This window comes from Paenibacillus sp. JJ1722 (assembly GCF_048282685.1).
Classification (GTDB): domain Bacteria; phylum Bacillota; class Bacilli; order Paenibacillales; family Paenibacillaceae; genus Paenibacillus; species Paenibacillus polymyxa_B.
The window spans coordinates 2,300,656-2,358,326 of sequence record NZ_CP182500.1 but is presented as its reverse complement, the minus strand read 5'-3'; the positions used below and the strand labels follow the sequence as shown (position 1 = coordinate 2,358,326).

The following is a 57,671-nucleotide window of genomic DNA, read 5'->3' as shown; positions in this document are numbered from 1 at the left end:
CGTTCGATCCCTGCCTTAGCAGCCTCATTCGCAATATAATCAATAAATACTTGAAGCTGTTTAGGGGCTTCTTCTCCTTTTAAGCCTGAGCTTGCCCGTTCGCCGCCCGTCAGTAGCGCTTCACGTTTCCCGTTCAGTCTCACTTCATGTACAGGTAGTGCAGAAGAAATATCGCTGTTGCCTATATACGGCGCACCGCTCCAAGCAAACTGCATCTCTTCAAACACCTCGTCGCTACCGACCTGGAAATATCCTCGTCCCGGCTTCGTAATCCACGCGGCATTCGGTATTTTCAACATGTCACGGCTATCACCTTCGCTTTGCACCCGTAAGCAGATGCGGAACCTGGAGTTACTCCAGATCTTATCATCTACGACACCTGCGGGCTTTTGCGTCGCCAAAATCAAATGGACACCTAGTGTCCGCCCAATCGCGGCAATACTGATTAGCTCGTCCATAAACTCTGGCTGATCCCGCTTTAATTGTGCAAATTCATCAATAATAATAACCAGATGAGGCAGCGGTTGTTCCTGCCGCTGCCGGAGTAGTCTGTAATATTCATCAATATGCTGTAAATTGCCTGCATCGTTCAATATCTTCTGTCGACGAACCAGTTCTGCTTTAAGAGATATTTTGGCGCGTTCAATCAAATTATTGTCCAAGTTCGTAATCGTACCCACAACATGCGGCAAGTTAACGAACGTGTTGGACATGCCTCCACCCTTGTAATCGATCAGCATAAAAGCAAGATCATGCGGATGAAACTCGGCAGCAAGCGAGGCCACGATGGACTGGATAACCTCACTCTTCCCTGAACCCGTTGTACCGGCGATCAAGCCATGGGGACCATGTCCTTGACGCTCTATCTTATCATGCAGGTTAATCATAATCCTCTTACCGCCTGCTCGCACGCCCATCGGCACAGGTAAGGTATCGGGATGGCGGTTACGTCGCCACCGATCTGCCACGTCCAGTTCTTCCACACTCGCTACGCTCATCATATCAAACAGAGGTAGCACAGCGGGAATGTCAGAAGCAGAGGAACGCTTCAAGCGAATAGGAGCCATGTACCTCGCCAATGCATCGGCTTCCTCTTTTGACAAACGATCCGGTTTAAAACTTTGCTGTTCAACCTCCGCCGATTCTGATTTGCGGGCATATACGCCCTGCTCTTTGGAAGCCTCCACAATCAGCTGACACTGCATCGGCAAAGCCTCTTTACGAGAAGCCAGCACAATCGTACACGCATCAATGGCTCGACCGTCCTCCAGTAACAACGGCAGCAACGGTTCTTCCTCAATCAGCTGGGTGTCAGATAAAACAACGATATAACACGGGACTTCCATTCCTTTGCCCTGGCGATCATTGCGATTATTTTTACGACGGTTCAGTCTGGCAAACAGAAAATCAGCTAATTGATGTGCACTGCTACTGCGGTCTGACATCATTCTCTGGATGCGGTCATCATCCCACACATGTGGGAGCCAGCGCATCCAAGTCCATTCACTTTCCTCTCGCTCGTCATAGAAGGAAGCAATTTTCACTTCATCTGGCGAGTGACGAACCGTCACCTGTGCCAAAATGACTCTTAACGCAGCAAGGGTATGCTCCCGGTCGCCAACCAATCCAACCACTTTGGATTGAAACAGCGGTAATGCAATGGAAGCAGCGTCTACCAGACGAAATTCCTCTTCCAGTTCATCCGCAGCTCCCAACAAAGGATCTCGGTCATAACCATCTGGACGTGGGATTTGCAATTTAATATGAAAGGGAACTTGCCCAGTCCCAATACGCACCTGCAAAAAGTCCTCATCCTCCGGTGATCGTTCCCAAAGTGAACTGTTGCGGTTTTTGACGATTTGAGTGCATATTTGCGGGTCACCATGAATTTCATATAGTGTGCGAATTTGCTCCTCGCGTTTCATTTCAAGTTCTTCACGATGCTTTTGAAGCTGTTCCCGGTACATCCGGTCCCGTTCCTCCAGATTGCGCTTGTATTCCTTCTTATTATTTAAATAGACGAAAAAAGGAATCGTATAAGATGTAAGCATCATGACCACGGTGACCATCTGGAACATCAAATAGTTACTGTTACCCATCTTGCCTGTTTTGCTCATATATACGTAAAAGCCTATAGTCACCAACGTCATCATTAACGGAATAAGTATAGATATAATAGAAAAAGACGGCTTGCTCGGCTCAGCCGGAGGCCGTAAAATCTCCAGCTTCTCCTCTCGGAGCGCCGGCCTTAATCTCGGGGATCGCTGGTATAATGCATTCAAGACAAAAGTCCCCCTTTTCGCTTACTATTTCATTTTACCAAGGTTTCATATAATTTCATGTGTGTATTTACCCATTTTTTTCACTTTGAAACAGAGAACGCCTTCCATACACAGGCGCTTCGTCCTGAGTTGTCGAAAAAGCGCGCTGAATACGCACAGTACAGCCTTCACGCAAGCCTGATCCTGTGAGTAGCTGGTTATCCCCCACCCTGAACCAAAGCCCTTCCGGGAACTTTGCTTCCATAATATATTGCATGCCTTCCGCCGGAGGCTCGCCGAAAATGCGCACACCCAGCATCAGCTTTAAATGTTCCACCGAGTATTCATCAGCTACCTCGATGTCAAACCACTCTGTTTCCTGTCGTCCTGAAAGCACGGTCAGGATCATCTGTCATCCCTCCCGATCCTTAATATATGGCAAAGTTCACGCAAAAAGCCTATTTCAACGGAAATATGGCTATCGTAACTGTAGCATCCGACTATTAGACTGTCAATTTGTTACAAAATACCCACTCTAAAAATAAAAAAGCGACTTTAGTCATATTCTCTCACATTAGTAGAGTCATTGGTATCAATAATATGTATTTAATCGTTTGTTAATACGGCTATATACGTCATTTTGTCGATTAGTTAGAACTAAATTCGATTGTTCCCTAGATTGTTGTGAACACTTTGTAAATTTTTCAGACCTTTATGTTTTTATAAGGTGTTTTTAAGGTAATTTTAAGAAACGGGCACTACAATAAAGCCATGAAATAACTCAGGCGAGGTGATTTTTGTGAGAACATTAATTACATTTCAAAACAAACGTATTCCCGTATACTTCAATCAAGAAAATAAGCAACCGGTACAAAAAACTTTAAAACTTCTAAGTAACACTTTGGAGAATAAAATCTCCAGCGGCAAGCGTGCCCTTCAAAAATGTCTTAACTCTTTGATCAGTATAGAGATTGTCGGTTGTGAAGCCATCCTGCATAGCGTTAGTGAAAATGATTCATTGGCATTGTCCCTCTATTAAGAGGGACTTTTTTTTGTCCACATTAAACACAAAAAAGAGAGGGGCATTTCAGCACCCTCTCCATATCAGCAGCTTTGAAACATGATACATGTGACTTACCGCAGCTTATGCATTTGATCAGACTCTATTTAAAGTATTCTGCGATAACCTTTTTTACCGCCTCGTTCCTTATTCTGCGCCTTCTCAATCCGTATTCTAAACAGTTCTAGTAAATTAGCGCGTGTATGCTCTTCCCGGCAGTTGTCCAGCTTTTTTAAGATAAAACGGTCAATGGACATATGACTCAGGCTCCTTTACAGCAAGCTGCCCCTGCTTTTCAAGGGGATGATCAGGCTATCCATTTTTAACCATTCTGTACGTTGTTTAAACAGGTACGTTCCTTATAGGATAAAGCAGGCTGGATTACATACCCTTTAATTAGGGTAAATACATAAAGTTTCGAAAATTTTATCACGTTAAGCCTGGAAGCTATGGACAAGGAGCGAGCAGAAACCATGAGTAAACACATGATTACTAAAATAGGCTGGAACCTTTTATGTGCATTCTTAATCCTAACGATGCTGGCTGCATGCAGCAGGGAAAAAGCTTCAACCCGGAGTATGGCCCAACATGAAGCTGAAGCACGTGCCTACACCGTAACGGGTAATCCCAACCAAGGCGCATCATCCCTTGATGAACGAGCTGCCAATCATACACCTGTTCATCAGCAAGGCAGCAGCTATGTCGAAATATCAGGTGGCGTTAGCATTGATAAAAATACCGTGAAAGTTACAGGACATTCCAACCTCCCAGCCGGAGCACGGATCAAAGGGAATCTTGCGGTCAAAAACTCCCTGTTAACTGGGTACACGGATGAGACCACTATTCAAAAGGACGGAAGTTTTGTACTCCGAGTGCAACGCCCTGGAATACAGGGCAGTATGGATCTGACTGTTCTGTTCCGTCCGGATGACCAAGACAATGAAATACGAAAGCTGTATGGCAGCGGTGGCAACAAGTTGGAAGGTCCTTATGTATATCAATACGAAGAAAACAAACAGCTTCTGCATGAAGTTCGGATTGGGGCTGAATTTGATCCTGAACAAGAACGCAATACCCCTTTAGTTAAGCCCGTCTGGAACAAACCTAAGGACTACGGTAGTCCTCAAGTGTGGATTAAGCCTGATGTGAAGCAAGAAGGTAACTATTATCATGTATATGCGCGCAGCAATTTGCTGGAAGGGTCGGACGTCAAACTCACGATTGATTTTCCGGGACGATGGCAGTTTGGCTACGATGATCAAACCAAAGTTATGCCTGACGGCTCCTTCAGCATGAGGGTCAAAAAGCCGAGCCTTGCCAACCGTTACACCATAGTCATAAGTTTCGAACCAAACGAAGATATGTGGACCAACGCCAAACAGGCGTATGGTACACAAGGAGAACGTCTTTCGGGACCGTTAGTCAAATCCGCAGACGACAAAGAGGGCTCCAAACAAATTGAAGCCCGTATCCCTATCCAACCCAAATCGTAACTAAACACAGCATCTAACTTAAAGTTACGGCCGTTCGCCATGAAATACGCTTCACAGATACAGCCTATGACGCGGTATCCACGTCTGAGTAGATACAGAATCTAGTGTCGTCTAGCCGCTACGGCTGTATCGTGACTGGCGTGCCTATACTTACCTTTTCCTGAAGCTCAAGCACATCCTTATTCTGCATTCGAATGCAGCCATGTGACACCATCTTGCCAATGGACCATGGCTCATTGGTGCCGTGAATGCCATAATGCGGCTTGGACAGCCCCATCCAGAACGCTCCGAAAGGGCCGCCGGGATTGGGCTGTTTGTTAATAATCGTAAATTGCCCATGCGGTGTCTGTGTAGCCAGCTTGCCAATACCGACTGGATAACTAAGAACAATCTGATCTCCATCTTTCAAATATAAACGACGATCCGATAAATCCACCACAATGCTGTAGTTCGGCATATATTCACCCCTTTATACCATATGCCGACTACAACATAGATTTTCTTATATTTTTACATTTGATGCTTCACTGCAGTTCGGCTTACCACTCCACATCACGTCGCCAGCCGCTTCGCTGATCCCTACGACCCGGGGTTGTGCTTGAACGGCTATCTTTCCTGCGCCGGTCTGCCTCCTTACGCGCCTGATATTCCAGTTCCCGCTGCATTTTGCGATAATTGTTCACTCTGGATTCCGACAATTTCCCTCTCTCTATAGCTTCCTCCACTGCACATCCAGCTTCGCCCTTATGCTTGCAATCTGCAAAACGGCACTGCTGCGCCGTTTCCATAATATCCGTAAAGGTATGAGCGACACCCATGGAATCATCCCACAGATTTAATTCGCGCATACCAGGTGTATCCAGCAAAACGGCTTGCTTTGCGATGGGAAAAAGCTGTCGGTGAGTGGTGGTGTGCCTGCCTCGACTGTCTTCCTCCCTCACATCCTGTGTCAGTTGAACTTCAGATCCGGAGAGCCAGTTTACTATCGTGGATTTTCCACTACCGGAAGAGCCTGTCAAAGCAACTGTACAGCCAGGTTGAAGAAACGCCTCCAGTTGCTCTCTGCCTTCGTTCTGCAAAGCAGAAATAACGATAACAGGTACACCAGGGGCAACTCCCTCCGCTTCAGCAACCCGTTGTTCGACATCTTCACAAAGATCACTCTTACTCAAAACGACAACTGGGTTTACCCCGCTGTTCCAAGCCATAATTAAATACCGTTCCAGTCTGCGCATATTAAAATCATGATTCAACGCATTAACAAGGAACAACGTATCCACATTGGTAGCGATCAGCTGTTCCTTCGTCTCAAAGCCCGCGGCCTGTCTAGATATTCGACTTTTCCGTGGCAAGACGGCATGGATGACTGCATCCGACACTTCATCTGGCGTAGTGATTGCTAGCCAGTCCCCTACGGCAGGCATTTCCGCCGGATCGACAATAGCATGTCGTAGCTTACCTGAAGCCGCTCCCCAGCGTTCTCCATCCATTGTGATAAGCTTCACCTTTTGTCCATAATCGGCAATCAAGCGGGCAGGACGTACCTGTGTATTTCCTACGCGTTCCTCAAAACTTTGCTTCCATTGGTCCCAAAAACCGTTCCAGTAATCAGACCAACCGTATTCATGTATACTCATTGTTTTCCTCCTGAAATCATTATTATTTTTTTGATCGTAGTGTTATTCGATCGATAGGTATACATTTTTCTCCCCGCATGCAAACAACGCAAAAAATCCGCAGGGGTTTCCCTGCGGAGGGTATACGATTCAGGCCGATGTGATCCGTTCGTTCACTTAAGCAAGCAGTCTTCACAGACCACTCCCCAGAACCAGCAACTGGATAACAAGATGCCTAACCATAAAAAATCCGCAGGGAATCACTCCCTGCGGATTTCGTTGGTTCTACTGCCAACCAACTGCTAAGCCAAGACTATAGATCTATACAGTCTTTAACCGTGCATCGTCCGTGCGGGAGACAAGTCATTCTGCTGCTGAACCCATCCATTCATGTTCGTACGCATATAACATCGCCTCCTCCTAAAATTTCCTTTATCATACAAGTCCATCAATTGTCTGTCAAGGCTGCCCACGAAACTTTTTTGAAATCTTTGTCAAGTTTCGTTTAGTGTACTTGATCCCAGCGCGTCCACATCTCACGCGGGTTCAATTCGTACATTTCCCGTTCCCTGTACATAAACTGATGCATAATCAGCTCACGCCGAATCGTTGCAAAATCCTCATGGTATTGCTTGATCCACTCGTTTAATTCACGTTCAGGATACATGCGGCCTGGCTCCAGCTTTTCTGCCAGCATCTGAAGGACGATTAATTTTTTCTTATACTGCGCAGGGATTTGGCGCAACTTGCCGTCCTTGGAAAAAAAATTGCGTAAGACCGACGCCTCCAGCGTTTCATTCAACTCTGACATCTCTTCCTCCCCCTCTCCTTTTTCGAAAATAAATCGCACCGTCGCCTCGGCATGCTGCCGGATCAGCTCTGGATTCAGTGTAAAATACACCATGTTTTTATCACGTCGTTCCTTAATCAGCCCAGCCTCACGGAGTTTGGAAGCATGATGTGTAACAGTCGGCTGGGACAAATTCAGCTTTTTCGCCAAAGCTTGACCATGCATCTCCCCACGGGACAAAAGAAGTAATATTCGCATACGCGTTGGATCAGCGAGTGCTTTATGATAATTGACCATTTTATCCAGTTGCATCGTTATTGCACCTCTTTTCACTAGTACATACTTGCTATGCAAGCGAATTCAATCACATAAAATAGATATATATCTAATTATATGTTTACTAAAAGTAGCTGTCAATCTTCACCTTCCATCATCACTTTCTGAAAACGGCTGGATATTGTGTTCGCATTGCGGTAGGATTATTATTTGAAAACTTCTCACATACTGAGCTATTTGCTTCAATCCTGAGATCCGTTTTTAATCGTCAAAATAATGTTAACCCTACAAAACAGGCGTAATAAACCAATACAACTGGAGGTTCATCCAAATGTACGACGTAATCATTATCGGTGGCGGACCCTGCGGACTATCCGCTGCAATCGAATGCAGCCGCAGAGGTTTGCAAACTGTCATTATTGAAAAAAGCAACATCGTTCACTCCATTTTTCTGTATCCGACCAACATGCAGTTTTTTAGCACCGCCGAACTACTGGAAATCGGTGATGTTCCATTCAGCACCCCTAATGATAAACCTTTTCGTCATGAAGCACTGGCGTACTATCGTAAGGTAGCCACTCATTATAACTTGAACATTCAGCATTATGAGGAGGCCCAGTCCATTCATCGCCAGGATGACGGTACATTTACCGTACATACCCTGAGCAAAGGGGAAATAACCAAAGCGTATTCGTCACGCTATGTCGTTGTGGCTACAGGATATTTTGATCATCCGAACTATTTGGGCATTCCCGGGGAACAATTGGATAAAGTCACGCACTATTTCAGCGAAGCCCATCCCTATACAGGAACCCGGGTCGCAGTCATCGGTGGCAGTAACTCTGCGGTAGATGCTGCAATGGAATTGGTGCGGGTCGGAGCTACGATTGATATGGTATATCGTCGAAGCGAGTTGTCCCAATACATCAAGCCGTGGGTTCGTCCACTGTTTGACAGTATGGTACAAAAAGGGAAGATCACGCTGCACTTAGGCGCACGTATTACCGAAATTCATCCAGACCATGTCGTAGTCACTCCGCTGGACACTGAAGCATTCCGGCTCGAAAATGATTTTGTACTGGCACTGACTGGATTTCACCCGGAGCGAAAACTGCTGGAGTCTGTTGGCGTCCACATGGCTGAGGATCTGGACAAACCAGAATTTAATCCTGCCACGATGGAAACGAACATCCCAGGTATATATGTCGCCGGGGTCATCGCTTCAGGCAGCAATGCCAATGAGGTGTTTATTGAAACAGGCCGCTGGCACGGGCGACAAATCGCCGAACATATCCAAAGCTAAATAAACGAAGGAGAACATCTGTATGGATTACAGCTCACTTATCTTACTGGTATTGGCTGGTCTTGGGATTGTTAGTGGCAACTCTACCGTGACTATTGCCATGGTTGTATTACTGCTGCTGCGGGTAACCAGCTTTCATTCTGCTTTCCCCTGGCTTGAAAGGTATGGCCTTACGATCGGAATTATTATTTTGACGATTGGGGTCATGACCCCGCTAGCCAGCGGTAAAATCAGTATCAATCAGGTGATGGAGTCTTTCCTGCACTGGAAATCACTGCTCGCGATTGGTATCGGAATTCTGGTAGCCTATCTTGGCGGCCGCGGAGTAACTTTGATGTCTGGACAGCCCATTATTGTGACAGGTTTACTGATCGGGACCGTCATTGGCGTTGCCTTCTTTAAAGGAGTTCCTGTTGGACCTCTGATTGCTGCCGGATTGCTTTCCTTGTTAATCGGCCGCAGCTAAATTCGTACAACAAATATAGGAATAAATGATAGCAATCTGCATGTCGGGCTGAATTCAGTCCCGCTTTGTGGTATACTCATATCGCATAATTTGGTAAATGCAGGAGGCTTGACCGATGTCTCGACAATTTGTAACGGAAGCTGTAATGGTGGCTATATACGGCCAACTACTTACATCTCCCGCCCCTGTGGAATATATAGTGCCTTACACATCACTGCTAGAGCTATACGAATTCCAGGATAGCACAGAGCCGCTCATGGATAATCCTATGGACGATCAACATGTGAAGCGGAAGGTAAGCGAGTTGATCAGTTATTTTGAGGAACCGTTGAATCAGAAAAAAATTCGGCGTGCCCTTCAGATGCCTTGGGCCAAGAGCTTGCCTATTCTATTCGATGCCAATACATCACTCATTATCATTAATGCTGTTGATACTGCGCATTACGGAGAATATTTTGATCCAATTGAGACTGAACTAGTGTTGACAGCTCAACGTGAATCATTACCTATTCTGACGGATCAATTGGACTGGATCCACCGCATTATCGAAGCTTCCGTACCTGTACATGTGTACGACATTGATGATTTTGATTTTGCACTCGATGGCCCGATACTTAACAACCCTTAACATACGACATACCCGCCTTAACCACAAAAAAGCGGCGGAGCATCATGTACAGGTTCATCTCCTGTAACACGATACTCCACCGCTTTTCTTGTCCAAGAACAACTATTTGCACGCTATGATTGACAGTAGAGCGCTAAGCTTGTCCATCCTCAACATAGGTGTAAATAATGTCATCATGTTCCTCCAAATACTTAACTTCCAGATGATGGCCCTTCAGATACCAGTAATCCTGGTCCTCCATATAAAACGTAATGCCAGCCGCTTCATGCTGTAATACGGGGTGCTGCGGAGGCTCTACGGCAATTCCCAGAGAAAAGCCTGGATGCAACCCGCCGCCAGAGCTATAGCGAACAAAAAAACGGATCGAATCTCCACGATTCAAACTAAGCTCCTTAATGTACCACTGTGCCGCAGGTTCAGTTACCTGTATGCTCATACGTTATGCTCATCTCCTTGTACAATGACGTCTGCCAACTATATCATAGCATCTTTTAGAATGACCACCAACCGTCCCAACCTAGCGAGATTCTTGGACAAGTCATATACATTTTTTTGAAAAAGGTTTGACAATTCGCAAAAAAGGGTGTTAAGATTCAACCATACGAGATCCATTTTGAAATTTATTACCAATTTGAACGATTACTCATGTTAGAATGAACCCATTTTGAGGAAGAAAGGAGTGTTACCGGTGCTAAAATTTCCTATTGCATTTTACCCACATCTACAAACACAACAACTTCATACCGGAGCATCTCCCCTGTCGCATCCTTCAGAATTGGGCCATTCACGTTGTATGGTTTAATACGAGTGGCTGCCTGCGTTTGAGCAGTTTTTCAGTGGTGAGTGTGCTGAAAATACCTGCGCGCCATATGATATTGAGATTTAGGGCATATCGTCTGCGGACGGTATGCCTTTTTTGCGCCTGTTGCCGGATCATATTTGTGGTAGCAAGTCGCTGTTGTTTCTTCAAAATGGTACACAACTCTCGAAAGAACTTGTCATGAAAGGATGGGATTCCTCTTGTTTTCGGTACTTAAAAATTTAAGCTGGTTTTTTAAAAGAGAACGAAGCCGATACTCCATTGGATTGTTTTTGCTGATAGCCGTTGGTGTGCTGGAGCTTGCTCCACCTCGGCTACTAGGTAGTGCCATTGATGAGATTGTGCGCGGTTCGATTTCCTGGTCCTCACTTTGGCGTTATATTTTGTACATCATAGGCATTCTAGCCGTCATCTACTACATTACGTACATATGGATGCACAAGCTGTTTGGTGGTGCCAATCTGGTGGAGCGCTTACTGCGCACACGCTTTATGAATCATCTACTGCGGATGACCCCTCCATTTTTTGAACGTAATCGTACTGGTGATCTGATGGCTCGTGCTACGAACGACCTTCGCTCCGTAGCAAGTACAGCGGGCTTCGGCATGCTGACACTGACAGACTCTACGGTCTATCTGAGCGTTGTATTAGTTGCCATGGGTACCCTAATCAGTTGGAAGTTGACACTGGCAGCTATCCTGCCCCTACCTTTTATTGCACTGGCTATGAGCATTTACGGTAAAGCCGTTCACGAGCGTTACACACTGGCACAAGATGCATTTGGTGATATGAACGATCAGGTGTTGGAATCCGTAGCAGGCATCCGAGTCATTCGCGCCTATGTGCAAGAGCGAATGGACGAAAAACGTTTTGCTGATATTACCGACGATGTATTTCGTAAAAATCTGGCTGTCGCTCGGATGGATGCTCTCTTTGAACCAACGATTCGTTTATGTGTAGGACTTAGCTATGTCATTGGACTCGGTTATGGTATTTATCTGGTATTTCATAACGATATCACGCTAGGCGAATTGGTCTCCTTTAATATGTATCTAGGAATGATGATTTGGCCGATGTTTGCCATTGGAGAGCTGATTAACATTATGCAGCGCGGTAGCGCTTCCCTGGACCGGGTCAATGAAACTCTCGATGTCCAGCCAGACGTTCAGGATGCAGCTCAACCTGTTCCAGTGGACCGCCTCGAATCCATCAGGATGAAAGACGTTACCTTCCGTTACCCTACTTCTACTATTGACAATCTGTCACATGTGAGTCTGGAGCTCAAACGCGGAGAAACGCTAGGCGTCGTTGGTAGAACCGGCAGCGGGAAATCCACTCTGCTCAAACAGCTACTGCATGAATATCCGACGGGTAGCGGTGATATTTTAATCTCCGGCATACGTTTGGAGGACATTGCAGTAGAACAACTACACAGCTGGATCGGCTACGTGCCGCAAGAGCAAATTTTGTTTTCTAAATCGGTGCGCGAGAACATTCAGTTCGGGAAACCTCGTGCAGATGATGACGACATTATGGAAGCTATCCGTACAGCTGCCTTCGACCAGGATTTAGGTACCTTGTCTGATGGGCTGGATACACTGGTCGGAGAAAAAGGTATCGCCCTGTCCGGCGGCCAGAAGCAGCGTGTTTCGCTGGCACGCGCCTTTATCGGTGATCCGGATATTCTATTGCTCGACGATGCACTATCTGCAGTAGATGCCCGGACGGAAGCAAGGATTATTGACAATATCCGACGTAAGCGCTCGGGTAAAACAACCTTGATCTCCACCCACCGCCTCTCTGCTGTAGAACATGCAGACCGGATCGTCGTGCTGGAGCAAGGACGCATTATTGAGGAAGGGACCCACAGCGAGCTGCTTCAGGCTGACGGATGGTACCGACAACAGTATGAACGGCAACAAGTGGAATCTGATCTGACCTCAGGGGAGGTATCCTAATGAAACCTAATATCGGCAAAAGGCTATTCCAGTACGCGCTGACGAGCAAAGCAGGCTTTATTGCCGCTCTCATCGCTTTGGCTATCGGAGTAGCCGCCGAGCTCGCTGGTCCCTTCATCGCCAAAACGATGATTGACGACCATATGCTCGCTATTGAAAAACCATTTTATGAAACAACTAGTGTGGACGGAACTGTAAGCTATGCTGGAACCCACTTTAAGCGTGAAGATCGCTTTGAGTCCGGGGAGACCAAAGGTCGCGAAGCGAGGATTTTACAAGTTGGGAAATCTTTCGTATTTATCGATGGCTCGGTTAAAGTGGCTGACGGTAACCGCTCCTTTACGAACGGAACGCTGACTGTGACACGCGGCTCCGACACCTTTCGCTATGAAGCTAAGGCTCTGACAGCTGATGAACTGTATAGCTTTTACAAACCGGAAATGCCCGGTATCTTTCAGCTGATTGGCTGGTATTGCTTCTTCCTGGTTATTTCCATTTTTGCTGAATTCGGCAAAACATACTGGCTGCAATCCTCGGCGAACAAGGTCATTCAAAAGCTTCGGCTTGATCTCTACGCGCACATCCAGCGGTTGCCAGTTTACTTTTTTGATAACTTGCCCGCAGGCAAAGTCGTATCCCGTGTTACGAATGACACTGAGGCAGTCAAAGATTTGTTTGTGGCTGTGCTCTCAAATTTCACTTCAGGGATTGTGACGATGGCAGGAGTATATGTTGCACTCTTTTTGCTGGACTTCAGACTGGGTCTTATCTCTCTGTTTATAGTACCGTTACTGATCTTGTGGATTGTATTGTATCGCAAGGTCGCCACCCGCTATAATACGATCATTCGGTCCAGACTCAGTGAAATTAATGCGATTATCAATGAATCGATTCAAGGGATGTCCATCATTCGCGTATTCCGCCACCAGAAACAAACGCAGCAAGAGTTTGAAGAACTGAATGATGATTATATGAAGCATCAGAATAAAATGCTGAATTTGAACGCCTTCACTTCGCACAATTTAGTCAACGTGTTGAGAAATCTCGCCTTTGCCGTCGTGTTGTGGTATTTCGGATCTGAGGCGCTCGGAACTACAGGTAGTGCTGTTTCACTAGGCGTATTGTATGCCTTCGTCGATGTGCTGGGTCGACTGTTCCAACCTATGACGGGTATGGTCAACCAACTCGCCGTACTGGATACTTCCATCGTATCCTCAGGACGCGTATTTGAGTTGATGGACGAAACTGGAGAGCCGGTGACGGACGGCACGATGCCGCGCTACAAAGGCCAGGTAGAGTTTAACGACGTTTCCTTTGCCTACAAAAAGGATGATGTACTTAAACATATTTCCTTTACTGCACAGCCCGGGCAAACAGTTGCCCTTGTCGGACATACCGGATCAGGCAAAAGTTCGATTATTAACCTGCTATTCCGGTTCTATGATCCGCAAAAAGGAACGATCACCATTGACGGAACATCTGTCAAAGACATCCCTAAGCAATGGCTTCGCCATCATATGGGTATTGTTCTTCAAGATCCATATTTGTTTACAGGTACGGTAGCCTCTAATGTCAGTCTCGAAGACAGCCGAATCACGAGAGAACAGGTGAATAAAGCGCTGCATGACGTTGGAGCCGACAAATTGCTGGCCCATTTGCCGCAAGGATTCGATGAGCCTGTTATTGAAAAAGGTAGCACTTTATCAGCCGGGCAACGCCAGCTAATTTCCTTCGCTCGTGCACTAGCCTTTGATCCCGCAATTTTAATTCTGGATGAAGCTACTGCCAATATTGACACCGAAACGGAAGCGCTCATCCAATCCGCTCTTGAGGTACTCAAGAAGGGACGTACGACCTTTATCATTGCTCACCGTTTGTCCACCATTCGCAGTGCGGACCAAATTTTGGTACTTCATCGGGGTGAAATTGTTGAACGGGGTAGCCATGACGAACTTATGACTCAAGGCGGTCGTTACTTCCAAATGTATCAGCTCCAGTCGGGAACAGTTGCAACAGATTCGGCTTCATCCTCTGCTACGCCTTCTGCGCAAGATGACCTGCTTGCAGGCAAAGTCAGCATTTAAAGCTTGAATAGCCCTATTGCTTAGGGCTAACGATTAACATTTGGTATGAAAAAAACCAGCAAGTCTCCCCTACAAATTGGAGGCTCGCTGGTTTTATTTATATCTATAACATAGGGCTCGTAATTTTATTTAGCTACAGACGTGCCTGTTCCTGTGGGCGGAAGCACTGTTCCATCTACTGCTTTAAGCGTAACCTTATACTTGCTGTCTACCAATGTGCTTGTGTGGGTATCCGTAATGACCTGAATATTCATTTCCCCTGGCTTTGGACTAGTCAGCTTGTAGTAAATTACTGCATTCGTATCATCTACGTAGTCGATGTGATCCACTTCAATGCCGTAACCTGGATTAGGTGCCTGCAGACGGGTGATTGTCACTTTGTTCTGCTCGTCATTTGCCTTCTCTATACTCATACTAATGTTATTTTGTTGAACCGGATCTACAGGCTCAGCCGGATTTTCAGGAGTAGCTTCAACCGTTTTATGACTTTGTACAAATTCGGATGCGTTATAGACCATTTCTGCTGCCTCCATCCGCGTTACTTTACGATCCGGGTTAAAGTTGCTCTGTTCGTCCAATTTTGCAATTTTGGTCAATAGCAGGAATTGAACGGCTGCATTTGATTCCTGGTCTAGTTTTTTGCCATCCGCTACATTAATTAACATACGGACAGTTGGATATTCACCCGTTGCACTCACTGCTTTATACAGAATATTCGCAAATTGTTCTCTTGTCATACGGGTGCTTGGATCAATATCTGGTGACAAAGGGATTTGGTGTTGGGCTGCAATCCGATAGGACTGGGCATACCATGCAGAAGCCGGAATGTTTGCAAAGGAACCCGTTGTGAAATCAGGCATTACCTGAAGATCCATTGCACGAACAACCAAGTGTACTCCTTGTGCATACGTGAGCGTTTGATCCGGTGCAAATTTATCCTTGGTTATTCCTTGAATAATTCCTTTGTCCTGAAGTGAGTTTACGATCTTCTCCTGTTCAGTTCCCTTTATATCACGAAAAGCAGAGGCCGACGTAGCTACTGCCAATGAGCAGATGACAAGCAGGGCAGCTGTCACGCTTTTGTTCTTTTTCATGAGATACACCTCCATGTTTACTTTGCTTCTACACTTACCGACGCAATAAAAGCATCAAATGTTTCAAATATGCACAAATTGGTTGCAAAACAGTGGAATACCTGCGTTTAGTGTACCCGTCTAACTCTTTTCTGCTCACAATCTTTATACATACCCAAAAGTGCCTGTAACCGATTTATTTTTTTACAGTATTCCTTTGGAATATCCAGGTCTGGGTAGCAGTCATCCCGCCAGCAAAAACTCGCTCCCCTTTGTTCGCTTTGCTTACATCCGATTCGGTGCTTTCAGACCAAGAAGTTGCAGCGCGCATGCCAGAATATCGGCAGTTTGTTCCGCCAACTGAATACGCCACTGTCCACCATCGACAATCCTTTCCTTGGCGTAAAAACGGTTAAACGCCTGGGCCGTATCCAATGCAAATCTCGCAATTACCGAAGGCTCCAGTTGGCGAACCGCACGTATCAGTTGTCCGTGATAGCGATCCAACTGCTTAAGCAGCGCCCAACCTGTGTCACCCAACATTCCATCCGATACGTCATTCAAATCACGAGAATGGCTATCTTGGACAAGGGCGTTGTCGCTAGAATTGGTATTATCAACATCGACGCGAGCGTGAGCTTTCTCCAGAAGGCTGCGAATGCGCGCATGAGTATACTGCACATAAGGCCCGGTCTCGCCTTCAAAGGTCAGCGCCTCCTCCAACGAAAAATCCACTTCATTCAGCCGGTTGTTTTTTAAATCACCAAAAATAATCGCCCCGATACCAACGTCCTCAGCTACTGCCTGTTGTTCCTGCAAATCGGGGTTCTTCTGAGTAATGATGGCTTGAGCACGCGCTATAGCTTCATCCAGCACCTCCTCCAGTTTGACAACTTTTCCGCGTCTTGTGGACATTTTCTTACCCGCAAACCGCATTAATCCAAACGGCACATGCTCACATTGCTCCGCCCAAGCCTCCCCTGCATGCTTCAGCACCGCAAACACCTGCTGAAAATGCAACTTCTGTTCTCCACCAACGACGTACAGCAACCGATCAGCCTTCATCACTTCATGACGATAAATCGCTGTTGCCAGATCACGTGTCGGATAAATGGTGGTCCCATCCTTTTTTAGAATAAGACACGGAGGCAGTTCCTCGTCTTCCAGACGAACCACGAGCGCACCATCACTTTCCTCCAGCAATCCTTTTGCTCTTAATTGAGCAACAACTGCCTGCATCTTATCATTGTAAAAACTTTCTCCCAGCACATGGTCAAATGTAATGTTCAGACGCTGGTACATACGATCAAATTCACCCAGACTAACTTCAACAAAAAACTCCCATAGTTGTTGAGCCTCAGCATCCCCATGCTCCAAACGTCGGAACCACTCGCGGCCTTCATCCTCCAAAGTCGGATTATGCTCGGCCTCCTGATGAAAACGAACATATAGCTTCAGCGATTCACCAATCGGATCATGTTGTAGCTGCTCCTCATTTCCCCATCTTTTATAGGCCGCAATTTGCTTGCCAAACTGTGTTCCCCAATCCCCAAGATGATTCACACTAATTGGAACATATCCGGTTTCACCAAGAATACGATACAAGGCAGCACCGATAACAGTAGAGCGAAGATGACCGATACCAAACGGTTTGGCAATATTGGGCGAGGACATATCAATAACTACCCGCTGTCCGTGCCCGATATTGGGCCTGAGGAAATCGGCCTTGCTCAATTCAGCAAGCATAAGTGGAATATGAACAGATCGATCCAATGTTATATTTACATAGGCACCCGATGCTGAAGCAGTTAAACCTTCTTCATGATTCACTAGCTCCGCCAATTCCAGTGCAATGTGCTGTGGAGACTTTCGAAACTTTTTGGCCAGCACAAAACAGGGAAACGCCACATCTCCCCATTCAGGCTGCGGAGGCACCTCAAATAAAGATAAAATTTCTTTCTCCTCCAAGCCCGTATGGGCCAATATCGCTTGAGCAGCAATCCTCATCAACATGATCTCTCTCCTTCTTTTTATAGAATCTAACAAAAAAAGCCCCCGCCTCTTGAAATAATTCAAGAGACGAGAACTTCAATATCCCCGCGGTACCACTCTTCGTAAATCGGTTGTGCAGCTAAAGCTAACTTACACAAATCGCGATTTCACTCCAATGACTAATAACGGTGTCTGCCGGGCTGATCTACTAGAAATTCTGCTCGTTGGATCAACCGTCTCCCGGGTGCGCTTCACATCGGACCTCATACCGGCTTACACCTCTTCCGGCTCGCTGTAATGATACGGCTCCGCTGCTACTCTCCCGTTCCATGACGTTAATTCCAATCATTATACAAACCTATTCAGTAGAAAGCAACCTATTATTTCCTCTTCAGGCACTAGTTCCATATATGTAATTACACTGCCACCAACTGGCGGCACGCCTGAACGCAACGACGGCAGGCTTCTGCACAATGCTTGCAGTGATCATGGGAATGCTTGCTGCATTCAGCAGCACATACCTCACAGGCCTTGGCGCACAGCTCACAGATTTGCTCGGCAAAATCCGTTCCACGCTGCAGCATTTGAGCAGCAAATCCGCATATTTCTGCACATTCCCTACTCACTCGAATACATTCACGCAGCATAGCTAAATCATATTCCTTCAAACTCGCTACGTAACATACATTGCAAGCGTTCATACATTCCAGGCAAGCATCCACGCATTGTTGGTATGAATGATTCATATTACATTACCTCCCAGTTGTTGACCCTGCTGTACTATTACCCGCTGACCCTTGAGATTAATCATTTGATGTGCGCGCTTTCAATAAAATAAAAACAAAGTAATCCCGACTTATGTAAGGAAGTGTACTATATTCCAGTGTGCAAGTGCAAGGATATTAATCACATGGATTTTTAGCCCCTGTTTCTGACTTGCATACACTCAGTCATTGCTCTATTGTAAAAAGTGTATGTCTAACCACCGATCAAGGAGTGAGCATTTCAATGAATATGTCTTCTGTAGAGGAGCATCGACAGGAATCCCCGCAACAGGTTAATTGCATGGTCGTGACTGTCTCGGACACCCGCACCGTGGAAACAGATACTGGGGGACGACTGCTCATGGATCTACTAGAAACCAATGGATATAAGGTTGTTCGATATGTCATTGTCAAGGACGACTACGAAGGTATTCAGCAGTTAGTATCCGAAGCAGCGGCACAGAATGAAATCGAGGCTGTACTTTTGACAGGCGGCACTGGTATTTCTCCACGTGATACTACATATGAAGCCGTCTCCTCTCTACTGGATAAGGAACTACCTGGCTTTGGAGAAATCTTCCGTTATTTAAGCTTTGCTGAGGACATTGGTTCAGCAGCTATATTAAGCCGGGCTGTAGCTGGCACTGTGGGCCAGACAGCTGTATTTTCTATGCCTGGCTCACGCGGAGCCGTTCGTTTGGCAATGGAACGCATTATTGTCCCTGAGCTACGACATGTGATGAGAGAAATTTATAAATAAGCTCCTATTTCCTACATGCCGCGACACAAAAAGGCACCCCATACATTCATGAGGTGCCTCTTCCAACTATTCTTTTTCTTCAACTTCGGGCTGCATATAGCTATCGATCAGCTTTTGCTTCAGCTCCCATACCTTCTCGCTCAGATTTACACGATAAATTTCAGGGTTCAGCTTCCGCAAATATTCTGGCCAAAACAGTTTCAACTGTGAAGTATGGTAGGCACGAATTTCATCCAGCTCAGGAAGCTCATATACCTTCTGTCCATTTATAAAAATAGGCTCAAGCATTGGTACGGCTTCATAATTTTCTACATACTTCTTCATATACGGATGCAAAGGGTTAAACAGCTTCAGGCGCTTACCATTACGCGGACGCTCTTCATCCGGGAAAGAAATATAATCGGCCACAGCTCTCCCTTTTTTCTTATCCACAATGCGATATACATCCTTCTTGCCTGGTGTGGATACTTTTTCTGGGTTACCCGAGATCTTAATCGTCGGCAACATTTCGCCATCCACTTCACGCTCAACCAGCTTGTACACCCCGCCAAGCGAAGGTTGATCTGAAGCCGTAATAAGCTGTGTTCCTACACCCCATACATCAATACGTGCCCCTTGGGCTTTCAGGTTAAAAATCGTATTTTCGTCCAAATCATTGGAAGCTACGATTTGTACGTAATCTAAGCCTTCAGCATCGAGCATTTCCCGCGCCTGAATGGATAGATAAGCCAAGTCACCGCTATCCAGACGGATTGCATTCATACGCTTGCCCTGACTCTCCAGCATTTTTGCTGTCCGAATCGCATGAGGAACACCACTTTCCAGCGTGTCAAAGGTGTCTACCAACAGTGTAACCTGGTCTGGTAAAACCTTCGCATACACGTCAAACGCCTCCTGCTCCGTCATAAAGGTCTGCACCCATGAATGGGCATGTGTTCCCTTCGTCGGGATTCCAAAGTGCTCGCCTGCCAGCATATTAGAAGTCGCGTCAAAACCTGCCACATAAGCTGCTCGTGCTCCCCAAATCGCCGCATCTGCTTCCTGCGCACGCCGTGTTCCAAATTCGAGCAGTGTATCGTCACTTGCCACCTGCTTGATGCGCGATGCCTTTGTCGCAATGAGTGTCTGATAGTTCATAAAATTCAGTAATGCCGTCTCGACAAGCTGCGTTTCCATAATCGTTCCTTCGACACGTACCAGAGGCTCGTTTGGAAAAACAAGTGCCCCTTCTTTCATCGAATGGACTGTTCCACCAAACTTAAACTGGCGCAGCGCCTCCATGAACATGGGATCGTAATTCTCCTCCTGTTCAGACAGATAGCGAATGTCCTCTTCTGTAAACCGCAAATTTGCAATATAATTCACAATGCGTTCCAGACCAGCGAACACGGCGTATCCATTACCAAAAGGGAGTTTACGGAAATACGCCTCGAACACAGCTTTACGCTGATGACTTCCGTTCACCCAATGGGCGTACATCATATTAATCTGATATTTATCTGTATGTAATGCGAGGCTCGTTGACTGCATCGTAATCATCCTCTCTGACTGTCCCCAGGTTTGTGGCAGCGTACCGCCTCATCTGCCCAGATTCAGCAATATCCGGCTCCATTTTGTTATCGGACATTGGTGCACAATCGTTAAGTTATTTTACTTCTTCTGACGTAAAACCGTATCCTCAGCCGACCGTACCGCAGCTCCAAGACTTCCCTCAAAATGACCCAAAGCCCAATCATGTCCAGCTTGATTAAAGCTCGCCACAGCGTCCTTGTATACAGTAATAGCAAAACCTTTGTTATAAGCATCTACAGCCGTATGCAGCACACATATATCTGTACACACACCAATTAGATGAACTTCCAGAACACCACGTTCACGCAGCCTGAGCTCCAGATCTGTGCCCGCAAAAGCACTGTACCGTGTTTTATCCAACCAGTAGATAAGATCACTTTGTTGCTCATAAAGGCTACGAAGCTTGCCATACAAATGTCGTCCGTTGGTTCCACGTATATTATGTGGAGGAAACAGCTTGCTCTCCGGATGATAAAGGTCGTTCTCCTCATGCAAATCCACAGCCATGACAACAAAGTCCCCTTGATCCACATATGCCTGCGTAATTGCTGCGATCCGTTCATCCAACTCAATCGCAGGTTGTCCTACAGGCAAACTACCGTCCACAAAATCTTTCGTGTAATCAATAACAATTAGTGCCTGCATCGTACGGTCAGCTCCTTATCCTCAAAGTGATATTGTACGTTCTATGCGTAACCTATTACATTAGGCGTTACGTGTAGATAGATAAACGCGGTACTCTGTCACTAAAACGGTACAACTGTGCCGGTCTTTGTGAATACTGGTTGGAACTGAGCGGTTTGCCATTCTCATCACGCACCTCTTCCAGTATTCCCTGCCTGCTACGAGTCGATGTTATTTTGCGAATAAAGTTTGGCTCTTCGAAATCCGGTACGACACTCTGAATCACCTGATATAATTCACCCAGTGTAAAATGTAGCGGTAAAAACTGCTTGGCTATCGTCGTCTGAAGCATCTGCAACTGAATTTTGCGATAAGCATCTACAATGATATCCCGGTGATCGAATGCAAGCTCCAATTCCTCCAACGCTTCGCGGATCGTGAATAGCCCAACCTCGGAAGCATCATCGGCCGCCTGACGCTGTTCCAACATCCATTCTTCTACTAGCGCAAAAAACGCATGCGATATGATCCACCCGCGCGGATCACGTCCCGGTCCACTATATACACCCAAATACTCCAGATGCCCGCCGTCCACACCCGTTTCCTCTAACAGCTCCCGCTTGGCAGCTCCATACATGGATTCATCTTCCTGACAAAACCCTCCAGGCAACGCCCAGCGTCCTGCAAAAGGCCAACTGCGGCGCTTGATGAGCATCACTTTCAGCTCACGAATCGGCAATGTCTTTGTTACCGTCTTGCGCTCCCGCTTCGTTAAGGTAAACATAACGATATCCGCCGGAGCTCCATCCGGGGTACGGTATTTCTTAATGTTGTACGACGCCTTTTGCGCCTCTTCGTTTATACGATTGCTATCCATTGGCATCACCATATTATATCGTTTTGATAAATTCATTATGACATACTAATTTTTTTTGTCAAGTGTCAGGCCTTGCCTGAATCACTTGCTTGTGTACGTAATACTCGGAAGGTTGCTGTAGATGTAGAACCGAGTGTGCCTTCACTATCTCTTACTTCCGCCTCAGTGGTTATCGTGCGACCTCCTTGATGAAGAATTCGCGCCCTAACCTCCAGTCGTCCTTGCCTCATGGGTGACAAGAAATGAACATTCAGGTTCGTCGTTACACATGGATCCATATTTCGTGAAGCCATACTGACCATCCCCATCGCCTGATCCATCAATGAAGTAAGTACACCCCCATGGACAATACCCATCACATTGGTATGCTCTTGTTTGGCCTCCAAAGCGATCTGTACCTCGTTTGCATCAGCTGCAATCAGTTCACACCCTAAATACTCCCAAAAAGTATTATTCTCTCCCTCTAGCATCTTACCCAACTTATCCATTCCCTTGCTTCCATCCCTTCTATGTTGTCCCATTTCTCTTGAAGTCCTATAACCATATACGTTGGCAAAATGCTTTCGAAAAAAAGGCGTGGAAGCTACGCCTCCACACCATAGATTTCATTCTAATCACTGCAATTCGACGAGGAAGTGCTTTTTCCCTCTTCTACGTTTACCTTCTCAGCAACGGTATCACGGATCGCCATAATCACCATTTGCAGTAGCTCATTAATTTCCACCTGACTCTGCTGAAACTCCGTTACAATTGGAATACCGTCAAGCTCTTCCTGTAGCTCCTGAAGTTCGGCCTCTATTTTGGCAATCATTTTTTGATTCTTCAAGGATTCAAATGCTACAATTTCCTTTTGCTTCTTTTTCATCGTTGCAATCAGTTGCTGGATGCGCCCATGATCCTGAATCTTTTCTTCTGCTTTTCGGAATACCTGTACTTCCTCACTGCTACCCAAAATACCTGCCAATTCTTTGGCTTTTGCCAATATCATTTCGCGATTGACCAAATGATCATGCTGGCGCGCCGCCGATTGAAGTTCTGTTTGTTGCAACCGCTCCTCTGTCATTGTCCATCGCTCCTTTTCTCACTTAGACGGCTTGCACACAGCCCTTTACTCAGACCGCATGCAACCCGCTAGAATATTCTTTTATCCGTTAACTGCTACAGCCGTTTCAACCAGATCACCTTTGATGTAAAAGGTCATAGGTTCCGTAATTTTCACTTGAACAAAGGAACCAATCAGGTCCTTAGAACCCTCAAAATGTACAAGCTTATTGGAACGGGTCCGACCGGCAAGCACTTTGCTGTCATTTTTGCTCTCGCCTTCCACCAGCACTTCAACCACTTCGCCACGCAATCGACTATTAAAGCGAAGGCTGTTTTGGTTCACAGCAATGTTCAGACGCCGGAGACGCTCTTTTTTAACCGACATAGGCACATTATCTTCCATCGAAGCAGCTGGCGTACCTTCACGTGGTGAATAAATAAATGTGTAGGCAAAGTCATAGCCGACCTCGCGCACCAAAGATAGAGTATCTTCAAACTGCTCGTCTGTTTCGCCCGGGAAACCTACGATGATATCTGTTGTCAGAGAAACATGCGGAACAGCTGTTTTAATCTTCGCAGCCAGTTCCAGAACACGCTCACGGGTATATTTTCGGTTCATTTTCTTCAATATATCCGTATTACCGGATTGAACAGGCAGATGGATATGCTCCACCAAATTGCCACCCTTACCAAGCACTTCAACCAAATGGTCATCAAAATCACGTGGATGTGATGTCGTAAAACGTACACGCGGGATATTAATTTTGCGCATATCATCCATCAGATCCCCGAATCTGTAATTCAAATCTTTCAAATCCTTGCCATAAGCGTTAACATTTTGCCCCAGTAAGGTGATTTCTTTAAAGCCTTGACGTGCCAAATCCCGTACTTCAGCGATAACATCCTCTGGACGGCGGCTTCTTTCCTTACCACGTGTAAAGGGAACAATGCAATAGGTGCAAAATTTATCACAACCGTACATAATGTTCACCCAAGCCCGCATACCCTCGCGCTTCTTCGGCAGGTTTTCGATAATGTCGCCTTCCTTAGACCACACTTCGACCACCATTTCTTTGCTAAAGAGTGCTTCCTTGACGAGCTGAGGCAGACGATGAATATTGTGGGTACCAAAAATCATATCGACAAAACCGTGTTTTTGCATAATCCGGTTAACGACATTCTCTTCTTGTGACATGCAGCCACACACGCCGAGCAGCAGTCCTGGCTTTTCTGTTTTGAGATGCTTGAGGTGACCCAGCTCGCCAAACACTTTATCCTCCGCATTTTCACGGATAGCACAAGTGTTCAGTAAAATGATGTCTGCTTCCTTCCGATCCTCGGTTGCCTGGTAGCCCATTTGCTCCAGCAAGCCTTTTATGGTTTCGGAATCATGCTCGTTCATTTGGCAACCGAATGTGTATACGATATAATGCTTTCCCTCACCGATATGCTTTAGCTCATCCGGGACTGCGTTATCATATAATACCTGTACATCCTCTTTACCGCGTTGCTTTTCTTTTCTATGGTTCGGCTCCGCCATAATGTTGATTTCACGTCCGCGAATACGGATCTTTTTGCTATGCTCATCTTCAGAAATAATCTTCGCATCCGAGAAATCAAAATATTTGGAGTAATCTTTTGTTTTCTTTTCCATTCCTTAGTCACTCCTTACACCATCTATTTCACGAGCTAATTTGTGATTTTACTGTATCTTTAGGCTTGGTAAATTTATTTTAGTTCTAAAAAACCTTTAAAAAAGGCATTACACTAAATTATAGCATGATTTATAGGCCATCGCCATAGATCAGCCGCAGATACCATTGAGTGCAATGTGAACTCATGTTCTTTTTGTACATTAGTGAAGTATTTGTGAATTATATAGTATGTAAAAAGCCCGATTCTTTTGCAAGAATCGGACTCTTTAAGCCTTCCGGCATTTAAATACGTGTATATTAGTCTACGATTTCAGCGTTGTCACCGTTTTTCACACCGGCTCCGTTCGCTTCATCTGTATCAATGTGCATATCCAAAGCAAAAGAATCGGACACACGTGCAAGAACATTTTCAAATACAAGGCCACGTTCGCCGCCGACACGTACTTTCAGCAACTGCTTGTCCTTAATGTCCCATTTAGCTGCATCAGATGTATGGAAATGAATATGGCGGGCTGCTACAATCACGCCTTCTTGCAGTTCCACTTCACCAGCGGGTCCTTTTACCGTGATTCCTGGTGTACCATCAATGCTACCAGATTCGCGTACAGGTGCTTTTACACCAATAGCAAAGGAATCAGTGCGAGAGATTTCCAATTGGGATGCGGGACGAGCAGGTCCCAAAATGCGAACCTTATCAAATTGACCCTTAGAACCAATTACAGCTACCGTTTCATTTGCGGCAAATTGTCCTGTTTGGGACAAAGGTTTAAATTCAGTTAATTGATAGCCTGCTCCGAACAAAATTTCAATATGCTCTTGAGTCAGGTGAATATGACGGGCTGAAACGCCGACAGGTACGATTTTACTCATCGTGTGGTCACTCCTTTTTCTCTATACAATACTTTACACATCCATGCTATTATACTCCTATTTTGCCAAGAAAGAAAAGGAGAGCGTATAAAGTTCCCTTTTTCGCCCTAATCAGCGTTAAATATCGTCCATAGAAATCGGATCAAACCGTCGTTTTAGCGAACAAGAGAAAGAAAAGCATGATTTCAGCTACGATGAGATGAGGGGGAACGACAACAAATATATTAAGAATAAACAGGACACAGAGTATTCCAGTTAAGAAAAAAATGACTCTGAGACGAGGTTTCAGATGACTTAATCTGTACTGATGAAATACCAGCAAAACCGACAAAAAGTAAATAAAAACAGAAGCAAAGGTAAAGCAAAGCACAAAGATATAGTCTACTTGTCCCAAAAACAAGAGCTGAATCGAAGCAGCTAGCATGCTAAGGGAAAGATAAATAAACAAATGACCATAAATAATAGTCTGTCCTGCTGATTGTTTTGATTTATCTACGCGCTTCTCCATATTCTCAAAATATTGCCACCAGATTGCGATGACTAATACAAAAGCCAAAGCAGCAAATACAATAGAAGAAACCGTAAAATGATCGGATTGTAAAACAGAAAGCATACTTATCACAGATTCGCCAAGCAAAATTAAGGTGAACTGTGCAAAGCGTTCTAAAAGATGCTCCGTATGGATAGGTGTGATCACCAACTTTTTACGGCCAATCAAAGGAACGAGGATATCAATAGCTATACCTGTATATAAAATCAAATATCGAACCCAAGAATCAAAGAAGAGGGAGAAACTAGAAATGACTATTCCAATCCAAAAATAAATTCCGAAAAAACGAGCTGTTTCCTGTTTATGAGCCGTTTCTTTGGGTGCCGAAAGTAAATATTGAACGACAGTCAAACCTCTTAACCCAATATAGCCAACAAAAAAAGATACATAATACGCATCAAAATCTATATTCAGGCTGGCGGTCATGATCAACACGAAAAACAATTGCAGGATCATAAAAATTCGATGTGTTATACTGTCTTGCCCAAAACGATTGTTGTAGACCGTTTGCCCCACCCAAGCCCACCATATTGGGATAAAAATCATAATAAACTTTTCCATATGTTCCCATGAGATACTACCATGCTCAACATGTAGCAAAACATGAGTGGCCTTGGAGACAGCAGCTACGAACAACAAGTCATAAAAGAGCTCAAGCCAGGTAACCTTTTTTATCAACATTATGTAATGGAGCCCCCTCTGATATGGCGGTGCAGCATGGTGACCCGTCAGTCTCGCTCCAACGTCTGCCGTATTTCTGCAAATGTTATTTTAGCACCATGCAATTCTAAGATGCTCCAATTATTTCGTAATCCTTCTCGCTTTGTCAAGAGTGTTCGCAGCTAAAAATTCCCTCTATAAATAGCTATTTAAGAAGAAATTTTGGAAGGCAGATTCGTTTGCAAGTATTCCAGCGCATGTCCTCCCAGCCATCCCTTGACCAGCTCCTCAGGGTAATGCTTCAGCAGCAGTTCTGCAAAAATCGGATATTTCCCCGAATGCTCCAGCCCTTGCACATGGTGCTCGATACCGTCAAAATCAGAGCCAAACATCAAATGCCTTTCGCCGCCTAATGAACAAATATGCTCAATGTGTGGTAGCAGATCCTCAGCAGTTACCATGCCCTGCTCTTTGAGAAACATTGTGACGAAGGTCAAACCAATCCGTCCGTTACGAGCGATCAGTGCACAAATCTGTTCATCCCGTAGATTTCGAGGATGAGCACACTTCGCAAAGGCATTCGAATGCGAAGCAATGGGCGGTAGAGTGGCCTCCTCTAGCACCTCCCAGAAGCCCTGTACCGACAAATGCGATACATCTAGCAGCAGTCCCAGGTCATTACAGCGATTGACCAAATCGCGCCCCTTGCTACTCAGCCCGCCACCTCTATGTTCCATAATGCCGTCAGCTGCCCAGTTCGCATAATTCCATGTCAGTCCAATCAATCGTATTCCCATGGCATAGCACAATTCTGCATAAAACGGGTTCCCTTCCAGCGCATCTACCCCCTCCAGTGAGAGCAAAGCCCAAGGTGCCCATGTATGATCCGTCCCATTACCATCCACATACGTTATCTTTTCCATGCGCTTCTCTTTTCCTGCCTGCTTTACTTGCTCCTCCTGATGCACTGCGGACGTATTTTTACACATTACCAAGTCTTCCTTCCACAGCAATGGTCTCAACCCACCTGAGATAGAGGTAACATGCTGCCTGAACAGCTCAATTTGACGAATCACATGCTCAAATCTTGGCGTGCCCAATACCTGAGAAATATATATAGCAAATGTTTGCAACCGCACGTTACCTTCTAGCAAACGTTCTTTTGTGACATCAAGCGATGGATGACTGAAATCGATCTGCGCATCGAGCTGCATTTTACATAACACATCACAATGAAAGTCAACAACTGGCCAATTCACTTTTAGCTTATCATTCATGCATCTTACCTCCATTTAGAGATTGAAGCATCACAAATTTATTTTAAAAATCATAGTAACAGACTCACAAAGCAAAAAAGCCCGTTTACAAATCGTAAACAGGCTCAGGCAACTTACATTTATTATCTTGGCTCTACAATCAATTTGATCGCAGTCCGATCTTCTCCATCAATAACAATGTCTGTAAAAGCAGGAATACAAATCAAATCCACTCCGCTTGGTGCGACAAATCCCCGGGCAATGGCTACCGCTTTAATGGCTTGGTTTAGTGCACCCGCTCCAATCGCCTGTAATTCTGCATTTCCGCGTTCACGCAGTACTCCTGCGAGTGCGCCTGCAACTGAATTGGGATTGGATTTTGCTGATACTTTTAATACATCCATAGTAAGTACCTCCCCTGGGAATGATGATGGTTTGATTCCACTATTAGATGTTATTCGAGGGTCAGCAAAAAATTCCTGCTTTTTGGTGACAGTTTTCCTTATTCTTTCCTTAAGTAGCTCACAAAAAGGTTAATCCATCCGCCATTCATCTTCTTTGAGTCTGATTTTCTGAATTTTGCGGGCTTTTCCATCGTTATCATTCAGCTCTACGCTGATGGCATGAAAATGCCATTTGCCCATGTCCACTTGAAAACGTACTGGAAGCTGGGTCTGGAATTTCTGTAACACAGCCTCTTTCTGCATCCCAAGCACTCCCTCATAAGGACCTACCATTCCCGCATCTGTCTGATACGCAGTTCCTTGTGGCAAAATCGTATCGTCATTGCTCTGTACATGTGTGTGCGTACCTACCACGATTGAAGCACGTCCATCCAAATGCCAACCCATAGCGATTTTTTCCGAGGTTGCTTCGGCGTGGAAATCAACTAGGATATGTTTATGTTTTTTGCGCAGCTCATCGACAATTTCATCTGCTGCACGGAATGGATCGTCAATAGCTGGCAAAAAAGTTCTACCTTGCAGATTAACAATAGCCAGCTCCTTACCTCCACCTTTTACAACGGTATGACCCCGGCCTGGTGTTCCTGGTGGAAAGTTAGCCGGGCGGATGATCCGCGGCTCATCATCTATAAAATCAAATATTTCCTTATTATCCCAAGTATGATTTCCCATCGTAATCCCATGAACGCCCCAATCAAAAAACTCTCTGGCGATGGCTGGGGTAATTCCTCTTCCCGAAGCCGCATTTTCTCCGTTCACAATAATAACATGCGGGTTGTATTTTGATTTTAGCGAAGGGAGATTCTCCCTCAGTGCCTTTCTGCCTACACTGCCGACGATGTCTCCAATAAATAATACGTTGATAGAAAGCCCTCCCTAGTCTGCCTTACATAATGAAAAGTGGCCCTACAAGCAGCGGCCACTTTTCATTGAAATGCTTTTATTTTGCGTATTCTACCGCACGGGTCTCGCGTATGACGGTGACCTTGATATGTCCCGGATAGTCCAGTTCATTCTCAATCGTTTTCGTAATATCGCGGGCCAGTCGGAATGCTTCCGCATCATCAATTTTCTCTGGCTGTACCATGACACGAACTTCGCGTCCGGCTTGAATCGCGTATGATTTTTCAACGCCTTCAAAAGATTCGGAGATGCGTTCCAGCTTCTCAAGACGACGGATGTACGTCTCTAGCGTTTCACGCCGCGCTCCCGGTCTTGCTGCTGACAGGGCATCTGCCGCCCCAACCAGCATGGCGATCACTGAAGTCGCTTCGCAGTCGCCGTGATGTGAGGCAATGCTGTTGATGACGACCGGGTGTTCCTTGTACTTCTTCGCCAGCTCCACGCCAATTTCAACGTGCGAACCTTCCACTTCATGATCCAGCGCCTTCCCGATGTCATGCAGCAATCCTGCCCGTCTTGCCAGTACAACGTCTTCGCCCAGTTCCCCGGCCATCAGACCTGTCAAGTATGCAACTTCCATCGAGTGCTTCAATACGTTCTGTCCGTAACTTGTACGGAACTTGAGACGTCCCAAGATCTTGATCAAATCTGGATGCAAGCTATGCACGCCCACCTCAAAGGTGGCCTGTTCACCATACTCACGGATTCGTTCGTCCACCTCTTTACGGGATTTTTCCACCATCTCTTCAATACGAGCCGGATGTATCCGTCCGTCCGCTACGAGCTTTTCAAGCGCAGTACGCGCAATCTCTCTACGAATCGGATCAAATCCAGACAAAATAACAGCTTCCGGCGTATCATCAATAATGAGGTCAATTCCTGTAAGGGTTTCAAGTGCACGGATATTACGGCCTTCGCGCCCGATGATCCGGCCTTTCATTTCTTCGTTCGGCAATGTGACAACAGAAACCGTCGTTTCTGCTACATGATCTGCCGCACAGCGTTGGATGGCCAGTGTGATGATTTCACGAGACTTTTTGTCCGCTTCTTCTTTGGCCTGCTGTTCAATTTCTTTAATCATCTGAGCTGTTTCATGACGAACTTCCTGCTCTACGTTGGTCAGAATAATACTTCTTGCATCCTCCATCGTCAGATTGGAAATACGTTCCAACTCAGTTACCTGACTCTTGTAAATCAAATCAATTTGCTGCTGGGTTTCATCGATTCGTTTCTCTTTGTTGGCCACTTGTTCTTCTTTGCGTTCCAGCGATTCCAATTTTTTATCCAGCGATTCTTCTTTTTGCAGCAATCTTCGTTCCTGTCGTTGAATTTCATTGCGACGTTCACGAGTTTCTTTTTCAGCTTCGGCACGGATGCGGTGGATTTCATCTTTCGCTTCCAATACCGTTTCCTTCTTCAGCGCTTCTGCCTCTTTTTTCGCGTTCTCCACGATTTGCGCGGCAGCTTCTTCCGCACTGGAGATCTTAGCTTCTGCAATAGATTTGCGAATAAAATAACCAATCCCGAACCCAAAGAATAACGCGGCTACAGCAACGAGAACGAACCAGATCGCAGTCATCATACTGTTCACCTCCCCGTTGGTTCCTCCAAGGCATTCCTTGGGACTTTTTGCAATTGTCACATTTACTTTGATCGTCAAACTAAGACAACGACACAAGGTCGTTTCATTTCATATGCACATGCTTTCACATGTACAATTCCGCCTGGCATAGCGGCATCACTTGTTATTTGGCGATGAGAACTCACCGTGGATTCCGCTTTTTTGGAAGGAAAAAGGGCGTTCCACAAGTATCGTTTCATATATATTTTATTATTTGACAAATGGCATTGTCAAGGGAATGCAAACATTAGTAGACTACCATGCAGCTTTCCATGTAATAACTAGCTCATCCTATCCGTTCATACTAGCCAAAGGTTCAGCAGCCGTTTGGCAACTATTCCTCCCACTGCAACAATTCCTCGTCATCTGAAGCAGCGTCATGCTCGGTCGCAGTGAGATGATTGACTACCCGGCGTGTCATATCCCCCGAATATCCGCGTCTCATGAGAAAAGGGTATGTTTTCCTTTTTTTCTCCATTATATCACCACGTACCTGATTCCATTTCTTACGTCCGACCGTCAAAGCGCTCTCCCACTCCTCATTATCGGTGATCTCACCTAACGCTTCGCCAATAGAGGCTTTAGAGATGCCCTTCTGACGAAGTTCTTGCCTAACCCACATCTTCCCCTTACGTTGGCTTGTTATGCGCTGCCTTGCCCATTGACGGGCGTATAAATCATCATCTACGAGTTGTTCCCTATGGAGTCGGACCATTACTTCGTCAATAACAGACTGATCCAGTTCTTTTTGCGCTAAACGCTGGGCAATTTCCTGACGTGTGCGAGGCTTTCGCCCCAAATAGCGAAGCGCAAGTACATAAGCCTGTTGCTTTTCATCTGCCAGAACGATATCTTCCAGTTCTTTTTTATCAAATGACGTTCCTTTGAACATATTGTACTTGATCATTACATCTTCTAATACAGACAGTGAATAAGGACCAAAATGTATGATATACCTTCCATGTTTGCGTCCCTGTCCCTGCTCTACCCTAGTAATCATCAATTCCTCATGATCCGGAAAAAGAGAAATCCCTTGTTGCTTATTTGCTTCCGAAGTGTATTCATCTTCATCGTCCAACTGCAATATATTTCCCTCACTTTGAAATTCACGAAAGCAGCCTTTGAACACCTGCTACGCAAAAGTTAGATTCCACTGACAAAGCAGACTCTAGTTGATGCAAAAATGCCCTGCACAACTGTGCAGGGCATCAGAATCATGCTATTCAAACGGACGGTGCCATAACCCTGGCCCCAGTTCACAAACCAGGATTCACCGAGCTTTATTCAAGCTCCAACAATTCCTGTTCTTCCTTCGCTTGCTGTGCCAACTCTTCTTCTGTAGGCGGAGCAACCGTCGTAATCAGATTGCTGGCCACCCGAATTTTTTGTTCGATCGTACTAGCAATATTCGGATTTTCCTTCAAAAATTGCTTAGCATTCTCACGTCCCTGACCAAGGCGCTCACCTTCGTAGGAATACCAGGCTCCGCTCTTGTCGACAATGTCATGCTCCGTACCGATATCGATCAGGCTACCTTCTTTGGAAATGCCCTCACCGTACATAATATCTACCTCAGCCTGACGGAAAGGAGGGGCAACTTTGTTCTTCACGACTTTAATACGTGTGCGGTTACCCACAATGTCGTTACCCATTTTCAAACTTTCAATACGACGAACATCCAAACGTACCGTAGAGTAAAACTTCAAGGCACGTCCACCTGGTGTTGTTTCAGGGTTACCGAACATAACACCTACTTTTTCACGTAGCTGGTTAATAAAAATAGCAATGGTTTTCGACTTATTAATGGCTCCAGAAAGCTTACGCAATGCCTGAGACATCAAACGTGCTTGAAGACCAACGTGGGAATCTCCCATTTCGCCTTCAATCTCTGCCTTGGGCACAAGTGCCGCTACGGAGTCAACAACTACAATGTCTACTGCTCCACTACGTACAAGAGCTTCGGCAATCTCAAGCGCCTGCTCTCCTGTATCTGGTTGCGATAGTAACAACTCATCAATATTGACACCCAGCTTGCTTGCATACGACGGATCAAGCGCATGCTCGGCGTCGATAAAGGCGGCTTGTCCGCCTGTTTTTTGCACCTCTGCGATAGCGTGAAGAGCTACTGTCGTTTTACCGGATGATTCCGGTCCGTATATTTCAATAACCCGGCCTCTTGGAAAGCCGCCCGTTCCTAACGCAATATCCAAAGCAATCGAACCACTGGGGATCGTTTCCACTTGCATGTGGGTAGACTCACCCAACTTCATAATGGAACCTTTACCAAATTGCTTTTCTATTTGACGGAGCGCCATATCCAGCGCAGCACGACGATCTGACAATAAACTCACATCCTTCATTGTTTGTACTTTAATAATACCTTGTTTTGACACGCTTGCCAAGCATTTTTTCGAACATACATTCGTTTTTTTTGTTCACACAGCTCTCTTCTACAATTACACCTGTCTCTTAAAACAAAAAAAGAACCGCTGGCAAAAGGCTTTGCAACGGTTCTTCCGATAAGAAGATTATATCATGAATATCTATCTAAAACAACTCTACGACCCACACTGTACATAGATGTTTAAAAGAGTTTCTCGTTCTCTACCAGTCTGCGCCACAATCTGTACAGGATTGCTTTGACTGATCGCAGTCGGATTGTTTCACGGTTACCACTCAGTCTCAGTTCATGTACTTCCGTTTCCTTGTCGCGTTCAGCAATGCCAATATACACCAGACCGACTGGCTTCCGTTCGGAATACCCAGGCCCGGCAACACCAGTAACTGAAAGTCCAAAATCGCTGTCCATGATCATTCTTGCCTGCTCTGCAAGCACAAGGGCTACTTCCTTACTCACTGCACCTGGCGCTTGATCCCCTTCCAAATAATCATAAGGCACGTTGAGTAATTTCATCTTCATTTCATTGGAATAGCACACGATGCCACCTTGAAACATAACAGCACTGCCAGGTATAGAAGTGATGTGTTCCATCAGCATTCCACCTGTACAGCTTTCTGCCGCACTCACAGTGAGCCCGCGTTTGGCCATTAGATCTACGATAACCTTCTCCAGCGTAACATCTTCACTTGCATACATATATTCCGAAAGACGCTGCTGAATTTCTACTTCCGTAGCCGTCAGCTTAATTAGTGCTTCACTTTCGCTGGCCGCCTTGGTGGATATACGGATCGTGACTTCCCCTTCCTTGGCATAAGGAGCAATCGTGGGGTCTGTCTGGGATTGGATCAGATCTAACAAATGGGTTTCAAGAGCTGACTCACCGATCCCTGCAAATTTTAGCATTTTTGAATAAATTGGCATTTCCTCACCGCTCAATGCCTGCTGAAGCAACCAAGGTTTCGCTTGGTTTGCAAACATGGGTTTGAGTTCCTTAGGCGGTCCAGGCAAAACTACATAAAATTTACCGTCCTGTGCAATTGCGTCGCCCACAGCTAGCCCTGTCTCATTTTCAAGGGGAGTAGCGCCTTCAATAGAAAGCGCCTGCCGGCGGTTATTCTCGGTCATTTCTACCCCACGGTTACGGAAAAACTGATCTAGCTTGTCCATTGCAAGACGATCTATGTGCAATTTTCGCCCCAATACAGACGCTATCGCATCTTTCGTCAAATCATCCTGAGTCGGTCCCAGACCACCGGAAAACAAAATAATATCCGCACGCTTCTGAGCAATTCTTATCGCTTCCTGAAGCCGATCTATGTTATCGCCAACTACAGTCTGAAAATATACATCGATTCCGATTGTAGCCAACTCTTGTGACAAATATTGAGCATTTGTATTCACTATTTGTCCGAGCAATAACTCTGTACCTACTGCAATTATTTCAGCTTTCATCAATTCTTCCTCCTGTACTGCGAATATTATGGGAATTATGTAAAGAAACAGCAATAAGTTTAGTCCCTATTGCTGTTTCCATAAAATTTATCCTGTTAAACTTTGGAGGAGCTCAGCAAGTGGATATTTTTCACAAAATAATCAATACCCGAATAAATGGTGATCAACACCGCTGCCCATATCGCTATTAAATCAAACGGGATACCAAGAAAAACAAACGGGAAATTATTAATGAGCAACGCTACAATAGCAACGATCTGGATGATCGTCTTCAATTTGCCCCAATTGCTTGCAGCAACCACAGAACCATCCAGTAAGGCAATCTGACGCAGACCCGTAACCGCAAACTCACGGCTAACAATCACAACGACAATCCACGAATCGATTTTTCCCATTTCTACCAAGGAAACCAAAATGGCGGTTACCAAAAGCTTATCAGCAAGGGGGTCCAACAGCTTGCCCAAATTGGTGACCATATTATTTTTACGTGCCAAATATCCGTCAAGACCATCCGTGCTGGCTGCTACAAGGAAAATGATAGCCGCAATCAGCTGATTATACGGCAGCTTGAAAGCTCCGATCTCAATCGGCGGCGGATAAAAATCAAAGTCCACCAGCAAAGCCAGCATCATCACCGGAATAAGGCAAATCCGCGTTATTGTAATTCTGTTGGGTAAATTCACAACACACTCTCCCCTGATTATCGTACTTGATTACAAATGGCAGTTTTCGGATTAAATTCAATCCTATGTAAATCGCTATCGACGAGCGCTATACACCTGAATTGTCTGCATTTTCGTTACAAGTATAATATGGCACAAAACGCATGTCAAAATAACCTGCCGCACATCAAGCAACGTTTTTTCCTACAAAATGTATGAGGGAAAACGGCTTTATTTCATGTTTGTAAATTGAAGCTCCAATGGCAAATCAGCTTTACGCAGCAATTGAATGATCGCCTGTAAATCATCCCTGTTTTTTCCGGTCACTCGGATTTGATCACCTTGAATCTGACTTTTAACTTTTAGCTTGGAGTCCCGAATAAGAATGTTAATTTTCTTGGCATTATCCTGATCAATTCCCTGCTTAAGCGAAAGACGCTGACGCACTGAACCTAAAGAGGCGGGTTCCAATTTGCCATACTCCACATTTTTAAGGGACAGACCTCGTTTGGCCATTTTAGATTGCAAAATATCAATCACCGCATTCAGCTTGTATTCGTCTTCCGATGCAATCGTAAGAGCTTCTTTCTCAAGCTTAAGGCTACTTTTGCTATCCTTGAAATCAAATCGAGTTTCAATTTCACGCTCCGTCTGATGAACCGCATTTGTTAACTCCTGCATATCCATTTTGGAGACGATATCAAATGAATTTTCTGAAGCCATCGTTTCACTTTCCTTTCCACAACAAAGTTCAATATCTAATTATAGGCTAGTCATTTACAAAAATCCAATAATCCGTTGACTAAAAAGGCGTTCTTGCCAGTTTTCCTGACAAAAACGCCTTTATTTCAATTACGGTCAAAATATCTAATTATGGCTTCGTGTTGGGGTTCGGAACATATCCAAAAGTCCAAGCACAATGTGAGCAAGACCAAAGCCCAGTATGCCATAGCCCCATGCATTCGGTGTCAGATAATAGCCCAGTAAACTGACAATTATACCGAGCCCAGTCACAATCCAGCTGACGGTCATAACGTATACACCTCACTTTGCGGAAAATGAAATGACTGCCTTTCCAGGAATTACAGTCATTAGTATTTCCTCGCACCAAGGCGTTTATTCACCATCAGTAGTTGTAGAATCTGTACTACTTTGTGCTGAATCCGTACTGCTACCTGTCGTAGAATCTGCAGGTGAACCCGTTACCCCTGCACTCGTTCCGGTCGAAGAAGCTTCTCCTTGCTGGATCAGTACACGAGTAGTCGATTTATTATCTGTTATCGGTTGACCTGCTACGGAAATATCTGTGGCAGAAGACCGTCCTGATTTGATATATAAACCTTCTGGACCAATATCGAAAGACATGGCATCTCCACTTTTAGTCATACCATAACTCAGCTTTTCTCCACGGGAATTTTCTCCCTTGTACACTTCAAGCCAGCTTTCGCCCGTCGCTTTAATATCAACCTTGACCGCGGCTCCCGTTGAACTGGAAACTTTAAAAATCGTCGTCTTGCCTTGCTTGCCGTCCTGTGCCACAGTTACACCTTGTTGTGGCGTAGTCGTATCCGGCTGCTGTCCAGTATCTGGAGTAGTAGCACCCGTACTCCCCGTACCACCTGGCTGAGTTTGGCCGGTTTGCCCCGCATCAGGAGTCTGCCCACCAGCACCATTTGGAGCCGTCGTTTGACCATTGTTCGGCTGTGTCGTAGTGGTATCAGGAGTAGACGTGCTTGGTGTTGTACTTGGTGTTGTACTTGGTGTTGTAATCGGCGTTGTGTTTTCTGCTGTTTTTGGAGTTGAATGGTTGTTGCTCACCCAATAAGCATAAATAACCCCAACAATGAGAACTAGAAAAAGCCACATTAACGCTGTAGGCAACCATTTAAGATTACCAATCGTGGCGGGACGGCTGGAGCGTTTCTGTGTAACAGGCTCCATGACTGCTTCCGGCTCAGGTTCAGGCACATTGCTTTGATGCCCTTCCAGAATCTCATCGGGGTTCAACCCGACCGTTTCAGCGTATGTTTTAATAAAAGCTCTGACATAAAAGCTTCCCGGCAGCACTTTGTAATCGCCCGTCTCAATGGCTTCCAGATAACGTTTGCGTATCTTCGTCATTTCCTGAACATCGTCAAGGCTCAATCCTTTTTGCAGCCGGGCCTCCTTTAATTGCTGACCCAGTTCTGACATGTCATCATCTCCTTGTGTAATTACGCTTATTTAAAGATCTTCTGTATAACTGGCTGTAAAGGTATCATAAATAATTTCCTCAGCCGGATTATTGCGAAGCTCAATAATGATATTGAAATCGTCAAAGCTGTATCCTGATTCACGTACAAATACATCAGGATGCTCAATCACTTTAGTACTTGGCATACTCATGATTTCCTGAAGCAGATGATAATGTCTTTCATTTGACCGAATTGTACTCACAATACCATCAATAATAAACACATTGTTTGGGTTCATTTCTTCTTCAGAGAGCTGACTGCGTACCGTCTGTCGTAGTAACGTTGAAGACACAAAAGTCCAACGCTTCATTGCGCATACGCTACTGGCAATAATGGATTCCGTTTTGCCCACACGCGGCATCCCGCGAAGACCGATCACCTGATTGCCGTCCCTCTTTAATACTTCACCCAAAAAATCGACCAGCAACCCAAGCTCATCGCGTGTAAAGCGAAATGTTTTACGATCATCCGAATCCCGATCGATGTAACGGCCGTGTCTTACTGCCAATATATCAACCAGTCTCGGAGCACGTAAGGCCGTGACTGTAATGTTGCTCGCTTTTTTTAACGTGTCTCCGAGAATGCGTATCTTCTCGTCATCGTCCGTTTCAAGCAACATCCCCCGTCTTTCGCCTTCAACACCGTTGATCGTCAGTATATTAACCCCCAGAATACCAAGCATGGAAGCAATGTCTCCCAGCAGTCCGGGTCGATTTTTATGTATCTTGTACTCCATGTACCACTGTTTCGTTTCTTCCGTCACGTTAGCACCTCATTCACATTCAAACCGTCAACAACTCCAAATCAAAGCATTATTGTATCATAAAATAACATCTTTCGACAAAACCAATTATTGAAATTTGATAGGCTGCATTGTGTTGTAAGCCTCAATCACGTTTATGATATATAAATTACAATGGAATTACAAGAACAGCTCTGTAACCATTACAGAAAAGCCCCCAAAAGGGAGCTTTTCATGTTGGTTCCTACTTATGCGTTGCTCTTGGCCAATTTAACCATTAGCCGGGCGATGGTGTGACGCTCGTCCTCATCGGCAACTCCCCACAGTTCTTTCAGTGCGCGGTTGGAATGGTTGGCTGGATCGACCTTCTCATCCAGAAAATCACCAATTTCATAAGCAAGCTCAGAAATGGTATCTTGGCTGATTCCCAGCTTCTCCGCTTGCTCTACACGCTGACCGAGGAACTTTTTCCAAACATCAAAATTCTGAACAACTGTTGACATACTTAAATCCTCCTTAGATGATTCAGATTTAAAATCAACAGTTGTAATATGCTCTTCTCAGACGCTTACTATACTGGTGGATTCCTCCAAGCGCTATTTCCCTTAAGTCACCCATCCTCCGTTAGGACTTATGACCTGGCCATTAATATAACCTGACTCAGGAAGCGCAAGAAAATAAACTAGGGACGATATTTCATCAGGTCGAGCCAATCGTCCAGCAGGAATTTCTTCTTCCAAACTGGTAATTTCGCCTTCATCCAAATGATCCAGCATCGACGTATCCACTGCACCTGGAGCTACAGCATTCACTGTCACCCCGGAAGGTGCTACCTCTTGAGCCAGCGCTTTAGTGAAAGCGTTAATGCCTCCCTTGGTGGTGGAATACAACACCTCGCACGAAGCACCACATATCCCCCACACGGATGAAACATTCACAATGCGGCCATAGCGTTGGGAAATCATATGTGGCATAAAAACCTGCGTGCACAAAAAGGTTCCCTTAACATTGACAGCCATCACTTCGTCCCATTCCTCTTCCGAAACATCTGTTAACAGCCCATAATGAGATAGTCCGGCATTGTTCACAAGAATATCCGGCTTCATCCCGTGATTATCCAGCTTTTCACGCATGCGTTCGATCTGCTCCTTGCTCCGCAGATCCGCTGACGCGGTCATTACCTTGCCTGAATAAGCCATGCAACGACGGGCAACTTCATTTGCTTTTTCATGGGACTTCATGTAGTGAATGACCACATTCATCCCTACAGCTGCAAAACGCTCAGCAATAGCCGCACCAATTCCGCCACTTGCTCCTGTAATCAGCACGGTTGTATCGCCAATCGCTTTTAGTTCTCCGCCCTCGGTGGTCATCGTTTCCCTCTCCCTGGACATTACGGACTCACCACTAGTGATATTGCGAGTTGATCCCACTGGATATGGTCTTTCAGACGGCGATTTACATCCTCAAGCGTGATACTTTCATAAATCGGAAGCAGTTGGAAAAAATCGCTGCCCCGGAAGCGATGTCTTGTAAATTCATGCGCAATATTTTCTGGTGAATTGAGTGTACGCAGATAACCACCGATTTTCTTTTTGCGTGCCCGTTCAAAATGTTCTGCTGCAAAGCCCTGCTTCTGGATGAACTCCACCTCTTCACGTATTCTCGCCAACAGCCGATCCGGGTCTTTGGTATCCCCACCGATTGCAGAGAATGCATATTGCTGCGTGCTATTGTACTCATGACCAAAACTGTCCGAAATCAGATCCTCATCGTAGAGCTTTTGATACAGTTGTGTACTGGAGCCAAACAGGAGATCTAGCATCAGCTTGGTTTCCAGATCATGACGGAGCAATTCTTCACCCGTTAGGCCTACTTCAGCCTCCTTAAATCCAAACAGTAGCTTTGGCAGAGAAACGGCCAGCTTTACCTCATGACGTGGTTCTGCAACTGTAGTGGGTTCATCGTCGAAAATCCGCTCGATCTCTCCCTGCGGCTTATAGTCCTTTTTAGCCTGATTGTTACGTACCAGTTCTATTACTTCAGCTGGATCCACTCCGCCCACTACAAAAAGAATCATATTGCTTGGATGGTAGAAAGCTTCATAGCAACTGTACAGCGTTTCCTTTGTAATCGTACTGATGGATTGAACAGTACCTGCGATATCAATATGCACCGGATGGACCTTGTACAACGCCTCGATCAGACCAAAGTAACTCCGCCAATCGGGATTATCTTCATACATATTGATTTCCTGGCCGATAATGCCTTTTTCCTTCTCTACATTTTCATCTGTAAAGTAAGGATGCTGCACAAAATTGACCAGGGTGGTCAAATTTTCTTGAATACGCTCGGTTGCCGAAAACAGATATACTGTTTGATCAAAGCTCGTAAATGCGTTCGCCGATGCCCCATTAGAAGAAAAGGTAGCAAAAATATCGCCTTCAGGCTCTTCAAACATTTTATGCTCCAAAAAATGGGCTATGCCATCCGGCACCTTTACGGGCTGTTGACCTTCTACGCGGAAATGATTATCAACCGAGCCGTATTTAGTCGCAAATGTGGCGTACGTCTTCTGAAAACCCGGTTTGGGCAACACATAAACGTGTAAACCGTTATCCATTACTTCATAGTACAGCGTTTCCTGCAAATGCTCATAAGGTATATGCTCCACCGCTATTCCCCCTTCTGGTCTCTCAAGAAATAAATAGTGTCCAGTCGGAACGTCCGGGCGGCATCCTGAACATCCTGCACCTTGACTGCCTCCACCTGACTCAGCAGCTCATCTACCGTCCGCTCTTTACCGGAAAGCTGTCTGTTAAAATCATAGGCGATCATTTCAAAAGCGGAATCCTGCATCTCCTTTAGCAAGTTGCGAATCATCGCCTGCGTTTGGGTCATTTCCAGCTCGGTAATCGCTCCATTTTGCGTATCTTCCAGTTGCTTGCGGATAATAGTAACCGCTTTTTCATAATTAGGAATTTCGATACCAGATTGAATCGTACCAATCCCTTTATGCCCGTCATACCGCGATGAAGCGTAATACGCCAAACTTTCCTTTTCCCTTACATTAACGAACAGCTTTGAATGCGGATACCCGCCCAAAATGCCATTATACATCAGAGCGGAAGCATAGCGATCGTCTCCATACGTAATAGGGGTGCGCAACCCCATGTTGAGCTTGCCCTGGTTCACATCAAGACGCTCTACAACGGTTTGAACCTCACGCTCTACTGACTTGGGCTGTTCTGGAACATACCCTGCTTCCGCTGAACGATTCAATTGAAAATAGCGATCAACAAACTTCTCAACTTCTTCCAGCGTCGTATCTCCCACAACGTATAAATCCATGCTGGCATGATTCAGCCATTCTCCATAAGCCTGATACAAGCTCTGTGCATCTATGCTGTCCAGATCGGATCGTTGACCAAGAGGGTGCAGACGATAAGGCTCATCTTTGCACATTTCCTCCATACAGCGCTCACCAGCATAACGTATTTTATCGTTAACTATAGATTCCAGCTTTTTACGCACATTTTCTCGTTCCTGCTGGACGTATCCCGTTTGAAATGCACCATTTTCCAATGCAGGCTTCGTCAGCACTTCTCCGAGAAAAGCAAACGAACGATCCAGCAAACTATCCGGACTGTTTACAAAGCTGTCATTAATCGTATCCATGCGAAATTGCACGATCTGATAATCTCCACGTTTGTATACATCGAATCCGAAACCCGCGCCATACAATTGTTCTAACTGTTCTCTGAATTGTGTAGTCTGCGGATACGATTCTGTACCCCGTCGCAGAACGAAAGGTACCAGCCCCACTCGGGTAACGGTTTCCTCACGTAGCGGAGTACCTACATACAACGATATGGCAAACGTCTTAAAGCGCTTGGTCGGCAGTACATGAATCCTCAGTTGTCTGCGTGTGCCACGCTCGAAACCTGTTTTGTTCAAGTCCAAAACTCCTTTGTGACGTCAATTTGCGTCTAGCCTTTGATTAGCATTAGCTGCTGTAAATCATCCTCCTGTAAAGAGGTAAAGTGTACCAATCTTTATTCTAACCATGCAAAAGCCAAGAAGCAACCGGAGACAAGCTCCCGGCTGCTTCGGCGTTTTACATGCAGAAAATATGCTCCCCAATGGTTTTCACCTGCGGACGGGACCAAATCCATTTGGAGGTGGCTGTTTTTGGGTTAAAATAATAAAGACATCCTCCACTTGGGTCCCAGCCGTTCAGTGCTTGGCGTACCGCCTTTTGTGCAGTCTCATTCGGTGTGAGCCAGATTTGGCCGTCTGCTACAGCTGTGAAAGCTCCTGGCTGAAAGATCACTCCAGATGGTGAGTTGGGAAAGCTCGGTGACTTAACCCTGTTCAAAATAACAGCCGCGACGGCAACTTGTCCTTCAAATGGCTCGCCGCGGGATTCACCGTAGACCGCGTTGGCCATAATTTTGAGATCATTTTCAGATAGTCCCATGGTGTTGGCCGATCCCATCGTTTCATCATTTTGATCCGCTTTATCGTTATTGTCCGCTGTCTGTCCCTGAGCGGAACCTTGATTGTTACGATGCATAGGAGTTTCCGTTGGCTTCCAGTTAGGAGTAGCATTCACCAGCTTTAATTTCGTCTTTGCTCCGACCACTCCATCGGGACGGATGCCAAATTCCTTTTGAAAACCCTTGACAGCTTTTAGTGTACTGCTGCCAAAATGGCTGTCCACTTTCCCGCCAAAAAAGCCCAGCAACTTCAAACGTGATTGCAACTCATATACATCCTGACCGTAAGATCCAAAATCAACCGCTCCCGAGCTGAATGTCGGCTGGGAAGGTTGCGCTGCTTGTACTTTCTGCTGTGTGCTCAGCGGCTCTGCTTGCTGCTGTGCAGAGTCATTTTTAAAAAGTCCTGTGTACGTAATAGCCGAGGCTGCGAGGATACCCGTGCAAATCCAGACCATTGTCTTTTTCATATGCTGCGCTCTACCTTTCTTTTGTGGGATTAACAGGATGGCTACGTTTATTATGACAAGCTCCGCTTAAAGCTATTCACCCTTTTAATCTTCTTTCAGCAGGTAGTCGCCACACCTCAAAAAAACATCACAAAAAACGCTGTTTGTTCACTTGGAGTTGTCATATTAGAACAACCACCATGCGAACAAACAGCGTTTTAATGTAGTGCTGGATAGAGATAATGCTTAGGAACTAACTTTATTTTGCTGATATTGCTCCATTGAGATAAGGACCTCACGGGGCTTGCTGCCCTCGTAAGGGCCGATGACTCCGCGAGCTTCCATGGAGTCAATCAATCGAGCAGCACGTGTATAACCGATCCGCATACGGCGCTGAAGAAGCGAAACGGAAGCTTGTTTAGCCTCTAAAATGATGTTGACAGCCTGATCGTACAGCTCATCCAGCATTTCATCTGCATCAGCCGATACCTCTTCCACCTCCGGCACAAGCGTTTCATCATACTGCGCTTCACCCTGTTCACGTACATAGTTAACAATATTTTCGACTTCTTGATCGCTCATGAACGCTCCCTGAACGCGGACAGGTTTAGAAGCCCCCATTGGCATGAACAGCATATCACCACGTCCGAGTAGCTTCTCGGCTCCGCCCATGTCCAATATGGTACGGGAGTCTACCTGCGAGGAAACGCCGAAGGCAATACGTGAAGGAATATTGGCTTTAATCACCCCGGTAATTACGTCAACCGAAGGTCTCTGGGTTGCAATGATAAGGTGGATGCCTGCTGCACGTGCCATTTGGGCAAGTCGTGCAATCGCATCCTCCACATCTCCCGCAGCTACCATCATTAAATCTGCCAACTCGTCCACAATAACGACGATGTAAGGCAGAAATGCATCCGGGTTATCTTTCATCAGATTATTATAGCCCTCAATATTACGGGTTCCTGATTTGGAAAATAACTCATATCTTTTTTCCATTTCAACTACAATTTTCTTCAATGCAAGTGAGGCACGCTTTGGATCAGTCACGACCGGAGCCAACAAATGCGGGATTCCGTTGTACACGTTCAACTCCACCATTTTAGGATCGACCATCAAAAATTTGACCTCATCCGGCTTTGCTTTGTACAAAATACTCGTGATGATCCCATTGATACACACTGATTTACCCGAACCTGTTGCCCCAGCTACAAGCAGATGGGGCATCTTGGCCAAATTACCAACAATCGTCTGTCCTGCAATATCACGTCCGAATGCAATGGATAAATTGGAAGTTGACTCCTGGAAAACGGTTGTCTCCATTACCTCACGCATCGTGACAATGGAAACTTCATTATTCGGAACCTCAATTCCGATAGCAGATTTGCCAGGAATCGGAGCCTCCATACGGATATCTTTGGCAGCAAGCGCAAGCGCAATATCATCCGTCAGACTCACAATGCGGCTGACCTTTACTCCAATGTCCGGCTGAATTTCATAACGCGTTACGGCAGGGCCACGGACAACCTCCAGCACCTTCGCCCGCACACCAAAGCTTTCCAGCGTTGCTTCCAGCTTGCGTGCCGTTTGCATGTAATCCTTTTGTCCCATACCTTTGCCTACGTTTTGTGGTTTAGCAAGCAAACGAAACGATGGGAGCTTGTAAGGTTTAGGCGGCGGCGGAGCCGGAATAGCTGTATGGGTACCTTCAGCCTCTTCGCCTGCAACCCCAGTTGCAATCGTCTGAGCTTGTCCCTGAGCACCTTCTAATGTCCCCTGGATCGTTGTCGAATCATCCATATCCGTATTCGCATGGGCATCCACAAAGTCATCATCCAGGGATTCATCAATAATGGAAGTTGTCTGCTCTGCCCCTGTCAGGGACTCTCCAAATTCAGCTTCCGGTCTTCTTTCCTCATGCTTTACTTGTTCGAAGAAATCCCTAATAATCGGCGACCTTTTTACCGGAGTTGCAGCTTCCTCCTCAGCGTGTTCGACTACGTCAGACAGCTCTTCACTCTGGTTATCGTTTCTCCACTGGGCCTGCGCGTCCTCAGCTTCATATGGAAGATCATGATCATCCTCATCCGTATCGACGGAATGCTTCTCCTTGTCCGCTTTATCTGAATTTTTGAGACCAAACAACTGAAAGAAAATCGGTTGTTTGCCTGCAGGAGGCTGCATTTCGTCAAAGTCATCATCCATGTCTTCCTCATAGGAAGGAATCGGCTCAGACTTGATTTTTCTATTTCCACTACCTTTGCTAGATGCCGAAAGCGGAGTAGCTTTACCAGTCCATTTTTTACGCACGCTTCCCCCGACTGTCAGCAGCTTGGTCTTTACAATCCGTACCAAATCCACATAGGACAGTTGGGTCATCAGCATGAAACAAATGACGAACATAACAATCATGATCAGTTTAGCTCCTGTGAGACCAAACAGCCACAACAGAACAGTAAGCTGCAATGCGCCTACGTACCCCCCGCTGATATCCTTGTTCAGCATTGAGGTATGGCCCTGCTGGTCAGGCGACAGCAACTGCTCACGCATATCTATATGTATCTGGGTCATCACTCCGCCCGGCTGAAGCGCGTTGATCGGCCCCAAACGCTGCTCCATAGATGAAATAGAACTCATAAGTGTAAAGGCAAATACCAACAGGAGCAAACCCGTTTTACGCGAGTTCCACTGGTTCGGCCACTTGCGGTGAATCATCACCATCAGACCATAATAAATGCCAATGAGAGGGATAACAAAATAGAATTTCCCCAGTACGAGCCCAAACATCTTGGATAGCGACCGACCAACTGCCGCTTCACCCGACAACGCAATGACCGCTAATGTAATCAGCACAATGCCGTAAATTTCAAATTTTAGAACTCCGCCAAATGCGGCTTTCTTTTTTCTTTTTCTTCTTCTGGACATACAAGGTCACCCCCCAGAAGAATATTATACCACGTCACCCGGTATCCGCACATATGTTCTTTTTCAGCAGTAAATGACCTATTTCTATACTATTCGACACCTTCTACGACCACTCGATAACTTGACCTGGTCCATAACGCGGATTCAGGTAGGCTTCCAGCGGACAGTCCAACAACCGTACAATGATCCCCCGACGACTTTCAAGCGGCTGTACCTGCATAAGTAGACCGTCTACCCGAACCTCTGCAAGCTCCTCAGCCTCTTTCCACATCCCTTGCCATACCATTTCCATTGGCATCACAGTATATAGTGTCATTGAGGTAGCTCCCTGCTTTGCTCCCCTGACAGTGTCTCTGTAGGAGTTCCTGTGGGACTGGGAGAAAAAGGAGCATACGGAGCCTGCTGTTGAATCCCAGCGATCCCGTTTTGCTGACGCCGCGTTTCAATAATGGTGTTCAGCTGTTTTAAAGCCTCTCCGATGCCTCCAACCGCGTCCATCAATCCATACTTCACTGCATCCGCTCCCCCAACCGCTGTACCAATATCGCGGTTTAACTCACCGGTTTTAAACATCAGTTCCTTAAACTGCTCTTCTGTAATACGAGAATGAGAAACGACGAAGCGTACAACACGTTCCTGCATTTTTTCCATGTATTCAAAAGTTTGTGGTACTCCAATGACCAGACCGTTCATCCGAATGGGATGAATGGTCATCGTCGCACTCTCCGCAATGTAGGAATAAGTGGAAGACACAGCAATCGGCACACCGATGCTATGCCCCCCACCTATGACAATAGTCACCGTTGGTTTACTCATCGATGCGATCATTTCAGCAATAGCCAGTCCTGCCTCTACATCACCACCAACTGTATTCAGCAAAATCATTAATCCTTCGATACGAGGATTTTGTTCTGCCGCTACCAACTGGGGAATAATGTGCTCATATTTTGTCGTTTTGTTTTGAGGCGGTAAAATGAGATGCCCTTCAATCTGACCGATAATCGTCATGCAAAAAATATTGGACTCGCCTCCAGGCATGGAAGTTTGACCCAGCTGCTGCAAAGCCTCCATAGCAGGTAAAGCGGGTCTTTGCCCAATTTCTGGTTGATCTGGCGCTTCCGTTTCCTCGTTGCCAGATGTTAGATTGCTGTATTGTTCCATATGGGTGATCTTCCTTTCGCTTTACGCATCTATATGACCCGTATTCACCCTATAGTATGGGATGGAAATGGAATATTTTATACCCGACCCCATGCTTTTCCTTGTCCCGCAAAATCAAAAAAGCCTCTCCTCCCGCGGAAACCGTCCAATATTTCCTGCGGGAAGAGAGGCGACTGTGTGCCTGTGACTTAAGTTTTTAATTCAGGTTTTTGAACAAAATTCAATTGAATCACACTTCCATTATAATTGGCAGGATCATCGGTCTGCGACGAGTTTGCTCATACAAGAAGCGACCTAGTGCATCCTTGACATTTGTCTTGAGGGAAGCCCATTCATTTACATTTTCACTCATGAGCTTATGCAGTGTACTTGAGACAATACGATTTGCTTCATCCAGTAGACCTTCCGATTCACGGACATATACGAAACCGCGGGAAATGATATCTGGGCCTGATTTAATCGTTCCGTCTTGCTTGCTCAGCGTGACAACCACCACCAAAATACCGTCCTGTGACAGCAATTTGCGGTCGCGCAATACGATATTTCCTACATCCCCTACGCCTAGTCCATCGATCAGTACGTTGCCTGCTGTAACTTTACCAGCTCTGCGTGCTCCGCCATTCTGAATTTCAATGACTTCACCGATATCCGTGATGAAGATATTTTCAGGCTCTATACCTACGCCTTCAGCAAGAAGAGCGTGACGACGTTGCATTCTAAACTCACCATGAATTGGCAAGAAGAACTTTGGTTTCATCAGATTCAGCATCAGCTTGAGTTCTTCCTGGCTTCCGTGTCCAGAAACGTGGATACCTGGATTAGCTGCGCTGTAATATACATTGGCACCCAGACGGAACAGTTCATCAATTGTGCGTCCAACGTATTTTTCATTACCCGGTACCGGAGTAGCTGCGATGATGACTGAATCCCCTGGAAGAATGTCAACCTTTCGATGTGTGGAACGAGCCATTCTTGTCAAAGCGGACATCGGTTCACCCTGACTGCCTGTGCAGAGAATAACTACACGATCCGCTGACATTTTGCCAACTTCTTCAGGCTCAATCAGCATTCCATCTGGAATTTCCAAATAGCCCAAGTCCGAAGCAATACCTACGACATTAACCATGCTTCGACCAATAACTGTTACTTTACGTCCCGTAGCTTCAGCAGCATTAATTACCTGCTGAATACGATGTACGTTAGAAGCAAAAGTGGCTACGACCACACGCTGTCTCGACTTGCGGAAAATGTCTTCCAGGACAATACCAACGCTCTTTTCCGAAGGTGTAAAGCCCGGTTTCTCGGCATTTGTACTGTCTGACAAAAGAGCCAGTACACCACGTGTGCCAATTTCAGCCATACGCTGCAAATCTGCATATTGTCCGTTCACCGGAGTATGGTCAAATTTGAAGTCACCTGTATGAACAACAGCGCCTTCAGGAGTATCAATACATACACCTACAGAATCCGGAATACTATGGTTGGTTCTGAAGAAAGTTGCTTTTAGTGTGGAACCCAGCTTGATTTCGGAATCAGCATTGATCAAAATACGTTTGGTTTCACCAAGCAGATTCGCTTCCTTCAGCTTGTTTTCCACCAATCCCAGCGTCAATTTGGTACCATATACTGGTACATTCAAATGTTTCAACACGTAAGGCAAACCGCCGATATGGTCCTCGTGACCATGAGTCAGCACAATGCCTCTTACTTTGTCGCGGTTCTCTGTAAGGTAGGAAATATCAGGAATAACGATATCAATGCCCAGCATGTCCTCTTCCGGGAATTTCAGACCGGAATCCACCACGACAATGTCATTGCCGTATTGAACGACATACATATTTTTCCCGATTTCACCGACGCCGCCCAAAGCGAAAATCATCAATTTATCGTTGTTTGTTTTTTTAGACAAATGAATCTAAACCTCCTATGGTAGTTGGACGTCGTACCTTGATTTGTTTATTTAATTTTCAAAAAAATACCGCACCCAGTCACTTGACCCCATTATACATGATTAAAATAAGAAAAAACAAGTCATCCTGTTCGTTACGCTAGGTTTCCCATTGCCGTCTGAAACCATTAGTATCTGTCATTTTATCTACATACATGGTTGAAAGCACAGCAAAAAGGACGTCCTATAAGAACGCCCTTCACGCTGGAGAACCTTGTCAGACAATAAACTCTATCGGTTTTGTACCTACCGACTGCCCTTAACAAGGATACTCCTTAGTATTAATTAACAGCTTACATTCCTATTTCTCTTTAGCGGGTAAATAATTTCTTAATAAATTCCGCTTCATCCTCAGTTGGAGGAATGAGTGGCAACCGAACCGAACCTACCTTAATCCCCCGTAATTCCAATGCATATTTTACTGCCACCGGATTAGGCAGAGGATGAGGACAGCCAAACAAACCCTTGAAAATCGGGAACAACTGCTGATGCAACTTGGCTGCCTCCTGCGAGTGTCCTCCTACAAGTGAATCGATCATCTGCTTCATTTCAGCACCTACCACATGACTCGCTACGCTGATAATACCATAAGCACCTACAGCCATAGCAGGCAACCCAGAAGCATCATCCCCGGAATAAACCAGAAAACCTTCTGGCGCTGACGCTGCAATCTGTGTGACCTGCGCAAGTGATGCACATTCTTTGGTTCCCACAATGTTCGGAATTTGTGCAAGACGCAGCGTTGTTTCAGCTGTTAGACTCGCTCCAGTACGGCTTGGAACATTATACAGTATAGCTGGAAGGGATGTGGAGTTTGCAATACTTTCGAAATGCTGATACATCCCTTCCTGATTCGGTTTATTATAATATGGTACTACCAGTAGAACACCATCTGCTCCTGCCTGCTCCGCGGCACGGGTTAGATGAATAGAGTGACGCGTATTGTTGCTTCCAGTCCCGGCAATAATTTTACATCGTCCAGCTGCTTTTTCTACAACAAATGCAAACAACTTGATTTTTTCATCATCGCTCAGGGTAGGAGACTCCCCTGTTGTTCCAGATACAACAAGTGACTCTGAGTGCTGTTCTTCTATTAAGTAATCAATCAACGAGGACAATGCAGTCCAGTCAATCTCTCCTTGCTGATCAAAAGGTGTCACCATTGCGGTAATCAATCTGCCGAAGTTCACCATGCTGCCTCCTTTTTGCAAGTCCGAGCACGGACAATGCACCTATTGATGGAGTTCAAATTTATTATGCAATGCGCGTACAGCCTGCACCATATCTTCTTTTTTAACAAGTACCCAGATCGTCGTGTTGGAATCTGCGGATTGAAGGATCTGTACGTCTGATTCTGCCAATGCCTCCACAATCGTCGCCATAATGCCCGGTACCCCGTTGATACCACCGCCTATGACAGAAACTTTAGCACACCCGGCCAGTATCTTAGGTTCTAGACCCAAACCGTTCAATACTTCAACCGCTTTGCTTCCATCATGATCGAACACAGTATAAACTGCCCCCGATGGAGTTACGTTAATAAAGTCAACGCTGATTCCATGTTCAGCCATAGATTTGAATACTTGTAATTGCAAGTGCTCCAAACCCGGCTTTAATTCAACATTAATCTGAGTGACATTGCCGACATACGCAATACCGGTCACGAAACGGTCTACGATGTCTGCCTGCACGTCTTTAAAGCCTTCCGGGTGGGTAACTAACGTACCTTCTCCTTCAGAGAAGGTAGAGCGAACACGGACCGGGATATTAGCCTGCATGGCGATTTCAACAGCACGAGGATGGATAACCTTTGCTCCCTGATGAGCCATATTGCAAATCTCCGTATAGCTAACATGTGTAAGTGGCTTTGCATTTTCCACAATGCGCGGATCGGCGGTTAATATACCATTCACATCCGTATAAATATCGACCATATCCGCATGTAGAGCAGCACCCAGAGCAGTAGCTGACGTATCGCTGCCGCCCCGACCCAAGGTGGTCATATCACCGTCTGCTGTTTGTCCCTGAAAACCTGTCACAATGACAACTCTGCCTTGGTTCAACTCTTCAACAACACGGTCTGGCTTTATATCCAAAATACGAGCATTGCCGTATTGATCATCCGTAATAAAGCCCGCCTGTGCCCCAGTTAGCACCGTAGCAGGAATACCTTCCTTCTCCATCAGGCTGCATAATGTAGCAGCAGAAATGATTTCACCACAGCACAGCAGTAAATCCCGCTCGCGCTTCGGAAGACTGTCGCCGTTAGACGCCGCCCAATCCAGCAGCGTGTCGGTGGCATAAGGCTCTCCTTTTCTCCCCATGGCCGACACAACAACAACCAATTGAAGATTTTGCTCCAGCTCCCGCTTCACATGTGCCAGCACAAGTTGACGTGCTTCAGGTGTGGACAGCGAGGTTCCCCCAAATTTTTGCACCAAAATACCCATTATTCTTCCCCCATATCGGAACGTTACTCCGCGTTTGCAGCAATAATTTCCGCGATTTGCACCGCGTTCCATGCCGCTCCTTTGAGCAGATTATCGGATACAACCCACAAATTCAATCCACGGCTATTGCCCAAATCACGGCGTACACGCCCCACAAATACGTCAGGTTTTCCAGCAGCTTCGGATGCCAGTGGATAAAGCTGAGCAGCAGGATCGTCCACTAGCGTTACTCCCGGTGCCGAAGCCAGCAGATTGCGGATTTCTTCTAAATCATAATCTTTTTTAAGTTCTACATATACAGATTCCGAGTGACCGTATACAACAGGAATACGTACACACGTTGCTGTTACGTCCACAGATTCGTCACCCAGTATTTTTTTCGTTTCACGTACCATTTTCATTTCTTCCAGTGTATAACCATTGTCCTGGAATTTATCGATTTGCGGGATAGCATTGAAAGCAATCTGATGCTTTACTGGCAACGAGCCTACTGGCAACAGATCAGGCTGAACTTCATCACCGTTAAGAATCGCTGCGCTTTGACGATTCAATTCATCAATAGCTCGGCTTCCAGCCCCGGAAACGGCCTGGTATGTGGATACTATGATACGAGAAATGCCATACTGATCATATAATGGTTTCAAAGCAGCTACCATCTGAATGGTGGAGCAGTTCGGGTTCGCAATAATTCCTTGATGCTCGGCAATTTTGTCGCTATTCACCTCAGGCACTACAAGAGGAGCTGTCGGATCCATTCGGAATGCATTGGTGTTGTCAATGCAAACCGCCCCATGACGAACAGCATGCGGCGCCAATTCCTTACTTACGTCTCCACCTGCACTAAACAAAGCAATGTCGATTCCTTCAAAGCTGTCGGGGGTAGCAATCTCTACTGGAATTTGCTGACCTTTAAAGCTAATTAACGTGCCGGCAGAACGAGGCGAAGAAAGAAATTTGATTTTGTCCACAGGAAAATCCCGTTTTTCCAGCAGATTTACGATCTGTTCTCCTACAGCGCCTGTTGCTCCAACGACAGCTACATTAAACTTTCTATTGCTCATCTGGTGTATCTCCCCTTCTCGACTAAAAAACCATTTTTTATTCTGAAAGCATCCACCGCCAACAAGAAATTAGACTCGATACAATATCGAATCATCTTCTAGGCGAGGGATGCTCAGCAGTTAACTATAGTACTTCATGGGGTCTTGCGTTCCACAATCATCGGCTGAAGCTGTTTACCTTGCAATGCTTCATAAGCAGCCTCGGGAATCAACTCCATGTTAGCTACAAGCGAGTTCGGCTTTTTAACTGGATTGTCCTGTCCGAACGGCACAAAAAAGATATTTTTGGCTACGAGTAATTTGGCGATATTGGCAGCATTTAGACCCAGTCCATCATTAGTAGATATGGCTAAAAGAAGTGGACGACCGTTGCGCAATTGCGCCTTGGCAGCCATCAAAACCGGACTGTCTGTCATCGCATTCGCTAACTTACTCATTGAATTCCCCGTCAAAGGTGCAATCACCAGCACATCGAGTATTTGGGAGGGACCCAGTGGCTCAGCCTCCACAATTGTAGAAATGATATCATTCCCTGTTATATCTTTCAACTGTTTTTGCCAACTTTGCGAAGTACCAAAGCGAGTATCCGTTGTTAGTACTGTATTGGATATAATAGGAATGACCTTCGCACCCTCATCAACAAAGCGCTGTATAACAGGCATTACCTCTTCAAATGTGCAATGTGAGCCTGTAATTGCATAACCTACTGTTTTCCCTTGCCAACTCATTGTGCATCCCCCCGATCAGGATTATCTTCCATTAACAACTGCACCAGCGTATTCGCTATAATGGCACCAGCAGTTTTGGGAGCAACAATACCGGGAAGACCAGGGGCAAGCATAGCCTTGATTCCACGCTTTTCCGCATAACGGAAATCACATCCGCCCGGGGCGGAAGCAAGATCTATAATCACGGTGCTCAATGGCAATTTAGACAGGATTTGCGCTGTGATAATCATAGAGGGTATCGTATTAAAAATCAAGTCAACTCCCTTTGTCTCTTGCGCTAAATCCCTTGTCATAAAAGGCTTCCAACCCATTTCCACGGCTCTCGCTGCATCCTCTGCCCGCCGTACTCCAACCTTCACTCTGGCCCCCAACCCCTGTAGTGCCCTTGCCATGGTAAATCCAGTCCGTCCCATGCCTAGAACCATACAATCTGCACCGTGAATCGTAAAATCGGTATGCTGAATGGCCATCATCAGTGCGCCTTCGGCCGTAGGTATAGAGTTGTATATGGCCACATCATCTCTCTCCAGCAGCTCTACCAGCTTTAACTCATGTCTGGTACAAATTTCTTTTAAGTACGTCCGCGCCATCCCTGTATATACAACACAATGCGGTGGAAGAGCAGCAGCATGCTCATTCAGAAACTGGAGCTTCTGTGCTCCAAAAAGTGCATTTACGTTGCCTTCCTCATCGCATCCCACCACCGGCAAAATCAGTGCGTCTGACGATTCCAGCAGCTTGACAGACATTGGTTCTAGTGTCACTCCTTTGAGTGGTACTTCAAGCTTGTCAAAACCGACCACACTGACGGTAGCATCCATGTCCACACATTTGCGGATTACCTCAAGCTGCCTCGCATCGCCACCCAAAACAACGACGCGTATTCCTGTTAGCATCCGGATCACTCCTTTCCGAGACACGATATGCTTTTAGTCTATGCGAGTGCCCGGAGAGGGGTGAAAAAACACAAAAAAAAGCCGCCCCTTTATGAGGCGACCTTTATTTGCATGCTTACTCTTAAGCAAGAAATTTGAAGATTTTACAAAATAGACATTCGTATATCGCAAACCAACCATAACCTCAGCGTCCTGTATGGCCAAAGCCTCCAGCACCACGCACTGTTTCAGATAAATGGTCTACTTGTTTCAGCTCTACCTCAGGTACAACCTGAAATACCATTTGTGCAATTCGCTCATTGCGCGTAATCGTGAACGATTCCTCGCCCAAATTAATAAGAAGTACCTTAATCTCCCCACGATAATCCGCATCAATCGTTCCCGGTGTATTGAGACAAGTAATACCATGCTTAAGAGCCAGTCCACTTCGCGGACGGATCTGTGCCTCCAATCCCGCTGGCATAGCTATTGCAAATCCAGTTGGAACGAGGCAACGTTTGCCGGGTTCCAGTACCAGATTTTCCTGTACTGCTGCATACAAGTCAAACCCTGATGCAAGCTCTGACATTTTGCGGGGCAGCTCAATATCTTCATTGCCCGCGAGTCTGTTAATTTCCACGTAAGTTAACAAAATAGTCCCTCCTCATATCCTTTACCGCTGAATCACTCGCTCCCACCATCGACAGGGCAAACGGCTCCGAGAACATCCGATCCAGCACTTTATTCACATCATTTGCCGTCACTTGCTCGATATGCTCGATCATTTGATCCAGCGTATAATGCTGACCAAGCATCAATTCATTTTTTCCAAGCCGATTCATCCGGCTACCTGTACTTTCAAGGCTTAAAATCAAACTTCCTTTTAATTGCTCCTTACCTTTACGAAGCTCATTAGCGTCCAAACCGTTGACAGCCACATCTCGTAAAAGCTCCAGCGTCAAATCCAGCACGTCCTTTGTTTGCTTAGGAGCCGTACCTGCATAGATCGTGAACATACCACTGTCCGCATGGGAGCTATGATAGGAATAGACCGAATAAGCCAGTCCACGCTTTTCCCGAATTTCTTGAAACAAACGTGAACTCATGCCGCCGCCGATCGCGTTATTCAGCAAAACCATAGCATACTGGAGTTCGTCACCCGTTGCAAATCCAGGCAGGGATAAACAAATATGATTTTGCTCCGTTGCTTTCTCATGATACAACAGCTCACCGTTAAACGCAGGTACTGTCAGCGGCGAAACGGTTCCATGATTATCAAAATGTCCAAAATGTCGCTCCAACAATTCTACCAAGCGATCATCAACATTACCAGCCACACTGATAACTGTATTGTCGATTGTATAATGCTCCCTCATATAATGGCTGAGATGTGAGCTATCCATAGCAAGCAGGTGATCTTCGGTTCCGAGAATCGGATAAGCCAGTGGATGTTCACCATAGGCCGCGCGAGATACAAGATCATGCACCATATCATCCGGTGTATCCTCGTACATGGAGATTTCCTCCAAAATCACATTCTTCTCTTTTGCCAATTCTTCCTGATCTAGTTTGGAATTAAAAAACATATCAGACAGCACATCAACTGCGATCGGTAGATGCTCATCCAACACCTTGGCATAATAGCATGTATATTCCTTCGAAGTGAAAGCATTAACATTTCCTCCGATGGCATCGAATTGCTCAGCGATTTCCTTAGCGTTAAAACGCTCTGTTCCTTTGAAAAGCATGTGTTCGATAAAATGAGAAATACCGCTATTGTCCGGCGTTTCATTTCGGGAGCCGGTTTTAACCCAGATACCGAAAGAAACAGAACGCACGGTTGGAATTTTTTCAATGACCACTCTTAGGCCGTTTTTGAGTTGAATTCTTTCCACGATTGGCCCTCCTAAACTGAATTGCATACTTAGCCATAATGTTCAATCCTAACAGAAAAAAGACGTTCACTCAACCAGAGCAGGTAGCTGTCGATCAGGGGAAAGTGTCTGACTGACAGTTCCGAGCACAAGTCCCTTACTACGAATGGCATGGATCATGCCTTTGAGAGCAGCCGCTGAGGAATCTGTTGGGTGCATTAATATCAGTGTGCCTGATTCAACCTTACTACTGATTTTGTTAATCACCGATTCCGGTGACGGATGTTTCCAATCTACAGTGTCCAATGTCCACAACACTGTTTTGAGCCCACGTTCTGCTGCTATATCCACCGTTTGCTGATTAAAATCGCCCGATGGAGGGGCAAACCAGTTATTTTTGACGCCCAAAGTTTCTTGAAGAAGCTCTTGTGTCTTTTCAATTTCTTGTGTGGCTCTGGCCCGACTCAGACGGCTCATATTCGGATGAGAGTAAGCATGATTCGAAAGCTCATGTCCTCTTTTTTGAATCTCCTTGGCGAGTTCAGGATTTTTTTTCAGCCAACTTCCATCAAGAAAAAATGTAGCCTTGACCTTTTCCTGATCCAGCGTGTTCAGTATTGGCAGGATAAATTCATTCCCCCATGCTACATTGATCATGAAGGATACCATTGGCTTCTCGGGATTCCCCTTGTAAATTGGAACATTACCAAGCTGATTTAAATGTATTTTAGGTGCCAATTGCCGATATACATATTGAATGGGTCGATCCG

General features: G+C 45.7%; 55 protein-coding genes and 1 other annotated feature (2 of these 56 only partly in view). Of the genes, 8 read left to right on the top strand and 47 right to left on the bottom strand.

What is annotated here, in order from left to right; genetic code table 11:
* Positions 1 to 2,282: the 5' portion of a type VII secretion protein EssC gene (essC, locus tag ACM1ND_RS10735; RefSeq protein ID WP_076156854.1), read on the bottom strand. It extends 1,714 nt beyond the left edge of the window; 2,282 of the gene's 3,996 nt are visible here — the first part of the coding sequence; it begins with the start codon at positions 2,280 to 2,282; its stop codon lies off the left edge, out of view.
* 67 nt (positions 2,283 to 2,349) lie between these two features.
* Entirely contained in the window at positions 2,350 to 2,670 is a 321-nt protein-coding gene (locus tag ACM1ND_RS10730) for a hypothetical protein (RefSeq protein WP_023988263.1), read from the bottom strand.
* A gap of 390 nt (positions 2,671 to 3,060) precedes the next feature.
* Between ACM1ND_RS10730 and ACM1ND_RS10725 the strand changes: the two genes are divergently transcribed.
* The gene (locus tag ACM1ND_RS10725) at positions 3,061 to 3,300 is read left to right on the top strand and encodes a hypothetical protein (RefSeq protein ID WP_013370782.1); all 240 of its coding nucleotides are present in this window, start codon (positions 3,061 to 3,063) and stop codon (positions 3,298 to 3,300) included.
* Positions 3,301 to 3,428: 128 nt separating this feature from the next.
* Here the strand turns inward: ACM1ND_RS10725 and ACM1ND_RS10720 are convergent, their stop codons facing one another.
* Positions 3,429 to 3,578 carry a hypothetical protein gene (locus ACM1ND_RS10720; protein WP_023988262.1) on the bottom strand — a complete coding sequence of 50 codons (150 nt, stop codon included), beginning with the start codon at positions 3,576 to 3,578 and terminating at the stop codon, positions 3,429 to 3,431.
* Between the two features lie 216 nt (positions 3,579 to 3,794).
* Here ACM1ND_RS10720 and ACM1ND_RS10715 point away from each other — a divergent pair, with 216 nt between their 5' ends.
* On the top strand, positions 3,795 to 4,814 hold the full coding sequence (locus tag ACM1ND_RS10715) for a flagellar motor protein MotB (RefSeq protein WP_256715587.1): 1,020 nt from the start codon (positions 3,795 to 3,797) through the stop codon (positions 4,812 to 4,814).
* A gap of 118 nt (positions 4,815 to 4,932) precedes the next feature.
* Here the strand turns inward: ACM1ND_RS10715 and ACM1ND_RS10710 are convergent, their stop codons facing one another.
* The 3 genes from ACM1ND_RS10710 to ACM1ND_RS10700 all read right to left on the bottom strand — a co-directional run bounded on the left by ACM1ND_RS10710 (position 4,933) and on the right by ACM1ND_RS10700 (position 7,532).
* Positions 4,933 to 5,271 carry a L,D-transpeptidase gene (locus tag ACM1ND_RS10710; protein ID WP_023988260.1) on the bottom strand — a complete coding sequence of 113 codons (339 nt, stop codon included), beginning with the start codon at positions 5,269 to 5,271 and terminating at the stop codon, positions 4,933 to 4,935.
* An 82-nt stretch (positions 5,272 to 5,353) separates the two neighbouring features.
* Positions 5,354 to 6,451 carry a ribosome small subunit-dependent GTPase A gene (gene rsgA / locus ACM1ND_RS10705; protein ID WP_160790132.1) on the bottom strand — a complete coding sequence of 366 codons (1,098 nt, stop codon included), beginning with the start codon at positions 6,449 to 6,451 and terminating at the stop codon, positions 5,354 to 5,356.
* Positions 6,452 to 6,935: 484 nt separating this feature from the next.
* Positions 6,936 to 7,532, bottom strand: coding sequence for a metalloregulator ArsR/SmtB family transcription factor (locus tag ACM1ND_RS10700; RefSeq protein ID WP_023988258.1), 597 nt, complete (start codon positions 7,530 to 7,532; stop codon positions 6,936 to 6,938).
* Between the two features lie 295 nt (positions 7,533 to 7,827).
* Between ACM1ND_RS10700 and ACM1ND_RS10695 the strand changes: the two genes are divergently transcribed.
* The 3 genes from ACM1ND_RS10695 to ACM1ND_RS10685 all read left to right on the top strand — a co-directional run bounded on the left by ACM1ND_RS10695 (position 7,828) and on the right by ACM1ND_RS10685 (position 9,893).
* Positions 7,828 to 8,799, top strand: coding sequence for a YpdA family putative bacillithiol disulfide reductase (locus tag ACM1ND_RS10695; protein ID WP_076292678.1), 972 nt, complete (start codon positions 7,828 to 7,830; stop codon positions 8,797 to 8,799).
* 22 nt (positions 8,800 to 8,821) lie between these two features.
* Positions 8,822 to 9,265 carry a DUF441 domain-containing protein gene (locus ACM1ND_RS10690; RefSeq protein ID WP_013309978.1) on the top strand — a complete coding sequence of 148 codons (444 nt, stop codon included), beginning with the start codon at positions 8,822 to 8,824 and terminating at the stop codon, positions 9,263 to 9,265.
* Positions 9,266 to 9,380: 115 nt separating this feature from the next.
* Complete coding sequence (locus ACM1ND_RS10685) at positions 9,381 to 9,893, top strand: hypothetical protein (RefSeq protein WP_023988256.1); 513 nt, start codon at positions 9,381 to 9,383, stop codon at positions 9,891 to 9,893.
* 133 nt (positions 9,894 to 10,026) lie between these two features.
* Here the strand turns inward: ACM1ND_RS10685 and ACM1ND_RS10680 are convergent, their stop codons facing one another.
* Positions 10,027 to 10,329 (bottom strand): HesB/YadR/YfhF family protein, encoded by a 303-nt coding sequence (locus ACM1ND_RS10680; protein WP_013309976.1) that lies wholly within the window; start codon positions 10,327 to 10,329, stop codon positions 10,027 to 10,029.
* A 584-nt stretch (positions 10,330 to 10,913) separates the two neighbouring features.
* Here ACM1ND_RS10680 and ACM1ND_RS10675 point away from each other — a divergent pair.
* Together ACM1ND_RS10675 and ACM1ND_RS10670 are read left to right on the top strand one after the other, a co-directional pair.
* Positions 10,914 to 12,671, top strand: a complete 1,758-nt coding sequence (locus ACM1ND_RS10675) for an ABC transporter ATP-binding protein (RefSeq protein WP_023988255.1) — start codon at positions 10,914 to 10,916, stop codon at positions 12,669 to 12,671.
* Complete coding sequence (locus ACM1ND_RS10670; protein ID WP_068940671.1) at positions 12,671 to 14,755, top strand: ABC transporter ATP-binding protein; 2,085 nt, start codon at positions 12,671 to 12,673, stop codon at positions 14,753 to 14,755. Before ACM1ND_RS10675 ends, ACM1ND_RS10670 begins: the two co-directional genes overlap by 1 nt.
* Before the next feature lie 125 nt (positions 14,756 to 14,880).
* On the opposite strand, the gene ACM1ND_RS10665 is transcribed toward ACM1ND_RS10670, so the two are convergent.
* From ACM1ND_RS10665 to ACM1ND_RS10655, 3 genes are all read right to left on the bottom strand, one after another.
* On the bottom strand, positions 14,881 to 15,849 hold the full coding sequence (locus ACM1ND_RS10665) for an S-layer homology domain-containing protein (protein ID WP_068940669.1): 969 nt from the start codon (positions 15,847 to 15,849) through the stop codon (positions 14,881 to 14,883).
* Between the two features lie 264 nt (positions 15,850 to 16,113).
* Positions 16,114 to 17,841: an arginine--tRNA ligase gene (argS, locus tag ACM1ND_RS10660; RefSeq protein WP_053325274.1), complete on the bottom strand. Its 1,728-nt coding sequence runs from the start codon at positions 17,839 to 17,841 to the stop codon at positions 16,114 to 16,116.
* 59 nt (positions 17,842 to 17,900) lie between these two features.
* Positions 17,901 to 18,159, bottom strand: a binding site (T-box leader).
* Positions 18,160 to 18,236: 77 nt separating this feature from the next.
* Complete coding sequence (locus ACM1ND_RS10655; RefSeq protein ID WP_023988251.1) at positions 18,237 to 18,566, bottom strand: four-helix bundle copper-binding protein; 330 nt, start codon at positions 18,564 to 18,566, stop codon at positions 18,237 to 18,239.
* Positions 18,567 to 18,828: 262 nt separating this feature from the next.
* On the opposite strand from ACM1ND_RS10655, the gene ACM1ND_RS10650 reads away from it, so the two are divergent.
* Positions 18,829 to 19,344, top strand: a complete 516-nt coding sequence (locus ACM1ND_RS10650; RefSeq protein WP_069080935.1) for a MogA/MoaB family molybdenum cofactor biosynthesis protein — start codon at positions 18,829 to 18,831, stop codon at positions 19,342 to 19,344.
* A gap of 66 nt (positions 19,345 to 19,410) precedes the next feature.
* Here ACM1ND_RS10650 and ACM1ND_RS10645 read toward each other — a convergent pair whose 3' ends face one another.
* The 37 genes from ACM1ND_RS10645 to ACM1ND_RS10465 all read right to left on the bottom strand — a co-directional run.
* Positions 19,411 to 20,874, bottom strand: coding sequence for a nicotinate phosphoribosyltransferase (locus tag ACM1ND_RS10645; RefSeq protein WP_028542698.1), 1,464 nt, complete (start codon positions 20,872 to 20,874; stop codon positions 19,411 to 19,413).
* Between the two features lie 120 nt (positions 20,875 to 20,994).
* Positions 20,995 to 21,561 carry a cysteine hydrolase family protein gene (locus tag ACM1ND_RS10640; protein ID WP_023988248.1) on the bottom strand — a complete coding sequence of 189 codons (567 nt, stop codon included), beginning with the start codon at positions 21,559 to 21,561 and terminating at the stop codon, positions 20,995 to 20,997.
* Between the two features lie 67 nt (positions 21,562 to 21,628).
* On the bottom strand, positions 21,629 to 22,417 hold the full coding sequence (locus tag ACM1ND_RS10635) for an NUDIX domain-containing protein (protein ID WP_023988247.1): 789 nt from the start codon (positions 22,415 to 22,417) through the stop codon (positions 21,629 to 21,631).
* Positions 22,418 to 22,482: 65 nt separating this feature from the next.
* The gene (locus ACM1ND_RS10630; protein ID WP_023988246.1) at positions 22,483 to 22,905 is read right to left on the bottom strand and encodes a PaaI family thioesterase; all 423 of its coding nucleotides are present in this window, start codon (positions 22,903 to 22,905) and stop codon (positions 22,483 to 22,485) included.
* Positions 22,906 to 23,027: 122 nt separating this feature from the next.
* The gene (locus ACM1ND_RS10625; RefSeq protein ID WP_023988245.1) at positions 23,028 to 23,480 is read right to left on the bottom strand and encodes a RicAFT regulatory complex protein RicA family protein; all 453 of its coding nucleotides are present in this window, start codon (positions 23,478 to 23,480) and stop codon (positions 23,028 to 23,030) included.
* 81 nt (positions 23,481 to 23,561) lie between these two features.
* Positions 23,562 to 25,115, bottom strand: a complete 1,554-nt coding sequence (gene miaB, locus ACM1ND_RS10620; protein ID WP_023988244.1) for a tRNA (N6-isopentenyl adenosine(37)-C2)-methylthiotransferase MiaB — start codon at positions 25,113 to 25,115, stop codon at positions 23,562 to 23,564.
* A gap of 298 nt (positions 25,116 to 25,413) precedes the next feature.
* Positions 25,414 to 25,986, bottom strand: a complete 573-nt coding sequence (gene pduL, locus ACM1ND_RS10615; RefSeq protein WP_023988243.1) for a phosphate propanoyltransferase — start codon at positions 25,984 to 25,986, stop codon at positions 25,414 to 25,416.
* Positions 25,987 to 26,128: 142 nt separating this feature from the next.
* Positions 26,129 to 27,217 (bottom strand): low temperature requirement protein A, encoded by a 1,089-nt coding sequence (locus tag ACM1ND_RS10610; protein ID WP_028542700.1) that lies wholly within the window; start codon positions 27,215 to 27,217, stop codon positions 26,129 to 26,131.
* A gap of 188 nt (positions 27,218 to 27,405) precedes the next feature.
* Positions 27,406 to 28,473: a dipeptidase gene (locus ACM1ND_RS10605; RefSeq protein ID WP_028542701.1), complete on the bottom strand. Its 1,068-nt coding sequence runs from the start codon at positions 28,471 to 28,473 to the stop codon at positions 27,406 to 27,408.
* Positions 28,474 to 28,595: 122 nt separating this feature from the next.
* Entirely contained in the window at positions 28,596 to 28,856 is a 261-nt protein-coding gene (locus ACM1ND_RS10600) for a stage V sporulation protein S (RefSeq protein ID WP_007430104.1), read from the bottom strand.
* Between the two features lie 129 nt (positions 28,857 to 28,985).
* Positions 28,986 to 29,780 carry a TIGR00282 family metallophosphoesterase gene (locus ACM1ND_RS10595; protein WP_418028025.1) on the bottom strand — a complete coding sequence of 265 codons (795 nt, stop codon included), beginning with the start codon at positions 29,778 to 29,780 and terminating at the stop codon, positions 28,986 to 28,988.
* A 76-nt stretch (positions 29,781 to 29,856) separates the two neighbouring features.
* On the bottom strand, positions 29,857 to 31,401 hold the full coding sequence (gene rny / locus ACM1ND_RS10590; RefSeq protein WP_013309958.1) for a ribonuclease Y: 1,545 nt from the start codon (positions 31,399 to 31,401) through the stop codon (positions 29,857 to 29,859).
* 373 nt (positions 31,402 to 31,774) lie between these two features.
* A complete protein-coding gene (locus tag ACM1ND_RS10585; RefSeq protein ID WP_028542702.1) occupies positions 31,775 to 32,524 on the bottom strand; it encodes a regulatory protein RecX in 750 nt (249 codons plus the stop codon).
* 196 nt (positions 32,525 to 32,720) lie between these two features.
* Positions 32,721 to 33,782 carry a recombinase RecA gene (gene recA, locus ACM1ND_RS10580; protein ID WP_023988239.1) on the bottom strand — a complete coding sequence of 354 codons (1,062 nt, stop codon included), beginning with the start codon at positions 33,780 to 33,782 and terminating at the stop codon, positions 32,721 to 32,723.
* A 242-nt stretch (positions 33,783 to 34,024) separates the two neighbouring features.
* Entirely contained in the window at positions 34,025 to 35,293 is a 1,269-nt protein-coding gene (locus ACM1ND_RS10575) for a competence/damage-inducible protein A (protein WP_418027649.1), read from the bottom strand.
* A gap of 95 nt (positions 35,294 to 35,388) precedes the next feature.
* Positions 35,389 to 35,976 carry a CDP-diacylglycerol--glycerol-3-phosphate 3-phosphatidyltransferase gene (pgsA, locus tag ACM1ND_RS10570; RefSeq protein ID WP_013309954.1) on the bottom strand — a complete coding sequence of 196 codons (588 nt, stop codon included), beginning with the start codon at positions 35,974 to 35,976 and terminating at the stop codon, positions 35,389 to 35,391.
* A 210-nt stretch (positions 35,977 to 36,186) separates the two neighbouring features.
* On the bottom strand, positions 36,187 to 36,678 hold the full coding sequence (locus ACM1ND_RS10565) for a YajQ family cyclic di-GMP-binding protein (protein WP_013309953.1): 492 nt from the start codon (positions 36,676 to 36,678) through the stop codon (positions 36,187 to 36,189).
* Positions 36,679 to 36,822: 144 nt separating this feature from the next.
* Positions 36,823 to 36,987 (bottom strand): hypothetical protein, encoded by a 165-nt coding sequence (locus ACM1ND_RS10560; protein WP_023988236.1) that lies wholly within the window; start codon positions 36,985 to 36,987, stop codon positions 36,823 to 36,825.
* 84 nt (positions 36,988 to 37,071) lie between these two features.
* The gene (locus ACM1ND_RS10555) at positions 37,072 to 38,148 is read right to left on the bottom strand and encodes a helix-turn-helix domain-containing protein (protein ID WP_028542704.1); all 1,077 of its coding nucleotides are present in this window, start codon (positions 38,146 to 38,148) and stop codon (positions 37,072 to 37,074) included.
* A 30-nt stretch (positions 38,149 to 38,178) separates the two neighbouring features.
* Entirely contained in the window at positions 38,179 to 38,952 is a 774-nt protein-coding gene (locus tag ACM1ND_RS10550; RefSeq protein WP_013370747.1) for a DUF3388 domain-containing protein, read from the bottom strand.
* Between the two features lie 227 nt (positions 38,953 to 39,179).
* Complete coding sequence (locus tag ACM1ND_RS10545; protein WP_013309950.1) at positions 39,180 to 39,434, bottom strand: DUF3243 domain-containing protein; 255 nt, start codon at positions 39,432 to 39,434, stop codon at positions 39,180 to 39,182.
* Between the two features lie 102 nt (positions 39,435 to 39,536).
* On the bottom strand, positions 39,537 to 40,304 hold the full coding sequence (gene ymfI / locus ACM1ND_RS10540; protein WP_418027645.1) for an elongation factor P 5-aminopentanone reductase: 768 nt from the start codon (positions 40,302 to 40,304) through the stop codon (positions 39,537 to 39,539).
* 20 nt (positions 40,305 to 40,324) lie between these two features.
* Entirely contained in the window at positions 40,325 to 41,605 is a 1,281-nt protein-coding gene (gene yfmH / locus ACM1ND_RS10535) for an EF-P 5-aminopentanol modification-associated protein YfmH (RefSeq protein WP_075154079.1), read from the bottom strand.
* A 2-nt stretch (positions 41,606 to 41,607) separates the two neighbouring features.
* The gene (gene yfmF / locus ACM1ND_RS10530; RefSeq protein WP_023988232.1) at positions 41,608 to 42,888 is read right to left on the bottom strand and encodes an EF-P 5-aminopentanol modification-associated protein YfmF; all 1,281 of its coding nucleotides are present in this window, start codon (positions 42,886 to 42,888) and stop codon (positions 41,608 to 41,610) included.
* A gap of 160 nt (positions 42,889 to 43,048) precedes the next feature.
* Positions 43,049 to 43,900 (bottom strand): spore cortex-lytic enzyme, encoded by an 852-nt coding sequence (gene sleB, locus ACM1ND_RS10525; protein WP_023988231.1) that lies wholly within the window; start codon positions 43,898 to 43,900, stop codon positions 43,049 to 43,051.
* Positions 43,901 to 44,125: 225 nt separating this feature from the next.
* Positions 44,126 to 46,804 (bottom strand): DNA translocase FtsK 4TM domain-containing protein, encoded by a 2,679-nt coding sequence (locus ACM1ND_RS10520; RefSeq protein WP_418027642.1) that lies wholly within the window; start codon positions 46,802 to 46,804, stop codon positions 44,126 to 44,128.
* 103 nt (positions 46,805 to 46,907) lie between these two features.
* Positions 46,908 to 47,120 carry a YlzJ-like family protein gene (locus ACM1ND_RS10515; protein ID WP_023988229.1) on the bottom strand — a complete coding sequence of 71 codons (213 nt, stop codon included), beginning with the start codon at positions 47,118 to 47,120 and terminating at the stop codon, positions 46,908 to 46,910.
* Positions 47,117 to 47,965 (bottom strand): ClpP family protease, encoded by an 849-nt coding sequence (locus ACM1ND_RS10510; RefSeq protein WP_023988228.1) that lies wholly within the window; start codon positions 47,963 to 47,965, stop codon positions 47,117 to 47,119. Before ACM1ND_RS10510 ends, ACM1ND_RS10515 begins: the two co-directional genes overlap by 4 nt.
* Before the next feature lie 229 nt (positions 47,966 to 48,194).
* Positions 48,195 to 49,874, bottom strand: a complete 1,680-nt coding sequence (locus ACM1ND_RS10505; protein WP_013309942.1) for a ribonuclease J — start codon at positions 49,872 to 49,874, stop codon at positions 48,195 to 48,197.
* A 350-nt stretch (positions 49,875 to 50,224) separates the two neighbouring features.
* Entirely contained in the window at positions 50,225 to 51,106 is an 882-nt protein-coding gene (gene dapA, locus ACM1ND_RS10500; RefSeq protein ID WP_028542708.1) for a 4-hydroxy-tetrahydrodipicolinate synthase, read from the bottom strand.
* A 39-nt stretch (positions 51,107 to 51,145) separates the two neighbouring features.
* Positions 51,146 to 52,363, bottom strand: coding sequence for an aspartate kinase (gene dapG, locus ACM1ND_RS10495; RefSeq protein WP_013309940.1), 1,218 nt, complete (start codon positions 52,361 to 52,363; stop codon positions 51,146 to 51,148).
* A gap of 23 nt (positions 52,364 to 52,386) precedes the next feature.
* Entirely contained in the window at positions 52,387 to 53,424 is a 1,038-nt protein-coding gene (locus tag ACM1ND_RS10490) for an aspartate-semialdehyde dehydrogenase (protein WP_013309939.1), read from the bottom strand.
* Between the two features lie 134 nt (positions 53,425 to 53,558).
* Positions 53,559 to 54,152, bottom strand: a complete 594-nt coding sequence (locus ACM1ND_RS10485; RefSeq protein ID WP_023988226.1) for a dipicolinate synthase subunit B — start codon at positions 54,150 to 54,152, stop codon at positions 53,559 to 53,561.
* The gene (gene dpsA / locus ACM1ND_RS10480; protein ID WP_028542709.1) at positions 54,149 to 55,048 is read right to left on the bottom strand and encodes a dipicolinate synthase subunit DpsA; all 900 of its coding nucleotides are present in this window, start codon (positions 55,046 to 55,048) and stop codon (positions 54,149 to 54,151) included. Before dpsA ends, ACM1ND_RS10485 begins: the two co-directional genes overlap by 4 nt.
* 184 nt (positions 55,049 to 55,232) lie before the next feature.
* Positions 55,233 to 55,679 (bottom strand): dUTP diphosphatase, encoded by a 447-nt coding sequence (gene dut / locus ACM1ND_RS10475; protein WP_023988224.1) that lies wholly within the window; start codon positions 55,677 to 55,679, stop codon positions 55,233 to 55,235.
* Positions 55,657 to 56,922 carry a M16 family metallopeptidase gene (locus ACM1ND_RS10470; protein ID WP_023988223.1) on the bottom strand — a complete coding sequence of 422 codons (1,266 nt, stop codon included), beginning with the start codon at positions 56,920 to 56,922 and terminating at the stop codon, positions 55,657 to 55,659. The genes dut and ACM1ND_RS10470 overlap by 23 nt, the downstream gene beginning before the upstream one ends.
* A gap of 66 nt (positions 56,923 to 56,988) precedes the next feature.
* A protein-coding gene (locus ACM1ND_RS10465) for a polysaccharide deacetylase family protein (protein ID WP_179085422.1) crosses the window boundary here: on the bottom strand, positions 56,989 to 57,671 show its 3' portion. It continues 322 nt past the right edge of the window; the window shows 683 of its 1,005 coding nt (coding positions 323-1,005); the start codon falls outside the window, past its right edge; it ends in the stop codon at positions 56,989 to 56,991.

Excerpts from the sequence above, each read along its gene's own strand:
- ACM1ND_RS10730 (WP_023988263.1), bottom strand. The coding sequence starts at position 2,670 with ATGATCCTGACCGTGCTTTCAGGACGACAGGAAACAGAGTGGTTTGAC.
- ACM1ND_RS10720 (WP_023988262.1), bottom strand. The coding sequence starts at position 3,578 with ATGTCCATTGACCGTTTTATCTTAAAAAAGCTGGACAACTGCCGGGAA.
- ACM1ND_RS10715 (WP_256715587.1), top strand. The coding sequence starts at position 3,795 with ATGAGTAAACACATGATTACTAAAATAGGCTGGAACCTTTTATGTGCA.
- ACM1ND_RS10710 (WP_023988260.1), bottom strand. The coding sequence starts at position 5,271 with ATGCCGAACTACAGCATTGTGGTGGATTTATCGGATCGTCGTTTATAT.
- rsgA (WP_160790132.1), bottom strand. The coding sequence starts at position 6,451 with ATGAGTATACATGAATACGGTTGGTCTGATTACTGGAACGGTTTTTGG.
- ACM1ND_RS10700 (WP_023988258.1), bottom strand. The coding sequence starts at position 7,532 with ATGCAACTGGATAAAATGGTCAATTATCATAAAGCACTCGCTGATCCA.
- ACM1ND_RS10695 (WP_076292678.1), top strand. The coding sequence starts at position 7,828 with ATGTACGACGTAATCATTATCGGTGGCGGACCCTGCGGACTATCCGCT.
- ACM1ND_RS10690 (WP_013309978.1), top strand. The coding sequence starts at position 8,822 with ATGGATTACAGCTCACTTATCTTACTGGTATTGGCTGGTCTTGGGATT.
- ACM1ND_RS10685 (WP_023988256.1), top strand. The coding sequence starts at position 9,381 with ATGTCTCGACAATTTGTAACGGAAGCTGTAATGGTGGCTATATACGGC.
- ACM1ND_RS10680 (WP_013309976.1), bottom strand. The coding sequence starts at position 10,329 with ATGAGCATACAGGTAACTGAACCTGCGGCACAGTGGTACATTAAGGAG.
- ACM1ND_RS10670 (WP_068940671.1), top strand. The coding sequence starts at position 12,671 with ATGAAACCTAATATCGGCAAAAGGCTATTCCAGTACGCGCTGACGAGC.
- ACM1ND_RS10665 (WP_068940669.1), bottom strand. The coding sequence starts at position 15,849 with ATGAAAAAGAACAAAAGCGTGACAGCTGCCCTGCTTGTCATCTGCTCA.
- argS (WP_053325274.1), bottom strand. The coding sequence starts at position 17,841 with ATGTTGATGAGGATTGCTGCTCAAGCGATATTGGCCCATACGGGCTTG.
- ACM1ND_RS10655 (WP_023988251.1), bottom strand. The coding sequence starts at position 18,566 with ATGAATCATTCATACCAACAATGCGTGGATGCTTGCCTGGAATGTATG.
- ACM1ND_RS10650 (WP_069080935.1), top strand. The coding sequence starts at position 18,829 with ATGAATATGTCTTCTGTAGAGGAGCATCGACAGGAATCCCCGCAACAG.
- ACM1ND_RS10645 (WP_028542698.1), bottom strand. The coding sequence starts at position 20,874 with ATGCAGTCAACGAGCCTCGCATTACATACAGATAAATATCAGATTAAT.
- ACM1ND_RS10640 (WP_023988248.1), bottom strand. The coding sequence starts at position 21,561 with ATGCAGGCACTAATTGTTATTGATTACACGAAAGATTTTGTGGACGGT.
- ACM1ND_RS10635 (WP_023988247.1), bottom strand. The coding sequence starts at position 22,417 with ATGGATAGCAATCGTATAAACGAAGAGGCGCAAAAGGCGTCGTACAAC.
- ACM1ND_RS10630 (WP_023988246.1), bottom strand. The coding sequence starts at position 22,905 with ATGGATAAGTTGGGTAAGATGCTAGAGGGAGAGAATAATACTTTTTGG.
- ACM1ND_RS10625 (WP_023988245.1), bottom strand. The coding sequence starts at position 23,480 with ATGACAGAGGAGCGGTTGCAACAAACAGAACTTCAATCGGCGGCGCGC.
- miaB (WP_023988244.1), bottom strand. The coding sequence starts at position 25,115 with ATGGAAAAGAAAACAAAAGATTACTCCAAATATTTTGATTTCTCGGAT.
- pduL (WP_023988243.1), bottom strand. The coding sequence starts at position 25,986 with ATGAGTAAAATCGTACCTGTCGGCGTTTCAGCCCGTCATATTCACCTG.
- ACM1ND_RS10610 (WP_028542700.1), bottom strand. The coding sequence starts at position 27,217 with ATGTTGATAAAAAAGGTTACCTGGCTTGAGCTCTTTTATGACTTGTTG.
- ACM1ND_RS10605 (WP_028542701.1), bottom strand. The coding sequence starts at position 28,473 with ATGAATGATAAGCTAAAAGTGAATTGGCCAGTTGTTGACTTTCATTGT.
- ACM1ND_RS10600 (WP_007430104.1), bottom strand. The coding sequence starts at position 28,856 with ATGGATGTATTAAAAGTATCAGCAAAATCCAATCCCAATTCAGTTGCA.
- rny (WP_013309958.1), bottom strand. The coding sequence starts at position 31,401 with ATGATGACTGCGATCTGGTTCGTTCTCGTTGCTGTAGCCGCGTTATTC.
- ACM1ND_RS10575 (WP_418027649.1), bottom strand. The coding sequence starts at position 35,293 with ATGAAAGCTGAAATAATTGCAGTAGGTACAGAGTTATTGCTCGGACAA.
- ACM1ND_RS10565 (WP_013309953.1), bottom strand. The coding sequence starts at position 36,678 with ATGGCTTCAGAAAATTCATTTGATATCGTCTCCAAAATGGATATGCAG.
- ACM1ND_RS10560 (WP_023988236.1), bottom strand. The coding sequence starts at position 36,987 with ATGACCGTCAGCTGGATTGTGACTGGGCTCGGTATAATTGTCAGTTTA.
- ACM1ND_RS10555 (WP_028542704.1), bottom strand. The coding sequence starts at position 38,148 with ATGTCAGAACTGGGTCAGCAATTAAAGGAGGCCCGGCTGCAAAAAGGA.
- ACM1ND_RS10545 (WP_013309950.1), bottom strand. The coding sequence starts at position 39,434 with ATGTCAACAGTTGTTCAGAATTTTGATGTTTGGAAAAAGTTCCTCGGT.
- ymfI (WP_418027645.1), bottom strand. The coding sequence starts at position 40,304 with ATGACCACCGAGGGCGGAGAACTAAAAGCGATTGGCGATACAACCGTG.
- sleB (WP_023988231.1), bottom strand. The coding sequence starts at position 43,900 with ATGAAAAAGACAATGGTCTGGATTTGCACGGGTATCCTCGCAGCCTCG.
- ACM1ND_RS10520 (WP_418027642.1), bottom strand. The coding sequence starts at position 46,804 with ATGTCCAGAAGAAGAAAAAGAAAAAAGAAAGCCGCATTTGGCGGAGTT.
- ACM1ND_RS10515 (WP_023988229.1), bottom strand. The coding sequence starts at position 47,120 with ATGACACTATATACTGTGATGCCAATGGAAATGGTATGGCAAGGGATG.
- ACM1ND_RS10510 (WP_023988228.1), bottom strand. The coding sequence starts at position 47,965 with ATGGAACAATACAGCAATCTAACATCTGGCAACGAGGAAACGGAAGCG.
- dapA (WP_028542708.1), bottom strand. The coding sequence starts at position 51,106 with ATGGTGAACTTCGGCAGATTGATTACCGCAATGGTGACACCTTTTGAT.
- dapG (WP_013309940.1), bottom strand. The coding sequence starts at position 52,363 with ATGGGTATTTTGGTGCAAAAATTTGGGGGAACCTCGCTGTCCACACCT.
- ACM1ND_RS10490 (WP_013309939.1), bottom strand. The coding sequence starts at position 53,424 with ATGAGCAATAGAAAGTTTAATGTAGCTGTCGTTGGAGCAACAGGCGCT.
- ACM1ND_RS10485 (WP_023988226.1), bottom strand. The coding sequence starts at position 54,152 with ATGAGTTGGCAAGGGAAAACAGTAGGTTATGCAATTACAGGCTCACAT.
- dpsA (WP_028542709.1), bottom strand. The coding sequence starts at position 55,048 with ATGCTAACAGGAATACGCGTCGTTGTTTTGGGTGGCGATGCGAGGCAG.